This is a genomic window from Mycoplasma haliaeeti (assembly GCF_048284645.1).
In the GTDB taxonomy this organism is placed as follows: Bacteria; Bacillota_I; Bacilli_A; order Mycoplasmatales; family Metamycoplasmataceae; genus Mycoplasmopsis.
Map to the genome: position 1 here is coordinate 1 of NZ_JBLWAB010000006.1, position 55,768 is coordinate 55,768.

The following is a 55,768-nucleotide window of genomic DNA, read 5'->3' on the forward strand; positions in this document are numbered from 1 at the left end:
TCGAAAAAATTGACTGTCATGTACATTGTATATATCTAGTTTTCAAAGAACTTTTTTGTGTTTGTTATTCGTGATAACAAGCGATAATATTATAACACCAAAATATTTTTTAATCAACAAATTTTTAATTTATTTTTTTTAAATATTTTTTAGCTTTTAAGGCTATGTGTGTTGGAAATATTGATTAAATAATACCACTATATTATTACATTCCTAATAAAAAAATAAAAAATAACCAAAATGGCTATTTATTATGATTTTGATGCTTCTTCAGTTTTAAATCCACTAATAGTAGACACTAATTCGTTTGATTTAGCATTGGTTTTTAAATCTTTTATTTCGTATTTAATAGATATAGTTGTTCCTAAATAAGATTCTGGTTCAACGCTTATAATAGTTATTTGGAATTCTTCTTTATTGTAACCTTTAATTTCGATGTTTTCAGCTTTAGCATCTTTAGCGTATGTTTCAGCTTTATTTCCATTATATGTAAACTCTAATTTGCTATATAAGGTAAGAAAAGGCTTAACATCTGGCCCTTGAACTGTTTTTTCTGTAGTTCCGCAAGCAACTACAGAAAGAACTGGTAATGCTAAAACAGTAGTTCCAATAACTGAGTTTAATAATAATTTAATCTTCTTCATGTATCAAATATTACATTATTTATTGCAAAAAATTGAATATTTGCTAAAAAAAATAAATGTGGAAATTCTTTTTTTCATATTTAAGCTTTTTTTAAGATTTATTTAAATCTTAGCCAATTACAATGTATAATAACATAACAAAACAACAGAAAGCTAGTGGCTTTTTTTATATTATATGGAGGAACAACATGAAAAAAAATACACACTTAATTATTTTGATCAATGGTAAAAGAAGAAGTGGAAAAGGGCTTTTAAGTACTGAACTATCAAACAAATTAAAAGAACAATTCAATGATAATATTCACATTTTATCATTTGCTCAACCAATTAAACAAATTACACAACCTATCTTAGATGAAATTAACTGAGATGGTATTGATAAAGAAATCGTAAGACCTTTATGAATTGCAATGGGTGAAGTAGGAAGAAAAATTGACTCAAACGTTTGATGTGCTAAAGTGTTTGATAAGATTAGAGAAACTATGGAAAAATCATCTAAAGAAAACTTAAACAGTTTATTTATTATTGATGACCTTAGATTCCCAAATGAATTAGATTACTTCAAAGGTAATAAAGCATCACTTGAAAAACACGTAAAAGAAGGTGATGAAGTTAAAGTTTTAGCTATCAGAATTGAAAAATTTATGGATGCAACTAAATTCGTACCTGGAGTTGATGATAACTCAACTGAAACAAGTTTTGATAAATTAGTAAATATTTGTTTCGATGAGATTGTTCCTCAAAATACACTAATCGATTTAGAATGATATCCAAAATTTGACAATGTAAAGGTTATTGCTGACGTTATCATTCGTAACCACATTAATAAATAGTCATAATGACTATTTTATTTTTGCCTTATGTTAAAATTAAATTATGCCTAGAAAATTTTTTAATAAAACAGATTACTTTATAGATTATGAAAAGCAAGTTTTAATCTTAAGTGACCAACTATATGATAAGCTCCATTCTACTGGACAATTTGATAAATATAAGAAAATGGGAGGGAGCTCTATTTCAGACATTTTAATTAAAGATGCCTTTAAAAATGAATTCAGTGCCTTTTGCCACATTACTCGTTTAAAACTACCAGTACTGACACAAAAATATGTGCATGCCGGAGTTGTGCTAGAACCTCGTATTTTTGATTACTTGCGTAGTAAGATGCCAAATACTACAATTGAAAATTATGAAGCAGCAGCTTACAACTATGATTTCTTTGCCTCAGATCCAATTATTGGAGGGGTACCTGATGGATATTTACCTGCTAAAAATATGATTTTGGAAATTAAAACTGCTGGTGAAAAGAAAAAAGACCTTTGAGCTAAAGAAGGCGTTGATCCTTCTTATCGTAAGCAAGCTCAATTATATTCGTACTTAAAAGGTGCAGATTCTTATTCAATTGTAGCCTTATTCTTGCGTCCTGAAGATTATGAGCATCCTGAAAGTATTGATTTAAGTCAACGTAGTTTACAAACTTATGCCTTTAAATTAAATAAACAAGATGCCCTTGATGATATTGCTAAAATTAAGAATTGATACAATTTTTATACTAATACCAAAATCTCTCCTCGTTTTGATCTATCAATTAATGCTGATCAAATTGAATATTTAGAATGTGAAAACTTTGCTCAGTGAGAAGCTTTACTTGAAAAATGAAAAGCTCAGGGTAAAGCAGATCCTGATATCAAAGCATAAAAAAATCCAGTGCTAACAAAATTGTTAGGCTGGATTTTTTCTATATATTAGCATTAGTTGAGGTTTTTTTAGCAATTTCAATAATGTGGTCAACACTGAAAGGATTATTTTGCTTTAATATATCCTTTTCAGCAGGAGCATTAAATAGTAAGTATGGTTCTGATTTAGGCTTTGTTGCATAATATTGTCTATCAATTGTGAATAGAATTCTAGTTACATATGTACGTTGAGTTCTATCTAAAGAAGAAATAATTCTTAATGAGCCAGTTCCATCAGTTGATTTTTCAAATAAGTTTGTAATAATTTTTTCACGTAATGTGTTATATTTTGCTTTTAGTTCCTTATTTAAATCATTATCAGCAATTGGCTCTAAATCTCTTTTAATAAATACAGTTACATCTTCTTTTTCTTTTGGATTATCAGGTTTTTTTCTACTGTATTGTACTTGTAAATATTTAATATCTCTTGGACTCTCAGGACGAGCTGGATTACTTACTACTGTTTTTGATGAAGGAGTTGTAAAAATACTACTCATCATACTTGGGAACCCATTTTTAATTTCATATTCACCTGTAGCACTAATTTCAGGATTGCTAATTGCAGTTAACTTAAATTTAACTTTAAGTCCAAGTTTAGCAAGTGAAAGTGGATCAAGTTTGAATTGAGGTTGTAATCCAGGCTCAACAACTTTAATTACATTACCTTCTTGTTTAGTTTCATCATCTAAAATAGCAAATGTAAAGTTATCTGCATCATAATTACTTGCAATAATATCTTGACGTGTAATTTGAGAAGGAGCTAACTTATTGTTAGCTTTTACAGATAAACGAATATCTTTAATGTTTGCTGCTAGTGCTTCTTTTAAAGCAGCATTTTTTAATTCAGTATCATCCTTTTTGAATCCTTCAATATCTAGCAATATAGTTTCTTTTACTGAACCATCTTTAGCAGAAATTGCTAAAGCAACTTCTAAAGTAGTTGAAACTGCCTTTGGTCTGCAACTTTCAACTTCAACTGTAAATAAATCTTTGTAAGGTGCTTGAGGATCAATGTTGATTGTAATTTGTTCTTTAGTTACATCTTTTGCTAACATTTCTGCTTTAGAAGGAACATCTAATGTAATCTTTTTAGCAAAAGCACTAATGTATTTACTTGCTATTAAAGCATTTAGGTCTGCTTCAGCAATATTAAATCCAGTTAAGCTTTTGAATTTTCTTGGAAATGAAGTAATTGTATCTTTGGCTTTATTGAAAAGTTGAAGTGTTAAATCTAAATCGTAGGCAATTCCTTCATCATTTAATTTCTTTTCTGCCTTTATAACTGTGATTCCAAATTGATCTTTGTTGAAATTTTCATCAGCTATAGTAATTAAACTAGCTAACTGAGTCTTATCCATAGCCACTAATTGATCTACAGTGTATTGAGCCTTGTTTTTGATATCTAATTTAGTAATACTATTAATTGTTTTATTTAGTTCTGTTTTTAATTTTTCATTTAATTTTTCCTCAGTATCGGTACCTTTATCATCCTTAGTACCTGATTCTTGACTTGGTTTATGGCAACTAACAGCTAAAACAGGAGTAGCAGCTAGTGTTAAACCACTAAGAGTTAGTAACATTCCTTTTAATTTCATAATATATTTCCTTTATTTTATTTATAAATTCCTTTACGTCACTCATCTAGCTCTTCTGGAGTTGCTAAAATATAGTGATCATTATTGATTTTAATTCATTGTGGTTGGTATAACGATGTATAACCATGGATTGCAGGATTATAGCTATAACCAATTAAGCTACCTTTTTCACCTTCAATAGAAGGAACAGCATCTAATAATGATTTTGTATAAGGGTGCAATGAATGGTTCATAATTTCATCAGTTGTTCCAATTTCAAGTAATCTTCCTTTATTCATAACTGCAATACGATCTGAAATATATTCAACCATACGTAAGTCATGGGCAATAAATAAGATAGTCAAGTTGTATTTTTCTTTAAGTTCATTAAAGATGTTTACCACTTGGGCTTGGATAGAAACATCAAGTGCAGAAATAGGTTCGTCCGCAATTAATAATGAAGGACGAAGCACTACTGCACGTGAAATACCAATCCGTTGTTGTTGTCCTCCAGAGAATTCTAGTGGATAACGTTTAAGTACAGAGTCATCTAGTCCAACTGATTTTAAGATGTCACGGACTAAAATTCTTTTACATTCGACTTCTGTTAATTTATTTAATTCTTCACGATGTTCTTTAGCTTGCTTTAAATATTGGCTAGCATCTGCTAATTCAGGATATTTTGCTAAATCATTAGCTAGTTTGTTATATAAAGCTTCAAAAGCAACATTTTCATTTAGTGCAATATCTGCAGCTAATTGTTTTTTATATTCACCATAAAATTGTGGATAGTTCTTGCTTGGCAACCATTGAGTATATAATTCTTTTTCTACGTCTTGGTCAATGTTAAATAAGTAAATTTCTTTCGCATTTTTAACATTAGTTAATCCTTCAGACACAACAGCTTCAACATTAATATGTGGGTTTAATGAGTTGGCAGGATCTTGGAAAATCATTTGAACTTTATTAACCATAAAGTTTTCAATTTCTTTATATTCTTTTAGTCTTTTCCCAAATTTAAATCCTCTAGTCATCTTTTTAGGAACAACTTTATCAAAAATTTTGATTTCACCAAAACTATGTGGGGTTAAACCAATAATTGCTCTTCCAATTGTACTTTTTCCAGATCCAGATTCACCAACAAGCCCTAAAACTTCTCCACGGTAAATGTTCATATTCATATCAGTAACAGCACGGAACTCTTTTGATCCTGAGCCATAAGTAATATCAACGTTTCTTAAAGTAGCAAGTAAGGTTTTACCTTCTGGTACTTCAAGCATTCCTTCTACACCTGGTGTGTTGAAGCGAATGTATTTTTGTTTAAAGAAAAGGAATTTTCTTTTAGTTTCGTAATAAGGTTTTTGTGACATATTATTTAGACTTTGCTAAAAACTCCTTTCATAATTTTTGAATGTGTTTTGGTGGTTGATATTCTGGAGCACGTTCATCAAGTAATGCTGATTTAACTCTATGAGTTTCTGATAAGTAATAAAATTTAGGTTCCTCTTGGAAATCTATTCCTAAGGCATAGTCATTTCTAACCGCAAAGGCATCTCCAACAATATTATTTAAGTTTGATGGAACTGAACCTCTAATTGTTGCTAAACGATCACCTCTATTAACATCAGGCATACTTAGGATTAGTCCTCATGTATAAGGGTGTTGAGGGTATTGCAAGATTTCTTTTGCAGTTCCTTCTTCAATAATTTGTCCAGCATACATAATTGAAATAAAATCACTAATTGAGGCAACTACTCCAAGGTCGTGAGTAATAAAGACAATTGAAAGATTTAATTTCTTTTGTAAGTCTTGAATGACATCAAGTACTAAAGCTTGCACAGTAGGGTCAAGGGCAGTAGTAGGTTCATCCATAACTAAGATTTTAGGTTCAAGAGCCACGATAGCTGCAATAACTACCCGTTGGATCATTCCCCCTGACATTTCGTGAGGATAAAGCTTCATAACCCCTTCAGGGTCTGAAATTTTAGTTAATTTTAAGAATTCTACAGCTCTGTTGTAGGCTTCTTTTTTATTTTTGACAACTTTATTAATTAGCATACCTTCCATGATTTGTTTTCCAACTTTCATAGTAGGATTTAAAGTTGACATTGGGTTTTGGAAGACAGCTGAAACAACTCTTCCACGGTAGTGAGATTTTTCTCAATCTTTAAATGTAAATTTCTCTACATTATTATTATATAGTTTTACTTCACCACTATCAATGACAGCATTATCACCTGTTAATCCATAAAGTAAAGAAGTAATAACTGATTTTCCAGATCCTGATTCACCAATAATGGCATGTACCTTTCCTTCGTAAATTTGAAGTGAAGGACCTCTTAAAACTTTATTTTTTTCACCAGGTCTAGATGGGTTAGTAAATGATAACTGAACATCATTGATTTCAGCAGCTATTTTTACTCTTTCCCCATTAGGTAAGACTTTATATTGCACATTCTTTTCGAATTCTTCTCAATCAAATAAGTTATTTTTTGATGAGAAGAATGAGAACTTATTAGCTAGATAAACAGTAAACTTACGTCATAATTTATGTCCAAGTGTGTGTCCTGCAGCTATATCACGTGCACGTTGAATTTCACGTTGACGTTTAGCGATATTTTTTTGATCTTGTGATAAGTGTTCTGATTTCATAATTTCCTATCTTTGTCTTCTTAATGAGTCTTGCACAGAAGCACCAATAAGTTGGACACTAGTTGTAATTAAAATTAGGAAGGTTGCAGGTACAAAGACATATCTTACATAGTCTGGGAATAATTTTTGTCCATCTGAAATTAAATTACCAAGGGTAGGCACATCTTCAATTGCAAGTCCAATGAAAGCAAGAGAAGTTTCAGATAGCACAACTCCAGGAATAGTGAAGACTAATTGAGTAATTAATATCGGTAAGATTACTGGAATGTAGTTTTTAAGAATTTTTCAAGTAGGAGTTCCTAAAATTTTAGAAGCCGATACTCATTCAAAGTATTTAGCACGTTTTACTTGGGCTCTAATTTGGTTGGCCATTCCTGTTCATGAAGTTAATGACAGTGAAAAGACAATAACTCAGAAACTAGGTGAAATAATAATCGTCATTAAGATTAAGATAATAATTGTAGGCACAATTGAAATAACCTTAATAATAAATGTCATTATTTTGTCAAACATTTCAAATTGACCCATCATAATTCCAATTGTTAGTCCAATTACAACTTCAATTGCAGTTACCACAAAGGCAAGTGCAATTGAATAACGCAATCCTCATCATAATCTAGCTCAGTAATCTCTCCCAACATCATCAGTTCCAAAGAAGTGATAAATGTTGTTTGAATCATATGAGTTAAATGTAAGTGATTTAGCTGAAATATTTGTCGTTGTTGGATCTTGAGTAGTAAATGGAATAATGATTGCTAGTAAAACTAATGTTACTAATGTAACTAGTCCAAAAACTCCAGCAAATGAACGTGAGAATCTATTAATAAATTCTTTAAATGCTTTGGTTTCTGACCCCATGTGCATGTCAGATTGGTAATCCATAATTTTACCAACCAATTTTCAACTTTGGTAGTTAAATGGTTGAGTAATTGGATTAGGTGCTGATAAGTCTTGCATGTTAGCTTCATTTTGTTTTCCAAGTGAAGCACGAGCTTTTATATTATTAGCTCATTTTTCGAAGAAAGCTTTAGCTTTAGAAGGCTTTTTTGACTGTTGATTTTGTTCGTTTTCTTGGTTCATTCTAAGCTCCTCTTCTTCTGATTCTTGGATCAATTGCTTCATATAAAATATCACGGAAAGCATATGAAAGCACTGTTAATAAAGCAAACATAACGATTAAGAATAAGATAACATTATAGTCTTTAGTTTGAATTGCTTGAAGCAATGTGTCCCCAGACCCTGGAATTAGGAAGATTTGTTCAATAAAGATACTTCCGATAAATGATCCAAAGATAACTGCTGGGAAGAATGTTGCAATAGGGAATAAAGCAGGTTTAAGAGCGTGCATTCAAACAAATCTATTTTTTGAAACACCTTTTAAGTAAGCAAACTTAGCATGCACAGAATTTAATTCTCTATTTAATTCTGTACGGATGTATTTAATATAAACAATGATACTTCCAAGTGAAAGGGCAAGCCCGGGTAGAATGAAAGTAACAAAGTTAGTGTGGTCAAATACATAAGGAATTCCAATTGCACGTCCTAAAAAGACTAGCACTAAGGCAAAAATGATTGAAGGCACTGATGAGAAAATACTTACAATGATTGTTGAAATATTATCAACTCATCCACCAGGGTTCTTACCAATTCAAATTCCAAGTGGAATTCCAATTCCAACTGTAAGGACAACTGAGAAAATTCCAACTAAGAATGATTTATAAAATCTATCTCAAATAAAGGAGTTAATTTCTTGTCCTGGGAATAATGAAAGTGAAATTCCAAAGTTTCCTGTAAATAAGCCCTTTAAGTAATTAAAGTATCTTTGGATTAAAGGTAAGTTTAAACCATATTTTTCTTCCACAGCTTTTCTAGAAGCTTCATCTAACCCTTGAGTTAAAGGATTTTCTCCTGGAACTGAGTTAATTAAGAAGAAAGTGATTGAAATAACAATAAGCCCGATAATAAAGAATTCAAGGATAATTTTAAATACTCTTCAAAAGGTTCTTAAAAATGGAGAATCTATAGCAAGTATTTTTTGCATTAAAGTTAGCTCGTTACTTCTTTTGTTTTTGAAAGTAACTTTAGCATCATTTAATAAATAAGCTTCGTTATGATATGTAACTTTCTTCATTATTATCCTTCCCTTGTTGTTGGTAGACCATTTCTTGGAGGTCTAGTCATGTCGTAGGCATATTGTAGTGAGAATCTAAATAGTGAATCAACTCCACCAACTTTAGTAACTTCTCAGTTAGTATCAACTTCCATTAGAGGTACTACAATTGCAGCATCTCTAATAACTTTTTCCAGTGATCCGATAAATTGATATACAACACTTTGTTCTCAGTTTTGGCTTAATTCTTCATCAGAAAAGTTTCCTGTAAAGAATGAAGATAATCTAGAAGTGTAATCAAAGGTTGATTCATCAAATTTAGGTAAAGCTAGCTCGATAAATTTATCTCAGAATTTAGGAGCAATTCTTTTTTCTTGATTTGTATCACCTGTATCAAAAATGTTATCTTGGTTAAATTCAAGTCTTTCTTGAGTTGCGTTAGTTAGATTTGAAATATCTTGCACACTCATAAAGGTTGGCAAGAAGAGAATGAAAGCTGAATGTAATCTAGCTTGTCTGATATTTGCTTTATGTAAGCGCGCTTGTTCATTATCTTCTTTGTTATCAGCTAATAATAAGTATTCAAGTAAGTTCTTGATGTATTGTTTTGAGTATCTATTGGTAATGACTGCATTTTTATTGGCCACTGCTTGAGTAATTTGCCCTAAATAAGCATCTGTAAAGGCCAAAATTTTGCTTGTTTCAGTGCTATTAAGTGTTTCATTAAAGGCATTAGCCACATTAGCATTAGCATTAATTACTTGTTTAATATTATCTAAATCACTTTGTAGTAGGCTTAAACGTGAAACATTAGGTTCTTGTTTACGTAGTTGCTCTAAAATTAAGTCAGCTAGATAGTCAGCATAAGTAAATGATCCAACTGGGTTTTCTTTAAAGGCGATTGTTTTTTTGTTGATTGTATCAACTTCATCCTTTTTAAAGAATGCCATTACATAATCTTGAGCACCATTTCCACCAATTCTATCGTAGTTTTGGTAAATAATGTCGTATTCACCTTTTTCAATAAAGCTGGCAAAGATGTTTTCAGGCAAGCTTTTTAGTTCAATGTTAATAAAGCCACCAAATGCTTTGTTCATAGCTTCTTTTAGGTATGAACCAGCTTTCTTTTGTTCTTCTTGCCCATTGTTTAAGAAACGTAAAGTAATTTGTTTTACTTCTGGGTGTGCTTGTTTAAAGCGTTGGATGTAGAATTCAGCTGTAGGAATATCGTAAGCTAAATCTCTACGTTTAGTCTTTTCAAAGTTAAATCCTTTAGCCATGTGGACTACATATTCATAGTTTTGTAATGGGAACTCTTTATCATTCTTTGCTTTAGCTTTCATGCCTTCAAAGAACATTTCAAGATTTTTACCATCAAATGTTTTGTATTGTCCATAAGCTGTTCAAGTATTAACTGGGAATGAGAAGTCTCAACCAACAAATTTTAAGGCATCATCACGGTTAATTGCATAGTAAATAGCATTTCTGATATCTTGATCTTGTAGATAGCTATCACCATTTGTTTCTTGATCTAAGTTAAATCCGAAAGCAATTGTTCCATAACCTTGGTTTTTGTTTAGGTACTTCTTAATATTTTCATCTGCTCAGTAAGCTGTCATCTTAGAAGCTGGGATATAAGTTTGAGAAATATAACCATCTTCGAAGAATAAAGCATTAGTATTCTTATTTGTTGAGAATAAGATTTTAATCTTATTTGACATTGTGTTTTCAGAATCATAATATTCTTTATTTTTAACTAAATTAATGTAACCATTAGGTCCAAGTAAAATTCCGTTTGCACCCTTTGGAATAACAAAAGGTCCAGTTGTTAAGAATTTGTCAGGTTCTGATCCATATTTATCAATTCCACCAGCTTGGGTTTCAATGTACTTACGGTTAATTGGATATAGGTTATAAAGAATTGTAAAGAGTAAGTATGATAAATCTGGAGTATGGTTTTCATCAAATATTAAGTTAAATGAGTTTTCATCTTTTGATAAAGATTTAATATTACCTTCTAAATTAGTTGAGTCTAATGAGAAAGTTTGATATGGGTTAACATAAGGGTTTTTAACTATAGTAATAGTCTTTTCCTTTTTATCGCTTTCTTTATCCTTAAATTTGAATTCTTGAATTTCTTTATCTAGACTAAATTCTGGATTGTATTTTAAGTTACGTGCAATAAAACTATTGTCAAAATCTAGGAAGAGTTGACCTGTATAGAATCCAAATTCTAAAGCAGCTTGTTTAATTGCAGCAACCTCTTTTGTATCAATTGCTTTACCATTTTTGTCAAAAGTTTGACTTTGGTAAACTAATGCTTTAGGGTCTTGCACATAGGTATTTAACACTTTGTTAAATACATAAGGACGACGTCCAAATGGGTTTTTATAAGTCTTATTAAATTTAGCTAAGTAATCTTTTTGAGCGTCAATAAATTTATCAGCAGCACGGAAACCATATTTTTTAATAGTGTCTAACTTTTGAGATCCAGTATTGAGATCCAAAATGTATTCAAAATAGTCTCTAATGTCTTGTGCTGAAACATAGTCTCCATTTGACCATCTATTTTTCTTAGCATTAACAAAACCTGTAATAGCCATATAGTTGTTAGTGTTTCTTGGGTTTTTGAAAGCAAAAATGGTTGATTTATTTTTTAGCTCTGCACCATTAGCTGAATCGTCAGCTAAACCACCAACTGTATTAAATTGGTCAATTGAGTAGTAAGCACTAGTAATTCCTTTAGTCCCGTTATCTTGGGCTAAAATGCTAGCATTATCTTGAATGTATTTTTCAAAGTTAGCTGAAGTCTTGTCTTTTGGATTGTCCATAACAACAAAGTTATAGCTTCTTTTTGAAGGTAGCACTCTTTTTAAACTTGTTGAAGGTCCCGTTTTAAGGAAACTATCTACAAGTGAAGGCAAGATTTTATCCATTGACTTATATTTAATATAGTTTAGGTTGTTAATTGGCTCAGTTGCTAGTCCTAAATCATAATCAACTTTGATTGATTGTGTTTTATTTTGACCACAAGCAACACTTGTAGCTATCAGTCCTAAAGGAGCTGATGCCAACAGCAGATATTTAGATATTTTTTTAATGTTTTTAGTCATCACTCTCCTTTCTAATGTGTAATGTTAAATTGGTAATCAATACTAATAATTGATTTACCTGTTTTTTCCTCAACTTCTACACCATTTTTGATTACTGTTTTAACTTCAGGAATAATCTTAATTGGTGATTGTTGTGAAGCTTTGGCATTTTCAGAGATAGCATCAACATTTCCTAAATTTACATCTTGAATTGCTTTCTTATCTTTGTCAGCAAATTCAATGTAGTATCTGTGTTTTGGTTTTAATAAAGCGTCTCTATATTTAGCCATTAATGCATAGTCTGTTAATCAAGAAGTGTAGCCATAATCTTCAATTGTTTTCTTAGTACTTACATCTCCTTGTTTTTCAAGTCAGAATATGTTATTTGTCTTATGTGTATTGATTTTTAAGAATTCTGTTTCTTTAGTATCAATATCAGTAAATTTAATGTATTTAGCTTTTGCAGCTAAATCATTTGTTATGTATCCATACATAGCTAAAGCATCAAGTTCTTTGTTTCTAAAGATACCTGAAATACTTCTTTTTGAAACACCATAGTTTAATAATTGTGAAATGAAGAAAGCTTCAGGACGTCTTGTAATTTTATTTCCATTAAAGTCCTTTAGTCTAATGTTTTCATCTACAATTGGGTTTCGATCTGCATCATAAAGTTCCATACCAATAGTTTCTTTTTCAAATCTATCTTTAAAGAACCCATTGCTATTTGAAATAAATTTTCCAAAGTAGTTAGATGATAGGAATGAATTTGCAGTTAGGAAGTCTTTATCACTAATTTCCTTGAAAATAGGTGTTTTAATAGCAATATTGTGTTTAATCTTATTTTCAGTTGCTGCAAAGTATGCATTTTGCTTTGTTAGTAAGTAGTTAGCATAAATTTTGTATGTATCATCACCAGGTTTGGTTTTGTTGAATTTTTCAAGTGCAACTTCGTATTCAGCTTTTAATTTAGCAATTTCTTTATTTGCCACAATTTGATCTTGAATAGTTGCTTGAATATACTTATTTCATCTAGAAGATTCTAATGTAGCTTTTAGTCCTTTAGCAATGCCTTGAATATCATTACGTTTATCATTTAAGTAATTTAATTTAGTTCCATCCACAATGTAATCAAGACCAGTAATAGCTTCATTTAGCCCTGAAAGGTAATCAGGTGTATTACCAAAGTCATGAGTATCAGGTGAATAAACTGTTTGCACATAGTCTCTTGTTAAAGTTTCAGCAATACTGTAAATATAGTCAGTAAACTTATCATTTAATAAAGGTTCAACTCTTGTGTCATTGTAGTTAATTACATCACTTGAAGGTTCTCCTGAAGTAAATCCACCTCAAAAGACGTTAAATAAGTTAACATCTTTAGTGTCTAAGAAACCATGGTCTTTTCACATTAAGTTATTTCCAACTAATGCTAAAAAGTCTGATAAGCTGAAGTATTTAGCTTGTGCTTCTAATTTATTATCTTTTAATAACTCTTGTAAGAAGGCTTGCAATTTAGCAGCATCAAAAACTAAGTTAGTATTATCTGTTGCTTTTGAAGTATCTTCCATGTAGAACTTATTAAAGACTGGATCAATAATGGTGATTCCATATAATTTTGAAAAGACTGCACGGTGAGAAACTAAATCAGTTGCTGGAGAAAAGTCCACTACTGAAAGAACTAAATTAGAATGTCTAAATCTATACATTGCATAGTTAGCTAAAGCTTGTTTTTTATCTCCACTAGCTTGTTTAATAGCTTGAAGTAAGCTTTCTGCTTCTTTATTATTATCGTTAGCTGCTAAAAGTTCAATTTGGTTTAAGTCAAATTTAGATTCAACATAAGCAATATCTCAATTGTAGCTTTCGCTAGCTAAATCATAGCTTGCTTTAGCATAATCAATTGAAGCAAAGTTTAATAATTCATGGAATGAATCTGCCTTAAAGCTTGCTACTGCTTCAGAGTTTCCTGGAAGAGAAACGCTAGCATAGTTTTTAGCATTTGGACCTTTGTTAATTGCTTTAAGTAAAGCACGATCATTTGCATTAATTCCACTTGAAAATGGATTAATTACCATAGCACGAACTTGTTCACCAAATTTATTTAATGGGTTAGCTGCTAAATCTCTAACTGCTGAAGTTGACATTAAAACATCATTACGATCTACATAACCAAATAATGTGTCATTTTGACCATTAGGTGTGTTACTTCTAGCTGTTCATCCACTTCCTTCAAGGAAGCTAAAGATAAAGTGACTACTTCATCTAGCTTGGGTATCATTTGTACCATAGTCTTTTGCTAAAGAAGAAATTCTGCTAGCAAAAGCATTACGGTAGTTAGCTATATCTCCAAGGAAGTAATTTCCGCTCATGTAAGGGAAAACAAATTTATCAATACTTAAAGCAGTGTCATTTTCATCTTTTCTAAAGGCAAGCACTGGTTCAAGTCCACTATTTCTATAAATTGTAATCTTGAATTGATCACCATTTAGTCCTGTAGCCATGTCAACAATGTATCTATTAATATCATTAATTTCGTTTCTAAGTCCAGCTCTTAGTGCTAAGTAAGTATTTGCACTACGAACTTTATTTGCTCCAGTTGCTACAGCATTAGCATTTGAAGAAGGCTCAATTTCAACTTTATTGTCACGACCTTTTAAACTTTCAAGGATAGGAGCAATATTATTATCTTGGTTAAATAATGAAGTAGTAAAGAAGTCAAACTTACCACCAATTCTAGTTCCACTAGTATCTCAACCTGAATCAAACATGTCTTTATTAATTGTGGCACGGATTGAATCTTCAATTACTTTAGCTTGTGCATGTAAGTAACTTAAGCTTTCTTCATCAAGTGGTACATTTAAAGGCACATTAATTACAGGAGAATTATCCTTCTTAAACATGTTAATTTTACGGATGATGTTTGGTTTCTTTTCATCAGCTTCATAAATTTTAATAGTGAAGTTATTGTCATCACTAAATGTAACAATGTTGCTTAATGGGTTTCCATATCCATCTTTCATTTGTGAAATAACTTCACGTGCTGTAATTGGGACTAATTTGTAATTGTAATTTCCACTAGCTTTTTGTAGTTTTTCAAAAGCTTTGGCAATTCCTGAGATTCTAGGGTTTAAGGTTCCTGAATCAGCATCAAATGAGTTAGCGATAAATAAGTCACCTAAAGCCACGTGTCTTTCTTTAGCTGCTTTTACCATTCCAGCAAAGTCTTGTAGGAAACGACGTTTTTCATTTTTAAGCACATTGAAAATATCATCATTTGATTTTTCAGTTCCTCAAATATCAGCTAGTGCTTCAGTTTCAAATTTAGTTACCTTGCCATTTTCATCAAGAATTCCAAATCTAAAGCGAATAAATTTACCATATTCAGTAGGTTGATTATTAGCATTAACTCTAATTACATCAATGTTAGTTCTAGCTTCAAGGTAGTTAACTAAAGCTTCATATGAGTAATATGATGATTCATTAGCTCCACCACGAGTTGAAAGACCACCAACAATAATTGGGTTCTTATCATTAATTCAAGCTTGACCTTGATCTAGTGTATAGTGGTGTCCATATTCGTGAGTTGCAACATATTTTAAGAAGTCAGTTGGTACACCTTTAAATCCAGGAACTAAAGCACCTAAAACTAGAGGAAGTCCAATTCTATCTCCAGGAGTTAATCCACGGTATGGTCCATCTTGTAATTGGTATTGATATACACCATCTTGGTTAATAGTTCTTACAATGTGAGGTCCATTTAACTTTCTAAGTAAGTGTGGATATTTAGCTGTTACTTTTTGAATTAATCCTGTGTAAGCTTCATTATAAACTTGATATTTTCTAGCTTCCAATCCAACAATAGCTTTTCCATTTTGGTCAACTAAAGTTTTATCTTCAGGTGTATAGAACAATGTCACAGGGTTAATAGTTCCTAAGTATCCTAAAGCATCCTTAAATTGTTCGAACCCTTCAGGTTGATAGTTGTTGGCTTCACTAGCTGCAAATGAAAGGTATAATTCTTTCTTCTTATTTGCTTCATCTTGTAAAGTTACATTTAAAGTATGCATTTGTACTTCAGCATTATGTTCAATTTCCATTTTGGCAATTGAATATTTCTTAACTAATGCTTTTTGTTTTACGTAGCTAGCTTTTGCTAGTTCAGGCACAGAGTTTATAGCTTCTAAGAATGAAGCGAAATATTGCATAGGTTGACCATTACGTGGTTTATAAACAAAGATTGAATCATGCCCATTAGCATATGAGTCAATGTCATAAAAGTCTAGGAAGTTTCTAATTTTTCCATTAGCTACTTGTTTAAATAGTTTGTAGCTTTCATATGATCTACCTTGGATAGTTGCAAAGTTTAATGAAGTGCTATAAACGTTCTTGATTTTTTCTCTTTCAAGATTTTTTTCAGCACGTTGGCTAGGAGTATCACTAGCTAGATCTTTGATTTTAGCTAGTTGTGCTTCAACTTCTGTTTGATTTACTTCTGGAACATCTAAGTATTTAAAAGTAAGATTTAAATCTAAGTCCTTTTCGATTTCTTTTGGTTTATCTTCGCTTTTGTTATCTACTGCAGTTGTAGCTGAAATAATTTCAACTGGACGTAACATTTCAAAAGTAGCTTGTCCTAGTTCATCTGGATATTTAGCTTTAAGCTCATCAAATTGAGCTGGTGTTACATCAAAAGGTAAATAAAGAGTTTGATTACGGATAATTTGACCTTTAGCATTAATGCTTTGATCAAGTAACACTTTAAAATTTTCTCCATTTAGTTTGGTTGTAATTAAAATTTCCTTAAATGAACTATAACTTGGTAAAACGCTAGCATTTTTAATTGCTGAAGCATATGGAATATTTTTTAAATAGTCATCAAGTACTGCTTTTGAAACTTCACTTTTGAATGTTGAATAAGTTAAAGCATCAGGTGCATTCCCTCTTCCACCATTTTGTGAGTAAAGAGGTAATGACCCAAAGAAGGCATCTGGGAAGAATTTAATTTCACTAACTTCTTTATGTAATGTTGAGTGAGATCCTAAAGTAATTGCATTCCCATTTTGTTCAACCCCAGGTACGATTCTAAATGAATTAAGAGTTAAAAGGTCAGGTCCTCAAGCAACATTTTTAATAAACCAGTTTGAAAATTCAATAAATTGTTCAGGATGCACAGCTAAAACATACTCATTGTAGAAACTAAATGAGCCATATTTTACTTCTAGAACAAATGCTTCATTGAACTTTTCAAAGTATGCGTTAAAGAAATCAGTAAAGTTGTATTTCTTAGATGGGTCTTGAATAAATCAGTATTCAGAAGCATCTGGAGAAATTACAGCAACTTTATTTTTCTTTTGAGGGTCTAAAATTGCTAATTCCGGTTTTAGATTTCCTTCTTCGTCATAAATCTTTGCATAGTCATTGTTAAATAGCATCTTATTTGCAGGTGATAAAGGTCCTAATTTTTCATCAGAATTTTCTGCATAGGCAATCATTGAGCCAATTGCGATACCAGCACCAACTGATAAAGTTGCTAATGATAATAAAACTTTTGTTTTTAATGATCAATTTTTAATCATGTTCACATCCTTTTCTTCAATTTATTTTGGTTTATCTTATATTAATATAATTAATATAAGTATTTTACCATAATTTACAAAATAGGGGGTAAGTTAATTTCTAGTTCACTTTGGGCAAAATTTAATTTATATAGTGGAGGACAAAATGAACAAATGAAGTAAAAGATTTTTAATTACAGGTGGTGTTACTTTTGGAGCATCTATAATCGTATTAGCCAGTGTGCTAGGCGTATATGGTCAAAAGAAGGCTAAAGTTACTCAACCTGATAATTTACATTTAGATAAGGAAAGAAATGAGCCAATAACCCCAAGTGTTGATGAACTTGATGATATAACTTTTAAACCAAATAAAATTCACATCCCACAAAATCCTAAAAAAGCCTTTGAAAATCGAGAATTACTCTATGTTGATTTAGAGTCAAGCACGCCAGAAAAAATTACATGGGTAAGGGATGCTAAAAAGACTTATGAAAATATCAGCACTAGTTTTTCAACCCTTAGTGAAACATCTGATAAGAACTTTAAAGCAATGGAATCTCGCTTATTAGCAATTCAAAATATTAGTCAAAATCGTAATGTATATTCAAAATTAGTATCAGATATCTCTTGATGAAATCGCAATTACAATTCATTAATAACTCAAGGCACAAATAACATTATTTGGGATAAAAAATACCTACAAGATAGGCTTATTAATACTGATCTAAATAGTAAAAATAGGCTGAAAGATGATTTAGCTCGCTATATCATTAGTTTGCATCAATATCTCAGCATTTTTCTAAAAATGCTACAAACTGGAGATCTTTCTAATGTGCCAAAGATTAATATAGACAATAAAACTATTGATCTAAATAAATCGCTTTCGGGTGTTTTAACCTACCAGACAGCAGCAAAAGAATTTTTAAGCTATCTACAATCCATTGTAATTACAAGTAACAACATTGAAGATGTAATTTGAGAAGTGGATGATCGGATGCTAAAATTAGATAACTTATTGGCTGATTTATTAGCAACTTTATCAGTTAATGCTCACTATTTATCAGTTATTGAAAATCGAGAATTAGCAGCATGATTTAATTTAGCTTATGATAATGCTTTCTTATCAATGTCAAATACACTTGGAACCAAAAACTCTATCTGAGAGCAAAATCTGATTCAAAATCTACAATATGATATTAGTCTATATAACAAGAACTTGACAAATGAAAAGTTTAATTTAGAAGCTTACTTACATTTTTTAAACATTAAATATAAGAAATTAGGTGAAAGCTATATTTCTCTTATGCCTGAAAAGGGTCTTGGAAAAGAAGTTAGTGCAGTTATTGAAGAATTTAAACAAAATCAAGACAAAATTGATCAAATTGAGCAAAAATATATAAAAAATAAAGTTATTGATCAAATTATTAATTTAAGATATTTAGCCTCTGCTCTAGGGCAAAAAGGTTTAGATACTATTGAACAAAGTAAAAATAAATACTATAACTTTGCAGGTAACAAATTAAAAGAAGCATATCAATTTGCAAAGGAAAATAACGATAAATATTATGAAAATATTACTGAATCTATGCCTATTCAATATACACTTATGTTACTAAAAGCAAGGCTTAAAACTATAGACACTTATCTTGAAGGATTAAAGGAATTACAAACAAATGCATCACATTTATCTAGTGAAGTGCCAAGTATTTCACTTAATGTAAAAGCAAAGATTGAACAATATAAGGGCTATAGCGATCGCCTCAAGACAATGATTGAGGAAAATGAAACTATTTTGAAAAATGTTCCAAATGATGATTTATGCAATAAAATAAAAAATAACGATGAGGAAATAGAAACATTAATGGTGGATAGTGAATACGGAATTGATTTTCCAGCTGAAGGTTCTTATGCATTGTTGTCAAATAACATCAACAACTTATTAGATAATATAGCCATGGTTAATATGCATATAACTCATGAATTAACTAAAGATTGAAAATTGAGTTGTTCTGTATCAGATATTGATATCGACTATATCTTTAAATCCTATGAATCAGGCTTAAAAGCTTCTCAACATGAGTATGTTGAATTTCTTAAAAGAACATTTAATAGCATCAATTCAAATAAAGATGAGTTAAATAATCAAGTTGAAGCACATAGTGCTGCTAGCAAGGAATTTTTGACTAAATCATATGAAGTTCAACGTCAAAAAACCTATGCACAGCTAGCTCCTCTTGAAAATGAGTTAAGACAAGCGCTTGACAAAATGCCTAAAGAAATTAATAAAAAGAAAATTGACCCGCAAACTGCTGATTATTTAATTAAAGGATATAAAATTATTCTTGATTCTGCTATTGCCTTTCGAGATGAAAAATACATCTATAATTATGGAGAATTAGACGCAAACAAAATACTAGCAAGCGAGTTAAATCTTTATATGAAAAGAGCTGACTTGAATAAAAAGTTAGCTTCTGATCTGATGTATTCATTAATTAAAAATGTTTAAGTGCAAAAATATCCCAGCACTACGCTAGGATATTTTCTTATTCATATTGAGGTTGTGAGCTTTTAATGAAGTCTAATAAATCTTTAACTGAATTGAAATCAGCTAATGCAATTAAAATTTTGGCAGGGTTCTTGCTAATGTCTTCTGAATCAAAATTATAATTTGCAAATGGGTTTAATTCATTAATGTATACAATTCCATCTAATTTTGGATTTCTTAATTGTGTATAGTATGCTTCACGAGCAACTTTTAAAGCTTGTTTTAATGGTTCTAGGTTTTGAGCTTTACTATCTAACGCTTTAAAGTACTCAATGTTTGCATTGTAGTAAGCTTTTTCTAACTCATTTAGTCGTTTGGCTTCTTCAACTGGATCAAAATCATATTCTGAATCTGGTGCAGTATCTGCTTTAGCACCTGTAATATTTCTATATAGTTCGTTACTTTGTTGAAGTTTCTTAAGTTGTCCAGTTGTTAAATCATAAGCAGCAGCATCTAGATCTTTATATAGGTCAGTTACTGAATTATTAGTAAAGAAATCTGAATTTGCAATTGCACCTTGTCTCATTAAAATGTAAACTTCATTTAAAGGTATAAGAAGTGAGTTTTGTTTGTATTCTTTAGCTTTTTTCTTTTGCACACGAATTTGAGTTTCAGCATTTTCTTTATCATCTAAAGTATTTCTAATAGGAGTAGAAGTAATATTTAAGTTTTCAGCATCTTCGTATTCTTTTTCATCCTCATCATTAACATAGAAACTAAGTCCAAGTTTATATGCAAGTTCTTTATATGTGGCATATTTTGCACTTATTTCTGCTTCAGGAGTAGCGTCAAGTTCAACTAATTTTTCTTTTAAATCATCCACTGAAACAAGTAAATCATCTATTTTCTTATCCATTTCACTATCACCAGCAGCAAAGTAGTATTTAGTTTCACCAAATCCCTCTACTGTAGCTTTAGAAGCTGCTAATTCTTGCTTAAATTTATCAATAATTGCAACATTTGCTTTAGCTTGTTCCTTAATTGCACCAGCTTCAGTAGCATCAAATTTCATTGCTTTAAATTTGTTAACAATTTCTACATAGGCATCAATAATTTTTTGTGCATTATTAAGTTGTTCTTGGAATTGTTCAACTTTAGCATTAGCCTTTTTGCTTTGAGCTTCTAATTTAAGGAATTTGCTCATTGTTTCATCATCTACAGTTATATTTAAGTTCTTAAAGTAATTTAGCATTCTTTCAAATGTGTTAGCTTGGCTTTCAATCTTTTTGAATTTCAATAGCTTATCAAATGCAGATGAAATGTCGCTTTCAAAGGCTGCATTTGCACTAGTTCTTAAGCTTGATAGATGGCTTGCAATAGCTTTATACAACTGAGCAGCTACTGTTTTTTCCTTTCCATCTTCTTCTAAGTCATAGTACATTCTATTGTATCTAGAGATGGCTTGATTTGCTTTGATACGTGATTGGCTAATTTGATCTTGAAGTTTCTTTAGCTCAGCTTCTGTATCAATTTTATATGAAGCAAGTTTGTATTTAAATTGATTTAAGTAAGTAATAATTGATTGTTTACTAAAGAAGTCTTGAATTAAGTTAAATCTTCTTAAGTCAACTAAATCCTTACTAAAAGCAGTATAGTAGTTTGCATACATTACTGATTTTAAAGCAAATTGGTTTTCTTTATAAAACTTACTGTATAATGGTGCAATTTTATCTGCAATAGCTTCAAATTCTTTCAAGGCTTCGTTATCTGTAATGTTATTTAAAAGTGGAAAGACAGAAATTCTGTAGTTAACATCATATTTAGCTTGGAATTCATCTGCAGTTGAAGGGTTCTTAATTTTCTTTTCGAAAGCTTCAACTTCTAGCAGCATATATTTAGCAATTTGATCTTTTAATGTTGTTCCTTCACCTTTAGCTTGTTTATAAGTTTCAAGAATGCTATCAACCACCTTAATATTGTCATTTAATTTAGCAATTTTAGCTTCTTTAGCTTTAATTTCTTTTTCTTCAGTTGGATTTAATTTTTCTACTTTAGCTAAAGCATCCTTTTGAGATTGAAGTAATTTAGCTAAATCAGCAATTCTTCAGTCAAACAATTGATCCATAAAGGCTTGCTTTGGAAATGGTGATTGTACTTGAAGTGCATCTCCTAAAACAATTCTTTGTGCATTACTAAAGGCCATAGCATCTTTAAGTGCATTATATACCCGAATTGAGTTAGCATATGATAACTCAATAGAGTCAGCATCTTTAATAGTTTGTGTAATTTGGCTTCTTTGTAGTTCAAACATACGTTTGTTTTCTTCTACATTATATAGCTCAGGTTTTAAATTCTTAACACTATCAATCATAAATAGATTTAAACGACTAATCATTTTGATAGCATCAATAGCTGATGTACCTCTGGCTAGAAGTTTTTTACTTAACGTTTCAACTTTATCTTTAGCAGCATCCAGTAGAGCTTTTTGAGTATTTAATTCTTGAGTTAATTCTTGAATTTTTTCAGATGAAACTAGTTTTAATTCTCCACCTTCTGCATTATTAAAAATAGCATCTACATCAACCCCTAAATTCTTGAGTTCTTTAGTAAGTTTATCTACTTTACCTTGTAAAGTAACTACATCACTTTGCGCTTGATCTAATTCATCTTGTACATGTCCAATGACAGTGGTACTTAATGATGAAATTTTATCGTTTAACTCTTTAACAAAGTCACGTAAGGTTTTAACATCAAGCTCTGAAATGTTGCTTTCATCTTTCTTACTTAATTGTGCTTGTAAAACATCTTTTCTTTGTTTTAGTGATTTGTATTCTGATGGAGATAAGACATTAATTGTGTTTAATTTTCCATCCAGTGTAGCTAATGTAGCTTCTTTTTCAACATTTAATTCTTTTCTTCTTTGGGCACTTTCACCATTGTTGCAAGCTAATGCAGTGAATGGCACTAGTGTTAAACTACCAGCACTAAGGGCCAGTAAAATTGATTTAATCTTTGTCATGATTCTTCCTTATGTTTTATCTTAATATCTTCTTTATATTATATAAAAAGTAAAAAACGCATATACTGAAAAAGTTCAGTAATATGCGTTTACACATAAAATTGTAGTTTTATTATTTAACTACCATACCAGCAACTTCTTCAGCAAAGTTTGATTGAACTTTTTCAATCCCTTCACCTACTTCATATCTAACAGCACTTACTAATTCACAGTTGTGGTTTTGTAAGTATTTTGCTACAGATAATGAGTCTTCCATAACGAAAGCTTGTTTTTCTAAAACAAATTCTGATAATTGTTTGTTTAATCATCCTTCTGTTATAGAAATTTGAATTTTTTCAGGTTTATTTTCGAAACCAGCTGGTTTAACGAATCCTTCTTTGATTGATTCAAGTCTGTCAGCTGGAATTTCGTTTACAAGAATAAATTCAGGATTCATAGCTGATACATGCATTGCAACATTTCTTGCTGCTTCTGTGTTGTTTCCTTTAACAGTAACAACTGCAGCAACTTGTTGGTTTGCGTGAACGTATATTCCTAAAACTTGGTCTTCTTGAGCTTCTACTCTTGTGAAACGACGTAGAGAAATTTTTTCTCCAATAACTGCTGTAGCGTTAACTAAAGCTTGTTCAACTGTTTCACCATTTGCTAATTTAACATCTAACCCTTCTTGTAATGTGTTAGCTTTTGAGTTAAATAAAGCTGTAGAAACTTCACTTAATAATTGCATAAATTTGTCGTTTTTAGCAACGAAATCTGTTTCTGAGTTAATTTCAACTAAGATAGCATGCTTGTCATCTCCAAGAGCTGTTACAGCACCTTCAGCAGTAATACGTCCTGCTTTCTTAGCAGCTTTAACAATTCCATTTTCTTTAAGCCACGCAATAGCAGCTTCAATTTCATATCCTGTTGCTTCTAAAGCTTTTTTACAGTCAACAAGAGCTGAGTTTGTTCTAGTTCTTAGTTCTTTGATTAATTCCATTTTGTTATCTGCCATGATAACCTCCTAAATTTTTTAATTAGTTTGCTTCTGTTGTTTGAGCTTCTGTTTCAGATGCTCTGTTTGAGTTGTTTCCAAATGATGGTAATACAACTTTATCGTCTTCTTGGTAAGCAAATTTAACTTGTCCACCACGAGCTTTAACAATAGCATCAGCTAAAATTGTCATAATTAACATGATTGATTTAGCTGAATCATCGTTTGCAGGGATACCAAAGTCAAGTAAATCAGGGTTTGCGTTTGTATCTAAGATACCAATAACCTTGATTTTCTTTCTTTTAGCTTCTTTAACTGCGATTTCATCTTCGTTTGGATCAGCCACAATCATTACTTGTGGTAAACGTTGCATATCACGAATACCATTTAAGTTTTTGTGTAGTTTATCTAATTCTTTATTGAATTCTAAAGCTTCTTTCTTTGTGTATCCAGCAAAGTTTTTAGCAGCTTTTGCTTCAAGATCTTTCATTTTTTGTACACTTGACATGATTGTTTGGTTGTTTGTTAATGTACCACCTAATCATCTTTCAGTTACATATAATGAACCTGTTCTTTCAGCAGCTTCTTTAACAGCTTCACGAGCTTGTTTTTTTGTACCTACAAAAATAAATGATGCACCTTTAGATGCTAATGTGTTTACAAGTGAGTAAGCATATTCTAAATATTTTTGTGTTTTAGTAATGTCAATAATGTGTGACCCTTTGTTCTTTTTGTTTGGAACAATGAATTCCTTCATTTTAGGGTTTCAAGCGTGAGTTTTGTGTCCAAAGTATGCACCAGCTTCTAATAATTTAGTTTTTGATACAATTGGAGTTTTTTGTTCTTTTTGAACTTTTTCTTTTTTGTTTTCTGTTGTCATTGTAATTTTCCTTTAGTTTGTTTTTGCAAAATAAATATTTCGAACACCTAGCACTATGATTAGCACACCCAAGTGAATCCATATTTATTGATTTAGTTATGTAAGATTTATCTAATAAATAATTCTTGTTTATATTTTATAAAAAAGTTAGTTTTTTTGAAACTACTTTTTAATTTTTTTACTACTACGCTGTAGTAAAGAAAATAAAAAGGCTATTGCTAGCCTTTAAATTATTTAGCTTCTTTAGCGATTTGAACTAAAACAGAAAATGTTTTTGGTTCGTTGATTGCTAATTCTGAAAGCATTTTACGGTTGATTGTAACATTTGCTTTTTTAAGCCCATTGATAAATCTTGAATAGCTCATTCCTTCAGCTCTAACTGCTGCATTAATACGAGCGATTCATAATTTTCTAAAGTTTCTTTTAACTTGTTTACGGTCTCTGAATGCATATGTTCATGATTTAACAACTGCTTGTTTTGCTACTTTGTAACCAATTGACTTGTGTCCAAAGTATCCCTTAGCTAATTTTAGTCACTTTTTACGTCTTGCTCTTGTAACTGTTCCACCTTTAACTCTTGCCATAATTATTCCTTTCTAATAACGTAATTATCTATGTATTTGAAATCTAATTGATTAACAAGATTAGATTAATGCTTTAAATCTTTTAAGATCTGATTTTGACATTTGAGCAGATTTACGTGATTGACGTTTTTGTTTTGTTGTTTTGTTTTGAGCTAAGTGAGAACGATATGCTTGTTCTCTTAAAATTTTACCTGTTCCTGTAACTTTGATACGTTTTTTTAACGCACTTTTAGTTTTCATTTTTGGCATTTAATTCTCCTTCTTTAGCTTCTTGATTTGAATCAAGATTCTTTTCTTTTAAGTATTTTTGAATTTTTTGTTTATTTGGTTGGAGATTCATGTCAAGGAAACGATCGTTAACTAATTTAGGCTCTGAAGTTTTTTCAGCAATATCTTGCACTAAGGCAAAGAATTTTTCAATTGTTGCAAAACCTAAATCTTTTCTTCCTATTTCACGACCTCTTAGTTTTAAAGAAACCTTAATTCTGTCACCCTTTAAAAGAAATTCTCTAGCTTTTCTTGCTTTAGTTTGCAAGTCGTTTTCACCAATCATTGCAGTTAATCTAACTTCACGATTTTGAATTGTTGTTTGCTTTTCTTTGAGTTCCTTGTTTTTCTTCTTACGGTCATATTTGAATTTTCCGTAATCTAAAATACGACAAATTGGTTTAGGTTCAACGCTAATTAAAACTAAGTCCATTTTATAGCTTTTTGCTATCTCAATAGCTTCAGATGTATATTTAACACCAAGTTTTTCACCATCAGGTCCTAATAAGAAAACTTGTTTAAATGGGATATCACCATTAATGTAATGCTCTGAAGCTGGTTTTTTTCCTTTTGTTTGAATAATAACTCCTTAAATAAAATTTAAATTTAATAAAAAGTGGTTTCCCACTTCATCTACTAAAAAAGGTATCAGAATTATGATACGTTTAATTGTAGCTAAACCCAAGACTATGGTCATCAGGTGAGAAGTGTCTTCTACTTTTCTGCAATTAACTCTATTGCTTTTTAATTTTAACAAAAAAATTATGATTGTGAAATTTATAAATTGCTTGATTTGAATTTTTTAAAAACTTATAAGCCTATATTTAGGTTGGATTCATTTTGCCTGTCATTTTCCATGAAAAAAATTTAAAAAAATCAATCGTTTTGAATACAAAAATAATTTTTTATAATTGATTTTATGAAAAAGACACATTCAACTTCATTTAGTTTTGAAGTCAAAAAAGAAGTAATTAATAGTATTAGTAAAAAGCCTGAAATTGTCTCATTTATTAATGGGCTTGTTTTTTGTTCTGGTGAACTAGATAAAAATAATAATTATGTCTTATCCATTAAAAATGAATATTTAATGGATAAGGTGATCCGCAAGCTAGATAAAATTCACATGCCATATCAAAAGCAAGCGAATTGAAAATCTAAACTTGTCATTTTAGCTAATGCAATGATTTCTCCAGATCTTGATTATAAAGACTATCTAACATACTTCTTTGCTGGTGTCTTTTGTGGTGGTGGGAGCATTTCTGGTAAAAATTCTACTTCATATCACTTAGAAATTGCCTCACATAATCAAGCTCATTTGCAACAAATTCAAGCAAAACTGAATGAATATGAGTTTAATTTTAACTTTTTAGCACGCGGGAATAAATTTATTATATATAACAAAAATAAAGAAAAGCTAATCGATTTCCTAGCAGCAATTAACGCTAAAAACTCATGATATGATTTGCAAAACTTAATAATTAAGCGTGATTTTGAAAATGTAACTAATCGAATCAATAATATTGATCTAAGCAATATTAATAAAATAGCCCAAAGCACAATTCGTCATATTGAAAATATTAACTATATCTTTGAGCATAATTTAGAGCAATCTTTTGATGAAAATCAACTAGTTGCCTTCCGCATTAAGTCGGAAAATAAATGAATTTCATTAGCTGAATTATCTTATTTATTACAGCAACAACATAATATTTATATTTCTAAAAGTGGTCTCAATCACTGATTCCGAAAGCTTGATATGGTTGTTAAACAAGATAAAAAGTAATTTTAAAAATAAAGGAGCACTCTAAGGTGCTCCTATTTTTAAAAATTTCCTATTTTTTAAATTTAAGAGATTGTCTTATTATTCTGTGAAAATCTCTAGAAAAGATTATTTTATTTAAAATACGTGTGGGCATAATGCGTTTATTTCTACCAAGAAAAATACTTCTTTGGTGACTAAAGGTAATAAAACCAATATTACCATGATACTTTCCAGTTCCACTATTGCCAATACCACCAAAAGGTAAGTTTTGATTATAGATAAATTGTGAAGTCGCATTTCAAGCGATGCTTCCACTTGATACTCACATTTTTATTGTATCAAATATTTTTTTATCTTTCGAAAAAACATATGCAGATAATGAATCATCCAACAGTCCTAGTTCATAGGCTAATTCATCAAGATCATGATAAATTCTTATTGGAAGTATAGGTCCAAAGATCTCTTCTGTGGCCAATTTGCTCTCTTTTTGCAATTGGCAAAGGTAAATTTTATGGTCGTTATAGTCAATCTCTTGCTCTAGCATTTGATTCAAACGACTGATACTATTTGCATTTATTAAGTGCGCAAATTGTCCTTTGCCATTCAATTGATTATCTAGTAATTGATGCAACTGAAGAGTAAACTCTTGGTAAAAGCTTTCAGCTATTGTTGCATCAATCAAAATAAAGTCTGGCGCCAAGCATGTTTGACCAGCATTCATTAATTTGGAAAAGATTAACTCTTGACATGTTAAAGCTAAGTCTGCATCCTTAGTAATGATAACTGGATTTTTGCCACCTAATTCAAGTACACAAGGAATCATCTTGCTAGCTGCTTTTTGATACATAATCTTTCCAACTGCCTGAGATCCTGTGAAAAATAAGAAATCTGTTTCATTATCAATAATTCGATTAGTTTCTTCTATGCTGCATTCTACAACTTTAACTTCATCCTCTGTAAAGACATTAGCTATAATTTGCTTGATAATTGCATTAGAATGCTTTGAATGTTCAGATAGTTTTAAGATTACCTTATTCCCAGCTGCAAACGCATTAATTAATGGAATGAAGGCTAATTGCAATGGGTAATTTCAAGGAGATATAATAAATACTGTACCATATGGCTCATACTCTATTATAGATTTTGTACCTAAAAGAGAAATTGGCGTAGCAACAGTCTTAGGTCTTGCTCATTTATTAATCTTTCTTATGTATAAATTTAATTCATTAATAATTGGCAAAATCTCTGTCATGTTAGCTTCATTTTTAGATTTTCCTAAATCTTTTTCTAATGCTAAGCACATATCATCTAAATTATTGTAGATTGCTTTTTTTAGATTCTTTAATTTGTTTTTTCTTTGTTTAATATCCATAGTATAAATATTAACAAATTTTAAGAAATAAAAAAAATAACGTTAGAAGTTCTAGCGTTATCTTATTTAAAACTTTTTATAAGATAATTGGTGCGCGAGAAGGGACTCGAACCCTTATGCCGGAGGCACTAGAGCCTAAATCTAGCGTGTCTGCCAATTTCACCACTCGCGCATAAAATAAGGTTTAAAAATTATTGAACATGACGTCCAATAATAGATAAATTTTCCAATTTAAACCAGTTATTGGTGCCGTTTATAGGACTCGAACCTACGACCTACTGATTACAAGTCAGTTGCTCTACCAACTGAGCTAAAACGGCATGGTGGAAGATAAGGGACTCGAACCCATGACATTCGCCTTGTAAGGGCGACGCTCTCCCAACTGAGCTAATCTTCCAAATGGCAGTCTGTACGGGGCTCGAACCCGTGCATGCATGGATGAAAACCATGTGTGTTAACCACTTCACCAACAGACCATAAATGGCGCCGATTATTGGGATTGAACCAACGACCAACTGGTTAACAGCCAGCTGCTCTACCGCTGAGCTAAATCGGCACGCCTTATTTATTTATATCGCTTATATATTATAGCACACATTCAAAATTTAAGAAAAATATTTTTAATTTTTTTCATTCAATTTTTTGCCATGTGTTTAAAAGCAAGAATATTATAGCACGAAAATTAGAAATCATATATTTTTTATGTAAAAAATATTATTTTAATCTATAGATGATTTAGTACGTTAACTGCGCTAAAATAAGTCTAAACGTTTAATATAATAAAGAGAATGTATAAAATGTTTATAATGTTTTTGATCTTCTATTTTTAATAAGTAAGGATCACTTTTTTCATTTCTTATTTTATATTAATTAAAAGCATCCCAATAATTTTATCAAAGTATTGTATTTATATTTGTTTTCCCTTAATATGTCCAAATTTGTATGTTCCATTAAAAATAAAACTATATTTAAATATCATTTTATTTTTCTATTTGTGAATAATGATATTTAATCTTTACTACATATTATTGAGATTCTTTAGAGATTAGCTGGGCCAAAATTTATAGAAAAAAATAAAATTTTGAATAATAGGTCAAATAATTGATATAATAATTATGCCATTAGAACGATAACACCCTAACCTGGTCAGGATAGAAATAAAGCAGCCACGTGGGAAAGTATTGTGTCTAGTGGTTTTTGTTTTAGCTAAAAATAAAAAGAAGCAAATGCTTCTTTTTTTAAATTATATATAAGAAATTATTCAACTGTAACTTCAGCACCAGCTTCAACAAGAGCTGCTTTAATTTGTTCAGCTTCTTCTGGTTTGATGTTTTCTTTAATAACAGCAGGTAATGTATCAACAATTTTCTTAGCGTCCATTAATGGTAATCCTAATAAGTCTTTAACTACTTTAATAATAGCAACTTTTTTACCATTGTCAGCTTTTAAAACAACTTTAACGCTTGATTTTTCTTCGCTTGCACCTTCTGCTGGAGCAGCAGCAACAGCAACAGCAGCTGTTGGGTCGATTCCGAATTCTTCTTTCATTGCTTCTACAAGTTCCATAACTTCTTTAATTGACATTTCTTTTAATGATTCAATAAATAATTCTTTTGTTAATTTAGCCATAATATAATGTCCTTTCTTAAATTTGATTTATATATTATTCTGATTTACCTTCACTTACAAGTTTAAGTGATAATGAGATTTGTTGTAATGGTGCCATCATTGAACGTGCAAGGATACCAAGTGCTTCTTCATATGTAGGAAGTGTAGCAACTTCGTTAACACCTTTAGCATCAATAACTTTTCCTTCAAAAGTACCAGCTTTAACTACCATTAATTTGTGTAGCTTAGCAAATTTTGTTAATAATTTAGCAGCAGACATATCATCATTGTTTGAAAAAGCAAAGATGTTAGGTCCTACTAAATAATCAGCTAATTCACCGATACCTGTTTCGTTTGCTGCAAGTTTAAATAAACGATTTTTGTAAACTTTAATATCAACACCTAATTTTTTAGCTTCTTTTCTGAATTCTTCTAATTCTGAAACTGTTAAACCACGGTATTCAGCAAAAGCAACAGCTTGTGAGCTTTTGATTTTGTCAACGATTTCTAAAACAACTTCTTTTTTAGCTGCTTTTAATTTTGATTCTGACATATTTTCTGCCCCCTTTCAAAATTTATTGCAATACAATTGAACATTTGAAGTGATACACTCGGTAACCATGAAATTAAGCTTGCGCAGTTACTGTCTTTATGTATTGCGAGTAAATTATAATATAAAAAAGCTAAAAGCATAACTAAAATGTACTTTTAATTATATTAACCATTTTTAAATCTTTACTCTCTGAATTTAAATGCTAAAGGTAGTTTTTTAAACACCCACGTCTTTGAGACTTTATAATCTTTTTTATATTTTGAAATAAAAAAAGCTTAATAATGAACTATTAATATAGTAGAAAAGTAATTACCCTCTTAGTAAGCAGTAACTGCAGTAATATTATTAACATTAATATAAAACCTTTATTAATTGAATTAAATTTGGTTATAAAAAGTTCTTACTTACATGTGCTAAGGGGTGACAAAATAAATCTTATTTTATATTCAACACAAATTATATTTTTCTTGTGTATCTTATTTGCAGTTATCATAAAATTAAGTTAGTTCATTTCATTTTTGTTTTTACACACTAATTTTATAACAGGAACTAAAAAGATGCCAGCTCCACTTCTGTTTTAGTGGAATGTCATCTTTTTAATTTTTATTTTAATTTTTAATAAAAATATTTTAAGAACTTTCTTGCTTTGCAAAAGTCACAATGTTATAATATAAGGTGGAGAATAAATGTTAAAGAGAACGAACATATTAATATTGACATTATTAGCTAATGGTATCAAGACTCTTGATGCCAGATTTAAAGCAGTTAAAAATGGTAAAAGACATCTGATTTTTGATCTTGAACAAGCATTGAATATATGACCAATGGCGCTAGTTGAAAGACACGATAATGAAGAATGTACATTGCCAATTGTCCCTGTAGTTGATAATGTTGTATTAAATTGTAAACATCATGACATTATTCAGAATTTACCATTTGTTAAAGAACTAAAAAATATTTTTTCAAAAGAAACTTTTGATGATTTTTTAAATGTCTTTTACTGATATATTGGTGAACCAGTTGTTGAATACTGCGATAGATTAGATTTAAGAGCACTTAGCAACCCTATTAGTTACATCGAACGCCTTTTTGATGGGTCATTAATTAAAAATGATGCAAACTTTTCTTTAGGTGATTATAATTTTGATTTAAATAATGATGAAAGTTATAATTATTTCTTTTGATCACCTAAATTTTTCGCGCAAGATACAATGGACGATGATGTCCTTCTTTTGGACTCGTTAAATCGTCCATTTTCTTATACAAATTTTCAAGAAATTGCTAACTTATCTAACTACATAGTTGCCAATTATTCATCAGATCTTTTTAAAGCTCTAAATAAAGAAAATATTGATTTTTGCTTGCGTTTAAACAACTTACATGACATTTATAAAAACATTTATACAAAAGGGTTTAAATTCTCTGTAAAACTAATGGAACGGTATAAAAATAATCTTATGGACCGGCCTTTCTTGCTTAAAATAATCTCTATAAACTATAAAAAATACTATTTATATTGTTATTTTGTCCCAACTGCTAATGAAGTCAATGCAGTAAAACGTGACTTACTTATTGACTTTTGATACTCACCGCAAAATCAAAAACATTGTTTTGAAATATTTCAAGAAACATATGCTAAATTTTTCTTAAGCAGCAAGAAATTAGTACTAAAAAAATTAAAGCTACTGCCAGTTTATAATTCAGATTTAGAATGAAACCAATACATATTAGATAAAGCTAATTATCTTTCAGAAACTTCAACTAAAGGCCACACACCTAAATCAATTTATTACTTAGGATTGTATTTACTTTTTGTAGAGGCAGCTTTAAGTGATATTACCACTCGTATTAATGCAATTATGCAAAATATTTATTGCTCAGATCACCATTATAGTTTGAAAGATGTAGTAGAAATCTTAAAATTTAATGAATCACTAAGTGGAATAAATGCAGCTACTTATAAAGTTTCAACCTCTCCTGCAGTCACATTGGATAAATTACGTTATTATAAAAAATTTTTAGAATTGCTTGTATCCATTATTACCAATAATCAATAAATTTTATATAATTCATTACATGAATGGTTTAGGAATAGATATTACAAATATTTCACGCTTTTTAAATAAAGGTGAAATATTTTGAAATCGCGTTTTATCAGCTGATGAATTAGTTTACTTTAATAAACTTGATACCCCCGATTCAAAAGCTAAATTTCTAGCACGCTCATGAGCTATCAAGGAAGCGATTTTTAAAGCTGATAACACTTATATCGATTTTAGAAAAGTCAACATTAAAAAAGACCCAGAATCTAAACTATGAAAATTTAAAGATTTTTTAATTTCAATTAGCTATGCTGATGACTTCGTTATAGCTGTTGTTACTAAACAATAGAAAGGCCTTTATGAAAAAAACTGCATTAAACATAACTTTTAAGAAAATTATTTTATCTCCATTATGAGCTGCACGCTTTTTAAACTTAAAACTCAAATATCGTAAATATAAAAAAGATGCTGACCAAATACAATCTATTGAGCGTTATAAATATTTACTAAAACTAAGCAAAAAAATTCTAAAACTATACAACATTGATGTTGTGATTGAAAATTATGATAACTTACCTGCATCTGGTAGCGTTTTAGTAATGCCAAATCATAAGTCACTTTTTGACCCACTTATTATGCTTGTAGCTTTAGAAAAGCAAACTTATGAAGCAAATGCTAAAGAATTAATTCCAACCTTTGTTGCTAAAAAAGAATTAGCTGATGCTAAATTTATTAAGAGTGCATTGCATTTACTAAATACATTCTTTGTTGATCGCAATAGTATTAAACAAAGTTTAGTGGAAATGAATAAATTTGCAGAATTTATTAAATTAAACAAAACCTATGGTGTGATTTTCCCAGAAGGAACTAGGGTTTTAGATCAACCACTTGGTGAATTTAAATCAGCTCCTTTTAAACTTGCACAGAAAGAATATCTTACAATTCAACCTGTAGCGATTTTACACTCACAGGAAGCTGATAACAGTAAACGTAAAGGCAGATTAACAGTAACAGTAAAATTCTTGACACCACTAAAACCTAATAGTTTTATTACTCAAGATTCTGCAAAAGTCGCAGCTCATGTACATTCAATAATTTTAAAAGAGGTTGATACTGATGGCGCTCAAAACTAATCCTTACTACAGCGAATACACCTTTCAATTACAAGATTTTGATGGCCCATTAGATTTACTGTTATCTCTTATCAAAGATAAAAAAATCAGTATTTTTGATATTAACTTAGTTGAACTAGCTGATCAATATTTAAAAATTATTAATCAATTAAAAGATAGTGAAATTGATATTGCTGGTGACTACTTAGTTATGGCTGCTACTTTATTAAAAATTAAAGCTAGCATGGTTTTACAAGATCCAGAAGCTGAAGAACCTGCTGAAGTTGTTGAAGAAAAGAATAAATTGATTCAACAACTTGTTGAATATCAACAATTCAAAGAAATCAAAGAAGCACTAAGAACATTTGAATCTGATCGTGAAGACATGTTTATCAAAGCACCTTCAAACGTAGATGATTTTATTGTTGATAGTGACGATTCAAGATTAGATGGTCATTCTAACCCAGTTAAACTTATTTCAGTCTTAAGAAAAATGTTTGAAAGAGTTTATGCACAACACTTAAGAACAACTAAATTAGAAACATTTAACTTATCACCTTCTGACCAATTCCCATTTATTAAAAAATTACTTAAGGAACATGAAGTATTAACTTTTGAAATGGTCTTTACACAACCATCTCTAAATCACTTTGTTGTTACCTTACTTGCTGTTTTAGTATTAGCTAAGCAACAAGTTCTAGTAATTGAACAAAAAGAAGAATTTGGTGAAATAACTATTAAACGAGGAGAGCTTTACAATGAAAAATAAGATTTTAGAAGCTTTATTATATATTCAAGGAGATGATGGTTTAACACTTGAACAAGTGAAAGATATCTTCTCTTTAGCTACCTTAGCAGAAGCTAAAAAAGTTATGTCTGATTTCCATGCCTATTTTAATGATATGGAACTTGGAATTAAAGTTGTTAACTTTAATGAAGTTTATAAATTTGCAACCAGAGAAACATTTAAGGATTATGTTTCAAAAATGGTTTCAATTGTTAAAAAACAAAGATTATCTAATGCTGCAATCGAAGTTGCAGGAATTGTTGCTTATAAGCAACCAGTTACACGTAGTCAAATTTCAGTAATTCGTGGTGTAGCATCTGATCAAGTAGTTAATACATTACTTGTTAAAGGTGTTATTGAAGAAGTTGGAATTGCACCAACACCTGGAAACCCAGTTTTATATGGTGTTACTAACAAATTTTACGATCACTTCAAACTAACCAGTATGCGTGATTTACCTAAATTAAACGAATTCAACTACGTAGAAGGTGTTGAAAACGAAAACAGTGATTTCGATTTATTTTCATCACAACGTGAAGAATAAGTTGGCGAAGCCAATTTTTCTTTTTTAATAATATAATAATATAAAGAGGTTTTATGCTAGAAATAAAAGCAACAAAAAATGACGCTGGTAGAAGTGTATTTAAAGTAATTAGTAAATATTGTTCAACACTACCACTAAGTCGTATAGAAAAGATCTTTCGTAAGAAAGATATCAAAATAAACAATGAAAGAAAAATCACAAAAAATCAAATCATTTATGAGGGTGACTTAATTTCAATTTATGGAATTTTGGAAGATAGCGCTGAATTTAAGGAAGCTGAAGTAAATACAGCTAAGCCTAATTTTAAGGTCTTATATGAAGATGAGAATATTTTAATCATCGATAAGCCAACTGGTGTTGAAGTTCATGGTGAAGATAATTGCCTTGATAATCAAGTCTTAACTTACCTTAACTTTAAACCTGTAGATAGTTTTAAGCCTTCTCACATTGGGCGTTTAGATAAAGAAACAAGTGGTATTATTCTATATGGAAAAAATTATCAAACAGTTTCATATTTTAATGATCATTCAGATAACCTAATTAAGAAATATACTTTTTGAAGTAATATAAATCTAGAAAAATACACTAGTGCAAATCCCTTAGAGATTACTTTATACTCAGCTAAGGATGAGCCTAACAAGCGTATGAAAGTAAGCCCGAAAAAAATCCAAAATGGAAAAATCACAACTACTTTATTTTACATGGAAGATGGCAAAAAAGTTGCTCAACTTGTTACTGGTCGTAAACACCAAATTAGAGTAACATTGAAATACTTGGGATATCCAATTTATGGGGATAGAAAATACCATGGTCCAAATGCTAAAAGATTACAATTACATTCATATAGTTTAAAATTTCAAAATATTACAGGTGATTTAAAATACCTAAACAACTATGAAGTATTTTCATTACCTAACTTTAAAAAATAGGAGTACAAATGAAGCAAATTTCAAGAGAAAAATTAATAGATATTGTGCAATCTTTAATGTTGCGCCCAAATGATGATGTTTTAGATAAAATTTTAGTTTCTTGAGAGCAAATTCAAGCAGACCTTGCCGGGCTGAACGCTTTAAATTTAGAAAATCTAACACCAATGGAAAGAATTAATGAAGATTTACACATTGATCTGTTACGTGAAGATGTTGAAGATGATTCATATTCAATTAATCAAGTTAATATTTTAACTAATGCTCCAGCAACTAGTGGAGAATTTGTTGCACTAACAAAGGTGGTAAAATAATGAGACAATATCGTAATAAAGGAAATTATGCAAAAGCTTATAGTGAAGTAAAAAACGATACTAATAACGCTGTAGCATACCTATATCCAGAAAAAGCTTATCAAGAAAAAGAAACTACATTTAATAATGTTATAGCGACAATTAAAGACGTTTTTGCAACAATTGATGCTCCTACAAGAGCTTCTAGTTTAATACTTGATAATTTTCAACCTTTTTATAACGCAACTGTAGTTCAAAAACTAATTGATGCAAATGCAAGAATTATAGCTAAAGTTAATAATGATGAATTAGCTCTTGGTGGAACTGGTACATATAGTGCTTATGGACTTGTAGTAAACCCTCGTGACCCAGAAAGATTTGTTGGTGGTTCATCATCAGGATCAGCAGCTACAATGACCCCTAATATTGGTTTCGCCCTAGGGAGTGATACTGGTGATAGTGTTAGACTACCAGCTGCCTTTAATGGTTTAGTTGGATTTAAGCCTTCATATGGAGCTATTAGTAGATATGGTATGTTTGCTTATGCTTCATCATTAGATACTGTAGCTTATTTTACACACAATGTTAATGACGCAATAATTGCTGCTCAAACATTATTTGGAAAAGATTATAAGGATATGACTAGCGTTGATGTTCAAATTACTAACGCTACTAAGACAAAGCCAAATAAGATTGCTTTCTTAGATTTTAGTCCTTTTGTTAAACCTTATGTAAATCAAGCAATGGGACAATTTATTGAAAAAATCAAGGCTAATGGAACAGAAGTTGAAATTATTCAACCTAATTTAGAAATTCTAAACGCTATTAATATCGTTTACCGTGTAGTAAGCTTCTCAGAAGCAAGTTCTAACTTAGCTAACTTAACTGGAATTGGTTTTGGTAGCAGAGTAAATGGTGATTCTTGAGAAGAAATTATGCTTAATACTAGATCTCAAAAGTTTGGAAAAATGGTGCAAGAACGTTTAGCGTTAGGAAGCTACTTCTTATATACAGAAAATCAAGAAGAAGTCTTTATTAAGGCTCAAAAAGCACGTAGATTAATTAAGAACTACTACACGGAATTACATAATAAATATGACTGTGTACTTTTCCCAGCTTATTCAGGAATTGCTCCAAAGTTTGATGAAGATACTTCAGCAAATAAAGTAATGAACTTTATATTAACAGGAGCTAACTTAACTGGAAACCCTTCAATTACAATACCACTTGGTATGCATCAACATATGCCATACAGCTTTGCACTTGAATCAGCTATTTATAGTGATGAAAAATTATTAGGGTACGCTGAATATCTTGAAGAATTAAGAGGAGAAATCAATGGATAATTTTGAAGTAATTATTGGTATCGAAATTCACGTTGAATTAAAAACCAAAACTAAGATGTTTTCACCTGCAGGAATTGATTTTAATGCAATTCCCAACACTAAAGCAAATCAAATTGACCTAGCTTACCCTGGGACATTACCTCAAGTTAATAAGCAAGCTGTTAAATATGGTGTAGCCCTTGCTAAGGCTCTTGACATGGAAATTGATGATGAATTACACTTTGATAGAAAGAACTATTTCTACCCTGATTTACCTAAAGGTTACCAAATCACTCAATTCTTCAGACCTATTGGTAAAAATGGTTCATTAGTCATTCCTACTAGCTTTGGTCCTAAAACAATTAAAATTGAAAGAATCCACCTAGAAGAAGATACTGCAAGACAACACCACGATGAAACTGGCACAAAATTAGACTATAATCGTGCTGGTATTCCACTTATTGAAATCGTAACCTATCCTGTTATTCGTACAGCTGAAGAAGCTGCTAACTATGTAGATATGATTAAGAAGACTGTCCTTGCTTTAGAAATTTCTGAAGGGAAACTTGAACAAGGTTCATTAAGAGCTGATATTAACATTTCACTTAGACCTTATGGCGTTGAAAAATTTGGAACTAAAGTTGAAATCAAAAATATGAACTCAACTTCTAATATTAAGAAAGCAATTGAATATGAAATTAAATTGCAAAGAGAAAAATTACTTCGTGGTGAAGTAATTCTTCAACAAACTAAACGTTTTGATGATAGCAATAACCAAACAGTGGTTATGCGTACTAAGACGGGAACTACTGACTACAAGTATTTTGCAGATCCAAATATTCCTATCATTAAGCTTTCAAAGGAATTTATTGATAGCGTTAAAATCAATGAATTGCCAAATGAAAAACTAGCTAGATATACTAGCTATGGTATTCAAAATATTTATATTCAAAGCCTTATTGACGATTACGATTTAAGCAAATATTTTGATTCAATTCCTTATGAGGATAAAGATAAATTATCAAAGGTATTTTTTGCTGAAGTTGTTTCATTAGCTAACTCAATGTCTAAACACACTACTCAATTAGCTATTGATCCTAAATTATTAGCTCAAGCTTTAGAATTACTTCAAGAAGAAATTATCTCTGGTAAGTCACTTAAAAAATTAATACCTTTATTAGTTAACTACAAAGGTGAGTTGGAACCATTACTAGTACAACATAACCTTAAACAAATTACTGATCCAGTAATTATTAAAAATCACATTATCCAAATAATTGATAAAAACAAAGAGATGCTAGCTGAATATAACACTCGTCCCGAAAGAGTTATTAAGTTTATTCTAGGTGCATTAATGAAAGAAACTAGTGGTCAAGTTAGCCCGGTACTTTCAAACCAAATTGTTGTAGAATTATTAAATGAAATGACAAAGTAAGAAAAATGATTTTTATTACAAGCTAACAAAAAGCAAAAATAAAAATCGCTATATTAAAAAGCAATTCCATCAAAACTTAATTTTTCCTGATCGTTTCGTTATTTTCTTGATTTTATATGAGTTCTTAATTAAGAAAATCTTAATCACTTTCTTTGCTAAGTTACTTTTAAGAGCAAGAAATGACAGTGAAAATCGTAAGAGAATTAAGGTTATTGATAATGTTTATACAAACTTCAATAGCAAAGAATATAACTTCATTTGACTCTCAAGTGCTTTTTACCTTCTAATCTCTTTTGTGCCTGTAATTTATATTGTTTACCTACTTAATCTTTTTGTAAGCAATATCCCATCCTTTTATAACTTTGTGGGAAAAGATTTTGCCACTGAATTCTCCTCACGTACATTAGGGAGATTCTTACCTGGGTCACAATCTTATTTAATTAATATTGTTGCTGACCAAAGTGCAGGCTTTTCTTCTAAAACTATTTTGCCAAACTTACTTTTATTCCTGTCATCACTTTACATTTCAAGTACAGGGTATGGTAAGCTAATTTCTTCAGCCAACTATATTTATGAGCATTATAAAATGGGAACTTATTGAGGAAATAAAATAAAAGGATTCTTTATTGTGCTATGTGTCTCAGTACTGTTTTGAGCTTTTGCTACAGCTGATATTATGCTAGAAAAGCGCATTGATCCAAAACCTAATAATTGGCTCAATTTAGTGGTATATTTCACATTTACGACTATCTTTGTATTTGTTTTATTAATTATGCTATTTAAACTAATACCATCATTTAAATTAAACCTAAAAAGTATTTATAAAGGAGCTATGCTATCTGCAACTCCAACCATTTTACTTGTATTACTATTTAATACTATTAATAGTTATTTCAACTATGATAAATTCGGTGGGGTTGTTGGATTCTTCTTCACAATAGCCTTCTTTATAAACTGATTTGTTTACTTTATGTTTTTGGGAATTACCTTTAATAATGCATATTATAAAAACTATATTAGTACACGCACAATTAACAAAAGACAATGATTATTTTAAATTTGTTTCATTTATCATGCTAGTATATTCTGGCATGATATTTTTATTTACTCCTATATCATAGGGATGAAAAAAATTAAAATGTAAAAAATATTATTTCTGATTAGAAAAAAATAGTGTATTATATCTATGGGACATGAGAATGTCCTGTATACTGCTTAAATAGTAAACTATTTATTATTTTGTACTAAGTTATTGTGCTTAAAAAGTCGCATTTTAAGCAAATCATTTATATATACATATTTATTTTTTATTTTACAACTTGTTTTTTATTTCTTATATATCTTAATATATTTTATAAATTCTTACACATCCAGTATTTTATTTTTATACATATAATATATAAGGCCACAGGTATCTGTGGTTCTTTTTTATACTTTTATGCTATTTTGTTCAATTTGAGTTCTTTTTTAGCTAAATTTAATATATAAAATGTATGCAAAAGAAAAAAATCTGACTTTATTTAATTGGGCTTTCATTAGCTGGTGCTATTTCAGGTTTTGTCCTTTCTCAAAGATTAAACCAAGGGCAGATCTCCGAAGACAAAGACAAAAAAGATAAACCAGAAAAAGTCTACCACTATCGACTTAGTGGCAATGTTTTGCATACACATGTTGAATCATCAGCTCCACTCACATATCGCGAATTATTCTTTTTAGCACAAGCTAAGACTGGTTCAAAATTTGATAAATTCAAGTTAGATGAATATGCTGATGATAAAAAAATAATCTTTGTTCCTAAATATGATTGAACACTATATTGAGGCGATATTAAATCTATGAGTGATTTTATTGCCTTTGGGATAGATAAAAAATATGCAAAGATCTTATTTGACTATCACGAGAAACATAAGCAGGATACAGTGACATGAAAAGATATTGAATCAATAAAGGGCGTTGGCTACAAAACCTTTCTAAAATTAAAAAAATTCTTAATTTTAGAATAATGTGGATCAACTTCTTTATTTGCTTATCTCTTTTTGCCTTAATGATAGACACAAATCAATGGCTCTTAGCTATTCCAATTGCAATTTTAATAGTCTATATTGCTTGTATAAATTTCAAGTTTATGTGGCTTATCTGGCTATGTTCATTTCTTTGATTTATATTTTGAAATATACATAACTATATCTATTTCATCAATTGATATGAGTTTAAGGAAGTACATGGGCGTTATACAGTAATTGATGTAACTGAGAAAAATGTTTATATCCAGGATCAATACTTACGCAAACTTGTGGTATGAAAAAGCGATCTATATCCAGATATTACCTTGTATTCACAATTTTATGCTAGTGGTAAATTAATGCCTATGGACTATAATTCCAATTATTATGCATCAAACAATATTTATTATATTCTCAAAGTTACTCACTACACCAAATTAGAGCATTGATGAAATGTGAGATATTGGTTTTTTAAATATTATTTACAAAAAGATCTAGATTATTATCAATTAATAATCCCCTTACTTTTTGGTTTCAATATTCAGGTCCATAATGACATAATTCAATCACTTAAGGATATGGGAGCAGTGCACTTAATTGTTGTTAGTGGTTTACATTTTGCTACCATCTTTGGGTTAATAAAATTATTAACCTATAAGATTGATAAAAGTAAGATATTATGCACGATTTTAATAATTATTTATTTCTTCTTTGTTAAAAAGTCAATTTCAGTATTTCGTGCCTTTACCTTCTTATTAATTCAACAATTTTTAATGAAAAAACACTGACACCATAGAGTATCATTGCATCAGATATTATTTTGAATATCTTTTATCTACTTATTATACTCACCCAAAAATGTCTTAAACCTCGGTTATTGACTATCGTTTATCTTAACTTTCTCTTTAGTGCTTTATAGCCAAGGACAAGCTAAAATTGAGGAAGAGCAGCACAAAAACATCACATATATGAAAGCTTTATACTTATTAAAGATTTACTTTCTCTCGTGATTTTTATCAGTCACTATAATCTCTGTTCAACAACATGCATTTAGTATTTTAAGTTTTCTTTATATCTTACTTTTGACTCCTGTTTTTCAATTTGCAATTATCTTTTTTGCCATATTTTTTCCATTAACTTTCATATGTAGTCCAATTTCCTATCTGCTAATTAAATTAATCAGTTTGCTCCATAGCTTTAATTTACGGGTCGAAATTCCAAATAGTAACTATCTTTTAGTACTATATGTATTTGACTACTTAATCTTGTTGAAACAATCATTAATTTACAAAAAAAGTGAAACAAGAAAGTATAATTAAGATATGACAATTATCACTGGAACAAATCAATATTTTATTAATCAAAAAATTAAAGAAATTAAGCAGCAATATAGGCCAGATTCTATATTTGAAATAAAGGAAGACTTATCCGACTTAGACTTCCTTAGCAATATATTGCTATCTAATTCTTTATTCTCGGGAGACAAACTTTTAATTCTCTATAATCCTAAGTTTTATAAAGATAAAAGCTTCCTTAAAAATAACAAAATCACCCTTGAACAGTTGGCTGAATTATTCAATCAGTCAACAACAAAATGTTTAATTTATCTAGAAGAAATTAAACCAACAGACAACAAATTCCTTTCACTTTTACACATTGAAAATAAATTCGAATTTCATTCTTATAGTGAAAAAGAATTTAGCCAATGAGTTAATAAACGTTTTACTGAATATGGATTAAAAATTAACTATAGTGACTTATTATATTTTCTAACAAAAATCCCTAATGATATCGCTATAGCACAGAATGAAATTGATAAATTAGTACTATTAAACGAGCCAATTAATAAGGTGTTAATTGATAGTTTTATCACACAATATCCTATTGATGATCCATTCTACTTTTCAAATGCCCTAGGGACAAATAATTTGCATGAAATATATTCAAAATACATCCTATTAAGCGCACAAGGCGAAGATGTAACTAAGTTAATATATACCATTAGCAATACAATGTGCTTGTTAAATAGATATTTTGCGTATTCTAAAGCTATTACACAGCGTGATGTATTAGCTAACAAGCTAAACATTTCATTAAAACGACTATTTGTGATTGAGAAAATCGCAAATAACTATAAGGCAAATGACGTGAGAAGAATTCTTACTGAGTTAGGTGACCTTGACTATAAAATTAAAACTACGGGGGTAGACTCAAATGATTTATTCCAATCTTTCTTGACAAAAAACTTCGGAAAGTAAAATTAATTCTTTCATTTTCCTTGACGAAGAAATACTTAAAAATAATGAACTAATTGTTTCTGTAAAATATTTTGAAAATATCTTAAAGAAACTAGGGGAATTAAGTGCTTTTAACTATGAGGTAGGCATAGTAGTACCTGATTTGTATAATTTTTATAACTATCATCTTATGCTACTAGATGATGAAAATGAGAACTTGGCCAAAAAGAGAATCAAGAACTTGCATCTATTTTTATCAAAGGCAGCAAAGTTAAATACAAAATTCTACTTTACCTTAGACTTTCATAGTATCGCATCTTTTTCTGATGTGCTAAGTAGAGTTGATCTTAATAACTTTGAAGTTAAAGAAAATGTTGATAATCACTCATCTCTAAAATACAACGATTTACTCTACACGCAAGTTATAAAACTTAAAAAAGATAATGCTGAAAACGAACTATATAATCACATAAATAAAATTTATGCTGGTTTATCAAAATATGTTGAAATTGAAGGCTTCTTTATTAGTAATTTATTTGATTTTTGTCAAAATAAGCAAAACCAAGTAGCTGCAGATGATTACAAGTTTCTTGTAAATACATTTCAAAAAGTTATTAACACCATGCACATAGATGTAAACATCTATGAATCAAATAATAAGGCAGCTTTATACTTACGTAAGAAATTACAACCATTAGAAGTTTATACTGATGTAGTTTTAGCACCTCAATTTAGTGAAATCATAAAAAATATTGAATCATTATATAAGAAAGATTTAAATGTAATATTTAACTCAAACAAGTTTTTATCAACACGAACTGGGTCTTTATCTTATAAAGATACTCAAGTGCGCATAATTCTTGAAAATCTTTCTGTCTCATCAAGAAATTATTGTTATTACTTTGCATTTGAAAATAAAGAAGATGAGTGAAAAGTAAACTTATTTGACTATCTCTTATTGCAAGATAATATCAACAGTTATTTCATTTCTACTCTTTACAAACGCAATGATATATTGCATTATAATCAACCAGGTAATGCAGCAAAAATTGTAACTTACTGTTTTAAGGCTAATACATATAAGTATATTAATACTGGTGATTCTGAATTCAAATTCAGCTTTAGATACCAAAATATTAGACAACACATAAAAATCATGTGAAAAAAAATCCATAAGGAAGTTCATTCTTATGGATATAAATGAAATCGAATTAAATAATTCGAAGCGAGAACTATATGTTCTCGTTATTTTTTTATCTTAAGTAGTATGCTAAGATAAGTTCGTTGAATTCTACTGCGAGTATATCTTTTTGAAACACAAGCATCAATAAAACTGTTATAGTCATTATTTAATTTCACTTGTTTTTTAAATAAATTCTCAATGCCTTCATCTACAAGTTTATATTGAGCTAATTTACTTGCAGTTTGTTTTATTATTATTTTTTTAAATTTAGGATAAGTAGCTGAAATATCCCTCTTTGCATCATAAACTAATCGCATAGGAGTGTAAGGCGAAATATCTTCATGTTGTTTGAGCATCTCTCTGATTTTAGAAGCACTGGCAAATGATGATTTTACCTCGGAAGCATGAAAATCTATTGTTCTTTGCATGCTAATTGGTTGAATTGGAAAGTCATTATTAATAATTGTTTTGACATATTCAAGGCCAAGAATGTCATTTGGCATTTGTATATTTTGTCCCATTAATTCCTGAATTGCTAAGTTGTTTGCTTTAGGATAACTATTGCCACCTGACTTTAGATATTTTTTCACTAAAGTATTATATTCAGTTGGATTTGATTTAATTGCTTTAGCAATCTTAATTAAGCTTTCAACATCATTGCTTTCTGATCCAAAAACTAAATAATCAATCTTATGTTTAGCTAATAATTTAACACCTGATTGAGCAAAAATGTGTGCTGCTTGAATTACATCTCTATCTTGGAGTTTAACAACTTTATTTACACCAAAAGCTTTTGCAGCCTTTTTACGAGCACTAAAACTAGCACAAGCAATTTCTCCTCTTTGAGTAAATTTATTTGACATAGCCACTATAATATAGGCATTTGGGATGTTTTTTCTGATCCAGTTAATTTGATAAATATGTCCGTTATGAAACGGGTTATATTCAGCAATTATTCCTACGCGATTTTTCTTATTTTTTTTCACAAATAAATTATAATTAGATTACTTAAAATAAGTATGATATTTTTACAAAATTAATAACTATTTTTACTAATTAAATATTTTTAAATTTTAATTTTTATAATATAATAAATTAGCTTATTAATTAATACATACTTCAAAGGGGGTAAAATGGCTATTGTTCCAAAACGTAAAACGTCTAAACAACGTAAACACAAAAGAAACACTCACTCAGCTTTAGATACACCTAACCTTGTATCTTGCAAAAACTGCAGTCAAAAAATTGAACAACATGTTGTATGTCAATTTTGTGGATTTTACAAAGGTAAAAAAGTTGAAGGCTATGTTGCATTAAACGACAGAAATAAATAATAACTTTATTAATTAATCATTCTTATAAATAATTAAAGCACTGGAAATAGTGCTTTTTTGTTTACTTTTAGTTCTTTTTAGCTCAAAAATAATTTAAATAATGAGAGATGAAAGAAAGGTAAATAATGAAACTATATATTATTGGAGAAATTGTTTATAAAAACAAGAACAACATCATACTAGAGTCACGCTCAGAAGGATATTTAATGACTGTAGCTGACGAGTCTAGATATGAAGTTGGACAGAAAGCTAAAATCTATTTATATGAACATCGAACTGAATATAATGAATGCACATACGCATTTAAAGATTTTAAAGAACGCTTATTGTTCATTGACTTAGTATCTGTTGAAAAGATCGGACCTAAGATTGCAATGATTTTACTTGACAAAGGCTGAGAATACATTGCTCGTTTAATTGCACACAGTAATTATCAAGAATTGGCTTCTATTCAATTTATTAACGAAAAGCTAGCAAATCTAATTTGTGTGCAATTATCTGAAAAATGATCAAAAATCATTTCAAATGCAGATAACAAGAAAGCTGAAAAATCACAACTACGTGAAGAATTAAATAAAACATTACAACAATTAGGCTTCCAAAAGAGTCAAATTGATTTAGCAATGAAGAAAATTAAATTCACAGATAACATAGATAATATGATTGAAGAAAGCATTAAACTCATAGCTAACGAAAGCAATGACGTATCTAGACTTGAGGCCTAATAAATTTAGTGAATTTATTGGGCAAAATAAATTAGTCAAAACACTTCAAGCTATGATGCGAAGTGCTAAAATTCAAAACAAAATTCTAGATCATATCTTACTTTATGGATCACCCGGGATGGGTAAAACCACACTAGCAACCTTGATTGCAAAGGAAAATCAATCTCGTATCCACTATATTCAAGGGGCTAATATCGAAAAGAAAGCTGACCTAATCAGTGTGCTTTCAGTCATTAACGAAGGAGATGTTGTATTCATAGATGAGATTCATAGTATAAATAAAAATGTTATTGAATTCTTATATGGTGCAATGGAAGATTTTGTTTTTGACTTAATAGTAGGCGCAGATGGCAACTCACGTGCAGTAAGAATGAAAATTAAACCCTTTACATTAATTGGCGCTACAACTAAATTAAATGAAATCTCTCAACCTCTTAAAGATCGCTTCGGTTTTGTTGGTAGAATTGTTAACTATACCCCTGAAGATATCTTTAAAATCCTAAGCATATCTAAAAATAAACTAGCCATTGATGTAACAGATGATATTTTAAAAATTGTTGCAAGTTACTCACGCAGTACGCCTCGGCTTGCTAATCACTTACTCGAACGGATAAATGATTTTGCTTTAGCTCATAATAAAGGTGTTATTAATAAAAGAATAGTTAAAAAAACCTTTAAATATCTTGATCTTTATGAGTTCGGGTTAACTAAAGACCATATTGAATACTTAGAAGTACTTAAGGAAGGATTTGAAGAAAAGTATGTTGCTTTAGATACAATTACAGGATTACTTTTACATACTAAGGAAAGCATAGTAAATGAAATTGAGCCTCCTTTACTATTGTTAAAATTAGTTGAAAAAAGTTCCAAAGGTAGACGGATTACTTCTGAAGGAATTGACTATTTAATTAGGCAAAACTTATACTAAAATTTATAAAAAAGTCAAATATTGCTATATTTACTAGCTAATATTTGACTTTTTATAATTTTGAGAAATAGGATAAAAGAATATAATATAAAGAATTATGGGAATATTTAAATTACATGCAAATTATCAGCCAACAGGTGACCAACCCAAGGCAATTCAACAACTTGTTGATGGAATTAAACATCACGATCGTGAACAAGTGCTTCAAGGGGTAACAGGTTCTGGAAAAACTTTTACAATTGCTAATGTGATCAAAGAATTTGATCGTCCAGTTATTGTTTTATCACATACTAAAACATTAGCTTCACAGCTTTATAGTGAGCTAAAAAGTTTCTTTCCTGAAAATGCTGTTGAGTATTTTATTTCATATTTTGATTACTATAGACCAGAAGCATATATTCCTGCAACTGATGTTTATATTGATAAAGACTCAAAAACAAATGAACAAATTGAAATTCTTCGTCTCAGTGCTATTAATTCATTACTTACTAGAAAAGATGTAATTATTGTGGCTAGTGTTAGTGCTATTTATGGTGCACTTAATCCGGAAGTCTATAAAGATTCTTTCTTTAGATTTTACATACATCAACCTATTTCTATTAAGGAATTTATTAATAAGCTAATTCAAATTAAATACGATAGAAATGATACTGTTCAGGAAGCTGGTGACTTCACTGTCAAAGGTGATGCTATTTTTGTGCGTCCTGCTGATAATGAAGAAATAACCGTTAGAATAACCTTTTTTGGTGATGAAATTGAAGAAATAGCCATTGTAGACCCGCTGACAAAAGAAGTTCAACAAAAACCTAAGATTTATGTGCTTTCACCTGGTAACGCTTATGCAACAGAAAATTCAATTTATGATGTAATTATTCCTAAAATTCAAGCAGAATTAGAAAAAAGTATTGCCCAATTCCAAAAGGAAGGCAAAATACTAGAAGCTTCTCGCCTATCTCAAAGAATTCAAAACGACATGGATGATATGAAGGAATTTGGGATTTGCAAAGGTATTGAAAACTACTCAATGTATCTAGATGGTAGGGATTTTGGTCAAAGACCTTATACCATACTAGACTATTTCCCTAAGGATGCATTAATGTTTATTGATGAGTCACACAAATTAGTCCCACAAGTAGGTGGTATGTATGCTGGGGATCGAAGCAGAAAAGAAAACCTTGTAAATTATGGTTTTAGATTACCTTCAGCCCTAGAAAATAGACCTCTAAACTTTGAAGAATGAGAAGATAACTTCGATTTTTATAAAATTTATATTTCAGCAACACCTAGAGACTATGAGCTAAATAAATCAGAAGGTAAAGTAGCTAAGCTCTTTGTTCGTCCAACTGGGCTAGTGGACCCTGAAATTATTGTAAAGCCTACTCACAATCAAATTGAAGATATTTATGACACTTTAATAAAACAAAGAGAAACTAATTCACGTACATTAATTCTTACCTGATCTAAGAAACAAGCTGAAACCTTATCAGCTTACTTACTTGAAAAAGGCATTAAGTCTGCTTACTTACACTCAGATTTTAATACATTTGTCAGAAATGAAATCTTAAGAAAACTTCGTAAAGGTACTTACGAAGTAGTTGTTGCTATCAATCTATTGCGTGAAGGTATGGATATTCCAGAAGTTTCTAAAGTTCTAGTTTTAGATGCTGATAAAGAAGGATTTATGCGTAATGCAGAAAGCTTAATTCAAATCACCGGACGGGCAGCAAGAAACGTTAATGGACAAGCTATTTTCTATGCAGATAAAATTACTCCAAGTATGCAAAAGTGCATTGAAGATAACTTAGAAAAGCGTACAATGCAACTAGAATACAATAAGATACACAATATTACACCTAAAACAATTATTAAACCTATTCCTGAGCCTATTCAAGGTCATGATATCAGTAATGCAATTGAAGCTATTATAACTAAGAGTCAAGCTAAGGGTCGAGTAAGTAAAAAAGAAAAACAACAAGCTATTGATGAAATTCGCAAGCAAATGGAACAAGCTGCAAAAGAATTAGATTACGAACGTGCCATTGAACTGCGTGATATCTTGCTTGAATTACAAGTAGATGAAAAACATAAAATTGAGGAGGACCAAAATGAGTAAAGAAGATAAATTAATTATTCAAGGCGCTAGAGAAAATAATTTAAAAAACGTTAATTTAACCATTCCTAAAAATCAACTAATAGTATTTACAGGTCTAAGTGGTAGTGGTAAAAGTTCATTAGCTTTTAACACTATTTATGAAGAAGGACGCCGTAGATATGTTGACTCTCTTTCATCATATGCTCGTATGTTTTTAGGAGGAACTAAAAAACCAGATGTAGATAAAATCGAAGGACTTTCACCTTCCATTTCAATTGAGCAAAAAACTGTGCATAATAATCCAAGATCTACAGTTGGAACAGTAACTGAAATTTATGACTATTTCAGATTGCTCTTTGCTCGTATTGGTAAGCCATTTTGTCCAAATCATAATATTGAAATTAGCTCTCAAACTACTAAAGATATATTAAATTCAATCTATCAATTGCCAGAAAACTCAAAACTCATTATTTATGCACCTCTAGTTGAGGGTGAAAAAGGAACCCATGCTAACTTGCTTGAAAAGTTACGCAAAGATGGTTTCATTAGAGTTAAAATTGATGGTCAATTCTATTTACTAGATGATCAAATCGAACTTGCGAAAAATAATAAGCATGATATTGATTTGGTTATAACTCGTGTTGTGCTTAATGAAGAAAATTATGTCAGAATTGCTGAAGCTATTGACATTGCAGCAGAACATTCAAATGGATTAATTAAAATTGAAGATGTAGAAAATAATAAAATTTATTCATTCTCAAAAACACACTCATGTATATACAAAGACTTTAATATGCCTAAAATTGAAACTAGATTGTTTTCTTTCAATGCCCCTTACGGAATGTGTGAAAACTGTAAGGGTCTAGGTGTAGAGTTTAAAGCAGATTTTGACGCTATAGTTCCTGAACCTTGAAGAACAATTAACGAAGGTGCTATTAAATACTTTGAAAACACTATTAATACAGCAAATTTAGAATGACAAGAATTTGACCAACTCTTATTGCACTATCACATAGATAAAAACACTCCAATTGATGAATTAACACAACAAGAACGTGACATTATAATGTATGGTTCAACTGAACCAATTGCTTACGCTTTAAAATCATCTTCAAATAATATAATTCGTCGCGATCGTCAAATTGAAGGTATAGTTACTAAAATTGAAAAGCTATACTATGAAACTTCTTCAGATCGCAGACGTGATTATTTAAATAAATACATGGGTTCATTTACTTGCTCAGTTTGTTCAGGTTCTCGTTTAAACCAAGCAGCAAGAGCTGTACGTATTGATAACAAAAACATTTATGAATATACATTAATGTCAGTTGAACAATGTTTAGAAAGCATTCAAAGTTTAATAAGTAAGTTAAGTGAACAAGAGATACAAATTTCAAACCTCATTACAAAAGAACTAATTGATCGCCTTTCATTCTTAAGAAATGTAGGATTAGATTATTTAACTCTTAACCGTAGTGCTGAAACACTAAGTGGGGGAGAAGCACAAAGAATTAGATTAGCAACTCAAATAGGTTCCAACCTAACAGGAGTTTTATATGTGCTAGATGAACCCTCTATTGGTCTGCACCAAAAAGATAACTTAAAGCTTATTAATACACTTAGAAAAATGGTTGATATTGGTAACACACTAATTGTTGTTGAACATGATGAAGACACAATGTATTCAGCTGATTATATTGTTGATATTGGTCCTGAAGCCGGAATTCATGGGGGACAAGTTGTTGCTCAAGGACATTTAGAAGATATTATTGCAAATCCTAATTCAATTACTGGAAAATACCTATCTCATGAATGAAATATCCCAGTACCCCTTAGTCGTAGAAAAGGTAATAAAACTGAAATTACAATTAAAGGTGCTAGAGAAAATAACTTAAAAAATATTGATGTTACTATACCTCTAGGGATGCTAGTTGGGATTACTGGAGTTTCTGGTTCTGGTAAAAGTACACTAATAAATGAAATCTTTGTTCGTGGTATTCAATATTCTTTAGGCCTACTAGATGGGATTAATCATAAAAAAGCTAAGTTTAGTTCAATTCAAGGTTTAAGTAATATTGATAAAGTGATAGCTGTAAACCAATCTCCAATTGGAAGAACCCCAAGATCAAATCCAGCTACATATACTGGTGTTTTTGACGATATTCGTGATATTTTTGAAAATATCGAAGAATCTCGGGCACGTGGTTATACTAAATCACGTTTCAGTTTTAATGTGCCAGGTGGAAGATGTGAAAAATGTAGTGGTGATGGATTCATTAAAATTGAAATGCACTTTCTACCAGACGTTTTTGTACCATGTGATCAATGTGATGGTAAAAGATATAATCGTGAAACTCTTGAAATTAAATATCATAATAAAAACATTTCACAAATTTTAGATATGTCTGTTGAGGAAGCCTTTGAATTCTTCAAGCATAAAACTAAAATCATTGAAAAATTACAAATCCTAATGGATGTCGGACTTGGATATATCCAACTTGGACAAATGTCAACCACATTAAGTGGTGGTGAAGCACAAAGAGTTAAACTAGCAACTTATTTACAAAAGAAACCTACAGGTAAGACTGTCTACGTACTTGATGAACCAACAACTGGATTACATACACATGATGTTAAAAAATTAATTGCTATTTTAAATCGAATTGTTGATAATGGTGATACAGTGGTTGTTATTGAACATAATTTAGATGTAATTAAATCTTGTGACTATTTAATCGACCTTGGTCCTGATGGTGGAATTCATGGAGGACAAGTTGTTGCTCAAGGAACACCAGAACAAGTTGCTCAAAGTCCAAAAAGCTATACTGGAGAATTCTTAGCTAAAATTTTAAAAAATTAATTATCTTATTAAAAATAAGATAATAACTATATATAATTTAATAGATTTTATTTAAGGAAGTTTATGAGTAAAGATAAAAAGAAAATGAACGTCAAAAAAATTATTGAGTTTTTTGGCCTAAATATAGTTAATGGCAAAGATGTCGAACTTGAATATAATGATATTTATTTACCAGCAATTAAACGTGTTGGTTTAGAGTTAGCAGAGCATTTTGAAAATGATCGTATTTCAAAAAATGTTATTGCTTGAGGGACAGCGGAATCAACTTGATTTAGTTTGATAGGTAAGACTAAGTCTTATGAATCTTTAGAATGAGTATTTTCTCGCAAGCCACCTATTGTTATTCTTTCAAAAGGATTTAACAAGCCAGCTATTAACTGAGTAATAGATGTTGCAAACAAATACAAAATCCCTGTGGCGTTGGCTCGCATGTCAACTTCATATATTTCGACCAACATTGGTTCATATTTAAATAATTATTTTGGTGAAGTTACACAAGTACATGGAACATTAGTTCTAATTGGTGGTACTGGAGTTCTTATCACTGGTGAATCAGGGATTGGAAAATCAGAAGCTGCATTGCAATTAGTGCAACAAGGTAGCGTGCTTATTTCTGATGATGCTGTGTTAATTAAAGACAATGGTAACATTTTTATTGGTTCCTCACCAGAAATGACTCGCAACTTCCTTGAAATTAGAGGGATTGGGCTAGTTGACATAACCCAACTATACGGAGTCTCTTCAGTAGCTAAATCTTCAATTATTGATTTAGTTATTGAATTAGTTCGCCAAGAAGGCAAAAATGACTTCGATCGCTTAGGAACAGATTATTTAGAATATCCAGTCTTTGGTAGATCAATTAAGAAAATGCAAATCCCAATTAAAGAAGGGGGCTCAGCTGCTTCCTTAATTAAAGCTGCTGTCAATACATATTTAGCTAGAAATGCTGGTATGAATGTAGTTGACATGTTATATGAAAGAGCAGAAAAGGAGAATAATGAATAGTAATTTACCTTCATTTTTACCTACAGCTGCAATCAGAGAAGGAACCCCTACAATCTTATTTAACATCGGTTCTTATCAGATGCACCTGTATTCTTTAATGATAATGTTTGGATTCTTATTTGCTATCCTTACAGTATTATTTTATTGGTATAAAGAACAATGAGATTTAAATATCTTATTCGTAGTTATCATCATCACAGTTCCTGCCGGAATCTTTGGAGGACGTCTTGGATTCATTATTGAACGCTTAATTTATGATCCAAGTAATCCATTCCCTAACTCGCATTGATATGCGATTTGAGAAGGGGGTCTAAGTATTCAAGGGGGAGTTATTCTAGCTGCTCTTCTAGATATTGCTTACTTATATACAAAACGTCAATATGTTGATTTAAGAAAAGCTTTTAGCTATATTCTACCTGCTGTTTTAGTCGGACAATTTGTTGGTCGTTTTGGTAACTATGCTAACCACGAAGTTTATGGAAGAATTGACTGAAGTGGCTACAGCGTAACTTCTTTAGGTTCTACTTTTGCCTCAAACATGTACATTTCAGATGCTACAACTGATGCATTAGGTCTTGAAGGGGCTTATAGATACCCACTCTTCTTATATGAAGGACTAGCAAACTTAGTCGGTTATATTCTTCTTTGCTGAGTATTCAACTATTTTGGTGTCTTTAAACCAGGAGCAACTGGTGCATTATACTTATTATGATATGGTGTAACTCGTGCTGCTATGGAACCTTTAAGAGAAGAATCATATAATCTTTACTCATATGTAGCATTAGTATTTATTATCTTAGGAGTAATCCTATTTATCTACTTCCAATTCTTTGGGTTAGTTAAATACAATAAAACTTTTGCTAAATATAAATGAACATACGAAATCAAAAATAAAGAACAATACAACAATTATGTATACAGAACAAGTTTTAAATACTTAGTATGTCAAATAAAAACAAAATTAATTCATAAATAAAAACGCATTTATCTAAATGCTTTTTTTATAAGAAAACAAAGGAGTATATATGAATGAATCATATGATTTAGTAATTATTGGAGGTGGACCTGCTGGATTAAATGCAGCCTTATATGCCTCTAGAGCAAATCTCTCTGTTGCTTTTGTAGAAAAAAGCACTCCTGGTGGAAAACTATCTGCCACAAGCAAAGTTGAAAACTGAATAGGAACAGAAATGATTGAAGGATGACAATTGGCTCAAGAATTCTTTGATCACTCACAAAAATATGGGGCCAAATACATCTATGGTGATGTAGTAGAAGTAAAAAACATAGATACTACTCACAAAGAAATTTATCTAGCTAGTGGACAAATGATACAAGCGAAAACTATTCTAATTGCTACTGGTATGAAAAATAAAGTACCAACCTTTATCAAGAACATAGATAAATTTATGAATAGAGGTGTTAGCTTTTGTGCTATTTGTGATGGTCCATTATTTGGAAAAAATCCAACTATGGTACTAGGAGCTGGAAACTCTGCTGTTGAAGAATCTGCTTATCTTTCAAGTATAGCTTCAGAAGTACACCTAGTAATAAAAGGTGGAGACTTTACAGCTGAAAGACGTCTTGTACAAGACTTATATAAGCTTCCTAATGTTAAAATTCATCGTTTCTCACAAGTGCTTGAGCTCAGAGGAGAAGATGCGTTAGAAAGTGCTCTTATCAAGGATGAAGATGGAAATGAACAAGAAATAAAGATTTCTTCTTTCTTCCCTTACATCGGTATGGAATCAACAGCCTGATTCTTACAAGATTTAGACATTCTTGACTCTAAAGGTTTTATTATAACTGATGAAAATATGCAAACTAAAGTTCCTGGCATCTTTGCTGCTGGAGATATTAGAGTTAAGGAAATACGTCAAATTGTTACTGCTGCAAGTGATGGTGCTATTGCAGCTAAGAAAATCGTTGACCTCGTAAATACTGAAAAATAAGGATTTTTTTCATAAATGTGGAAATTTCCACATTTTTTCTTTCTTTTTTATTAAATCCATATATGAAATAATAAAATAATAGTAGGAATAAGTTTTATTCCGAATAAAAAACTAACTATTTA

44 protein-coding genes, 5 tRNA genes and 1 other RNA gene are annotated in these 55,768 nt (G+C 30.2%); 27 read left to right on the forward strand and 23 right to left on the reverse strand.

All coding sequences use genetic code 4. The features are described from left to right. Positions 1 to 251: 251 nt before the first annotated feature. Complete coding sequence (locus ACNQ2T_RS01985; RefSeq protein WP_418018145.1) at positions 252 to 644, reverse strand: hypothetical protein; 393 nt, start codon at positions 642 to 644, stop codon at positions 252 to 254. A gap of 188 nt (positions 645 to 832) precedes the next feature. Between ACNQ2T_RS01985 and ACNQ2T_RS01990 the strand changes: the two genes are divergently transcribed. Further along, positions 833 to 1,477, forward strand: a complete 645-nt coding sequence (locus ACNQ2T_RS01990) for a hypothetical protein (RefSeq protein ID WP_416741861.1) — start codon at positions 833 to 835, stop codon at positions 1,475 to 1,477. A 43-nt stretch (positions 1,478 to 1,520) separates the two neighbouring features. Further along, the gene (locus tag ACNQ2T_RS01995) at positions 1,521 to 2,342 is read left to right on the forward strand and encodes an MAGa7180 family putative nuclease (protein ID WP_418006422.1); all 822 of its coding nucleotides are present in this window, start codon (positions 1,521 to 1,523) and stop codon (positions 2,340 to 2,342) included. 40 nt (positions 2,343 to 2,382) lie between these two features. On the opposite strand, the gene ACNQ2T_RS02000 is transcribed toward ACNQ2T_RS01995, so the two are convergent. Genes ACNQ2T_RS02000 through ACNQ2T_RS02030 form a run of 7 tightly spaced genes read right to left on the reverse strand, consistent with a single transcriptional unit; the run spans position 2,383 to position 17,381 of the window. After that, positions 2,383 to 3,975, reverse strand: a complete 1,593-nt coding sequence (locus ACNQ2T_RS02000) for a hypothetical protein (protein WP_418035863.1) — start codon at positions 3,973 to 3,975, stop codon at positions 2,383 to 2,385. Between the two features lie 17 nt (positions 3,976 to 3,992). Continuing rightward, positions 3,993 to 5,324 (reverse strand): ABC transporter ATP-binding protein, encoded by a 1,332-nt coding sequence (locus tag ACNQ2T_RS02005; protein ID WP_418006424.1) that lies wholly within the window; start codon positions 5,322 to 5,324, stop codon positions 3,993 to 3,995. A gap of 1 nt (position 5,325) precedes the next feature. Beyond that, positions 5,326 to 6,606 carry an ABC transporter ATP-binding protein gene (locus ACNQ2T_RS02010; RefSeq protein ID WP_418018148.1) on the reverse strand — a complete coding sequence of 427 codons (1,281 nt, stop codon included), beginning with the start codon at positions 6,604 to 6,606 and terminating at the stop codon, positions 5,326 to 5,328. A gap of 6 nt (positions 6,607 to 6,612) precedes the next feature. Next, positions 6,613 to 7,686 carry an ABC transporter permease gene (locus ACNQ2T_RS02015; RefSeq protein ID WP_416755628.1) on the reverse strand — a complete coding sequence of 358 codons (1,074 nt, stop codon included), beginning with the start codon at positions 7,684 to 7,686 and terminating at the stop codon, positions 6,613 to 6,615. A gap of 1 nt (position 7,687) precedes the next feature. Next, positions 7,688 to 8,737, reverse strand: a complete 1,050-nt coding sequence (locus ACNQ2T_RS02020) for an ABC transporter permease (protein ID WP_416755627.1) — start codon at positions 8,735 to 8,737, stop codon at positions 7,688 to 7,690. Between the two features lie 2 nt (positions 8,738 to 8,739). Continuing rightward, entirely contained in the window at positions 8,740 to 11,829 is a 3,090-nt protein-coding gene (locus ACNQ2T_RS02025; RefSeq protein ID WP_418035864.1) for an ABC transporter substrate-binding protein, read from the reverse strand. Positions 11,830 to 11,840: 11 nt separating this feature from the next. Continuing rightward, on the reverse strand, positions 11,841 to 17,381 hold the full coding sequence (locus ACNQ2T_RS02030; RefSeq protein WP_418035865.1) for a PDxFFG protein: 5,541 nt from the start codon (positions 17,379 to 17,381) through the stop codon (positions 11,841 to 11,843). Between the two features lie 145 nt (positions 17,382 to 17,526). Between ACNQ2T_RS02030 and ACNQ2T_RS02035 the strand changes: the two genes are divergently transcribed. Next, entirely contained in the window at positions 17,527 to 19,866 is a 2,340-nt protein-coding gene (locus ACNQ2T_RS02035) for a hypothetical protein (protein WP_418035866.1), read from the forward strand. Between the two features lie 37 nt (positions 19,867 to 19,903). Here the strand turns inward: ACNQ2T_RS02035 and ACNQ2T_RS02040 are convergent, their stop codons facing one another. The 6 genes from ACNQ2T_RS02040 to infC all read right to left on the reverse strand — a co-directional run bounded on the left by ACNQ2T_RS02040 (position 19,904) and on the right by infC (position 26,151). Next, positions 19,904 to 22,864 (reverse strand): hypothetical protein, encoded by a 2,961-nt coding sequence (locus tag ACNQ2T_RS02040; protein WP_418035867.1) that lies wholly within the window; start codon positions 22,862 to 22,864, stop codon positions 19,904 to 19,906. Positions 22,865 to 22,976: 112 nt separating this feature from the next. After that, the gene (tsf, locus tag ACNQ2T_RS02045) at positions 22,977 to 23,858 is read right to left on the reverse strand and encodes a translation elongation factor Ts (protein WP_416741847.1); all 882 of its coding nucleotides are present in this window, start codon (positions 23,856 to 23,858) and stop codon (positions 22,977 to 22,979) included. Positions 23,859 to 23,880: 22 nt separating this feature from the next. Beyond that, positions 23,881 to 24,717: a 30S ribosomal protein S2 gene (gene rpsB, locus ACNQ2T_RS02050; protein ID WP_416755622.1), complete on the reverse strand. Its 837-nt coding sequence runs from the start codon at positions 24,715 to 24,717 to the stop codon at positions 23,881 to 23,883. A 230-nt stretch (positions 24,718 to 24,947) separates the two neighbouring features. Further along, entirely contained in the window at positions 24,948 to 25,301 is a 354-nt protein-coding gene (rplT, locus tag ACNQ2T_RS02055) for a 50S ribosomal protein L20 (protein ID WP_416738679.1), read from the reverse strand. Between the two features lie 60 nt (positions 25,302 to 25,361). Continuing rightward, positions 25,362 to 25,541: a 50S ribosomal protein L35 gene (rpmI, locus tag ACNQ2T_RS02060; RefSeq protein ID WP_369810263.1), complete on the reverse strand. Its 180-nt coding sequence runs from the start codon at positions 25,539 to 25,541 to the stop codon at positions 25,362 to 25,364. After that, positions 25,531 to 26,151, reverse strand: coding sequence for a translation initiation factor IF-3 (gene infC / locus ACNQ2T_RS02065; RefSeq protein ID WP_418018175.1), 621 nt, complete (start codon positions 26,149 to 26,151; stop codon positions 25,531 to 25,533). Before infC ends, rpmI begins: the two co-directional genes overlap by 11 nt. Before the next feature lie 336 nt (positions 26,152 to 26,487). Here infC and whiA point away from each other — a divergent pair, with 336 nt between their 5' ends. Further along, positions 26,488 to 27,351, forward strand: coding sequence for a DNA-binding protein WhiA (gene whiA, locus ACNQ2T_RS02070; RefSeq protein WP_418006344.1), 864 nt, complete (start codon positions 26,488 to 26,490; stop codon positions 27,349 to 27,351). 49 nt (positions 27,352 to 27,400) lie between these two features. Here the strand turns inward: whiA and ACNQ2T_RS02075 are convergent, their stop codons facing one another. The 6 genes from ACNQ2T_RS02075 to ACNQ2T_RS02100 all read right to left on the reverse strand — a co-directional run bounded on the left by ACNQ2T_RS02075 (position 27,401) and on the right by ACNQ2T_RS02100 (position 29,258). Further along, on the reverse strand, positions 27,401 to 28,702 hold the full coding sequence (locus ACNQ2T_RS02075) for an aldehyde dehydrogenase family protein (RefSeq protein ID WP_418035868.1): 1,302 nt from the start codon (positions 28,700 to 28,702) through the stop codon (positions 27,401 to 27,403). A gap of 88 nt (positions 28,703 to 28,790) precedes the next feature. Further along, a tRNA-Leu gene (locus tag ACNQ2T_RS02080) sits at positions 28,791 to 28,874 on the reverse strand. A gap of 72 nt (positions 28,875 to 28,946) precedes the next feature. Beyond that, a tRNA-Thr gene (locus tag ACNQ2T_RS02085) sits at positions 28,947 to 29,022 on the reverse strand. A gap of 1 nt (position 29,023) precedes the next feature. Continuing rightward, positions 29,024 to 29,099, reverse strand: a tRNA-Val gene (locus tag ACNQ2T_RS02090). Between the two features lie 3 nt (positions 29,100 to 29,102). Next, a tRNA-Glu gene (locus ACNQ2T_RS02095) sits at positions 29,103 to 29,178 on the reverse strand. Positions 29,179 to 29,183: 5 nt separating this feature from the next. Beyond that, positions 29,184 to 29,258: transfer RNA gene (locus ACNQ2T_RS02100), tRNA-Asn, on the reverse strand. Between the two features lie 554 nt (positions 29,259 to 29,812). On the opposite strand from ACNQ2T_RS02100, the gene ffs reads away from it, so the two are divergent. Further along, positions 29,813 to 29,909, forward strand: an RNA gene (ffs, locus tag ACNQ2T_RS02105) — signal recognition particle sRNA small type. 50 nt (positions 29,910 to 29,959) lie between these two features. Here ffs and rplL read toward each other — a convergent pair. Continuing rightward, entirely contained in the window at positions 29,960 to 30,331 is a 372-nt protein-coding gene (gene rplL / locus ACNQ2T_RS02110) for a 50S ribosomal protein L7/L12 (RefSeq protein ID WP_416738676.1), read from the reverse strand. Positions 30,332 to 30,365: 34 nt separating this feature from the next. Continuing rightward, on the reverse strand, positions 30,366 to 30,863 hold the full coding sequence (rplJ, locus tag ACNQ2T_RS02115) for a 50S ribosomal protein L10 (RefSeq protein WP_416738675.1): 498 nt from the start codon (positions 30,861 to 30,863) through the stop codon (positions 30,366 to 30,368). 686 nt (positions 30,864 to 31,549) lie between these two features. Here rplJ and ACNQ2T_RS02120 point away from each other — a divergent pair. From ACNQ2T_RS02120 to ACNQ2T_RS02185, 14 genes are all read left to right on the forward strand, one after another. Further along, complete coding sequence (locus ACNQ2T_RS02120) at positions 31,550 to 32,920, forward strand: hypothetical protein (protein WP_418035869.1); 1,371 nt, start codon at positions 31,550 to 31,552, stop codon at positions 32,918 to 32,920. 19 nt (positions 32,921 to 32,939) lie between these two features. Next, positions 32,940 to 33,254, forward strand: a complete 315-nt coding sequence (locus ACNQ2T_RS02125) for a 4'-phosphopantetheinyl transferase superfamily protein (RefSeq protein WP_416755618.1) — start codon at positions 32,940 to 32,942, stop codon at positions 33,252 to 33,254. 10 nt (positions 33,255 to 33,264) lie between these two features. Beyond that, positions 33,265 to 34,038, forward strand: coding sequence for a lysophospholipid acyltransferase family protein (locus tag ACNQ2T_RS02130; RefSeq protein WP_416755617.1), 774 nt, complete (start codon positions 33,265 to 33,267; stop codon positions 34,036 to 34,038). Further along, positions 34,022 to 34,786, forward strand: a complete 765-nt coding sequence (locus ACNQ2T_RS02135; protein WP_416755616.1) for a segregation/condensation protein A — start codon at positions 34,022 to 34,024, stop codon at positions 34,784 to 34,786. The genes ACNQ2T_RS02130 and ACNQ2T_RS02135 overlap by 17 nt, the downstream gene beginning before the upstream one ends. Further along, entirely contained in the window at positions 34,776 to 35,348 is a 573-nt protein-coding gene (gene scpB, locus ACNQ2T_RS02140) for an SMC-Scp complex subunit ScpB (RefSeq protein ID WP_416755614.1), read from the forward strand. The genes ACNQ2T_RS02135 and scpB overlap by 11 nt, the downstream gene beginning before the upstream one ends. A 53-nt stretch (positions 35,349 to 35,401) precedes the next feature. Further along, positions 35,402 to 36,277: a pseudouridine synthase family protein gene (locus tag ACNQ2T_RS02145; RefSeq protein ID WP_418035870.1), complete on the forward strand. Its 876-nt coding sequence runs from the start codon at positions 35,402 to 35,404 to the stop codon at positions 36,275 to 36,277. A gap of 8 nt (positions 36,278 to 36,285) precedes the next feature. Then, the gene (locus tag ACNQ2T_RS02150; RefSeq protein ID WP_416755610.1) at positions 36,286 to 36,588 is read left to right on the forward strand and encodes a glutamyl-tRNA amidotransferase; all 303 of its coding nucleotides are present in this window, start codon (positions 36,286 to 36,288) and stop codon (positions 36,586 to 36,588) included. Continuing rightward, a complete protein-coding gene (locus ACNQ2T_RS02155) occupies positions 36,588 to 37,913 on the forward strand; it encodes an amidase family protein (RefSeq protein ID WP_418035871.1) in 1,326 nt (441 codons plus the stop codon). The genes ACNQ2T_RS02150 and ACNQ2T_RS02155 overlap by 1 nt, the downstream gene beginning before the upstream one ends. Beyond that, complete coding sequence (gatB, locus tag ACNQ2T_RS02160) at positions 37,906 to 39,327, forward strand: Asp-tRNA(Asn)/Glu-tRNA(Gln) amidotransferase subunit GatB (protein WP_418035872.1); 1,422 nt, start codon at positions 37,906 to 37,908, stop codon at positions 39,325 to 39,327. The genes ACNQ2T_RS02155 and gatB overlap by 8 nt, the downstream gene beginning before the upstream one ends. Further along, positions 39,311 to 40,384: a YhjD/YihY/BrkB family envelope integrity protein gene (locus ACNQ2T_RS02165; RefSeq protein ID WP_416755606.1), complete on the forward strand. Its 1,074-nt coding sequence runs from the start codon at positions 39,311 to 39,313 to the stop codon at positions 40,382 to 40,384. Before gatB ends, ACNQ2T_RS02165 begins: the two co-directional genes overlap by 17 nt. Positions 40,385 to 40,820: 436 nt before the next feature. Further along, positions 40,821 to 41,330, forward strand: a complete 510-nt coding sequence (locus ACNQ2T_RS02170; RefSeq protein WP_416755603.1) for an MAG0490 family ComEA-like DNA-binding protein — start codon at positions 40,821 to 40,823, stop codon at positions 41,328 to 41,330. A 365-nt stretch (positions 41,331 to 41,695) separates the two neighbouring features. Continuing rightward, on the forward strand, positions 41,696 to 42,649 hold the full coding sequence (locus ACNQ2T_RS02175; RefSeq protein ID WP_418018176.1) for a ComEC/Rec2 family competence protein: 954 nt from the start codon (positions 41,696 to 41,698) through the stop codon (positions 42,647 to 42,649). 3 nt (positions 42,650 to 42,652) lie between these two features. Then, positions 42,653 to 43,588: a DNA polymerase III subunit delta gene (holA, locus tag ACNQ2T_RS02180; protein ID WP_418035873.1), complete on the forward strand. Its 936-nt coding sequence runs from the start codon at positions 42,653 to 42,655 to the stop codon at positions 43,586 to 43,588. Continuing rightward, positions 43,545 to 44,786, forward strand: a complete 1,242-nt coding sequence (locus tag ACNQ2T_RS02185) for a hypothetical protein (protein WP_416755598.1) — start codon at positions 43,545 to 43,547, stop codon at positions 44,784 to 44,786. Before holA ends, ACNQ2T_RS02185 begins: the two co-directional genes overlap by 44 nt. A gap of 26 nt (positions 44,787 to 44,812) precedes the next feature. Here ACNQ2T_RS02185 and ACNQ2T_RS02190 read toward each other — a convergent pair whose 3' ends face one another. Then, positions 44,813 to 45,736 (reverse strand): nucleotidyltransferase, encoded by a 924-nt coding sequence (locus ACNQ2T_RS02190; RefSeq protein WP_418035874.1) that lies wholly within the window; start codon positions 45,734 to 45,736, stop codon positions 44,813 to 44,815. A 147-nt stretch (positions 45,737 to 45,883) separates the two neighbouring features. On the opposite strand from ACNQ2T_RS02190, the gene rpmF reads away from it, so the two are divergent. From rpmF to ACNQ2T_RS02230, 8 genes are all read left to right on the forward strand, one after another. Then, positions 45,884 to 46,084, forward strand: a complete 201-nt coding sequence (rpmF, locus tag ACNQ2T_RS02195; protein WP_416741824.1) for a 50S ribosomal protein L32 — start codon at positions 45,884 to 45,886, stop codon at positions 46,082 to 46,084. 125 nt (positions 46,085 to 46,209) lie between these two features. Then, complete coding sequence (gene ruvA, locus ACNQ2T_RS02200) at positions 46,210 to 46,809, forward strand: Holliday junction branch migration protein RuvA (RefSeq protein ID WP_418018160.1); 600 nt, start codon at positions 46,210 to 46,212, stop codon at positions 46,807 to 46,809. After that, positions 46,784 to 47,737, forward strand: coding sequence for a Holliday junction branch migration DNA helicase RuvB (gene ruvB, locus ACNQ2T_RS02205; RefSeq protein WP_416755595.1), 954 nt, complete (start codon positions 46,784 to 46,786; stop codon positions 47,735 to 47,737). Before ruvA ends, ruvB begins: the two co-directional genes overlap by 26 nt. 97 nt (positions 47,738 to 47,834) lie before the next feature. Then, positions 47,835 to 49,850, forward strand: coding sequence for an excinuclease ABC subunit UvrB (gene uvrB, locus ACNQ2T_RS02210; RefSeq protein WP_416755594.1), 2,016 nt, complete (start codon positions 47,835 to 47,837; stop codon positions 49,848 to 49,850). Further along, a complete protein-coding gene (gene uvrA / locus ACNQ2T_RS02215) occupies positions 49,843 to 52,689 on the forward strand; it encodes an excinuclease ABC subunit UvrA (RefSeq protein ID WP_418035875.1) in 2,847 nt (948 codons plus the stop codon). The genes uvrB and uvrA overlap by 8 nt, the downstream gene beginning before the upstream one ends. A 63-nt stretch (positions 52,690 to 52,752) precedes the next feature. Then, on the forward strand, positions 52,753 to 53,694 hold the full coding sequence (hprK, locus tag ACNQ2T_RS02220; protein WP_416755591.1) for an HPr(Ser) kinase/phosphatase: 942 nt from the start codon (positions 52,753 to 52,755) through the stop codon (positions 53,692 to 53,694). Beyond that, entirely contained in the window at positions 53,687 to 54,670 is a 984-nt protein-coding gene (lgt, locus tag ACNQ2T_RS02225; RefSeq protein ID WP_416755590.1) for a prolipoprotein diacylglyceryl transferase, read from the forward strand. The genes hprK and lgt overlap by 8 nt, the downstream gene beginning before the upstream one ends. A gap of 49 nt (positions 54,671 to 54,719) precedes the next feature. Continuing rightward, entirely contained in the window at positions 54,720 to 55,646 is a 927-nt protein-coding gene (locus ACNQ2T_RS02230) for an NAD(P)/FAD-dependent oxidoreductase (RefSeq protein ID WP_418035876.1), read from the forward strand. Positions 55,647 to 55,768: the final 122 nt, after the last annotated feature.